Genomic DNA, 57,671 nt, shown 5'->3' with positions numbered 1-57,671 from the left:
GGTATTATACCAAAAGCTTTACCTAACCTCAATTTATACCTTTTTAGCAGCTCATTTTATTTATGATAAATTAGTTGTTGATTAATTATGACAAAGTTTGCATACTAATATTTTGTTAATGGTAAGAGGTAATATATGTTAGGTTTAGGTTATGTTAAAAAGCTTTTTGGAACCATTTCAGCATTCTATAGTACTCATAATAAGTCTAAATCAGCATTAGACAAAAACAAGCGTGGATATATAAAATTAGACAGTGATGAAGAATGGGATAAATTCTTTGAGTTACAGAATGATCCAGACACTAATACTACGAACAAAGAGCCTTTTTCTCCGAAGAAAGGAGAATCTCACTATCATGGCAAAGAGATCATAGGTAAAATTGCTGACCAAATTAAAGCAGAGATATCTGAAGGTATGAAAAATCATACTATAGGGTCCATAATGATAAAAGAAGGCAAAAGGGAAGGTAATATTGTTTACCCCACCGTGAGAGTTGTGCTACATGCCAATAAAGAAGGAGTAGATATAGCTAAACTTCTAGGCGGTAGTATATGTAAAGAGTATGGTGTAAGAACAATTACATTTTGTCATCCTAATCAAGAAAAAAAGAGGGGGGCATGTTGCTATATTAATAATGATAGTGATAATGAGGAAAGAGTTTATGAAATAATTAGTGGGTTATATGAAATGACTTTAAAGTGGTATGTTGATGGAAGAGAATGCAAAATTAAAGTTAACATTGATGGTAAGAATGGTGTAACTCTACTTGAAGGCAACGGTGTTACTGCAGAGCAGTTGCGTGCAAATAAAGAAGTCAAAATAGTTAAGAGACGTGAGCCAAAATCTTTATATGAAGCGTTAGTACCGCAATTGCAACAAAAGAGCTCTGAATCAGTCAAGGTTTTACAGCAGCCTTCAACAGATGTAACAAATGTGACAACAACACCAACTTCTACTTCTCAGAGATGCTCTTGACTAAATAAATAAGAAAAAGCAAAAATAGTATAACTTGCTTACAAATGTAAGTAACTTGTACTTCTATGATGAATAACACAATATTACCAAGAAATTTCTATGAACGGCCAACTTTAACCGTAGCTGGGGAGCTGCTAGGGAAGATGCTGAAATTTTCTAATTTTAGTGGAATAATAACTGAAGTTGAAGCGTATATAGGAATGGATGACCCAGCTTGTCATGCAGCAAGAGGCTATACTAATCGAACCTCAGTAATGTTTGGTACGCCAGGGTTTTCGTACGTATATTTTATATATGGAATGTACTATTGTCTAAATATTGTAACAGAAGCAGAAGGATTTCCAGCAGCAGTGTTAATACGAGGATTAAAGCTCACTGAACCGCTTGAAGCAAATTTAGGCGGGCCAGGCATACTGTGCAAAAAATTAAACATTACAAAAGAACATAATAAACAAGACCTTACTATAAGTCATGAATTTTGTCTCTATGAATATCACCTCAAACCAGATTATGTGTGCACTCCAAGAATCGGAATTAGTAAAGGCAAGGAGAAATTTTGGCGATTTAAAAGTTGCGTTTTAGCAGAAATGCCTAAAATCACACTCAACAATAAATATAGATCTCCTGCATAAACTAGATAAAAAGGGAACGTTCAAAAAAGTGTGTCAAACCGTATTTTTAATTCAACTCAATTTTTAATCTATCAGGAAAAAAGATATCAAGTTGAGATATAGTTAAAGCCCAATTAGGTAAAGCCATAGCCCATTTTTGCTCTACTTTTTTTATAGCACAATATACCTGTTTATACAAGGCATTTGTATTAGTAAATGAGCCTTTGGTTTTAGTAAATTTTCTAATCTGTCTGTGCAGTCCCTCAATAGGATTAGTGGTATAAATTAGCCTCCTAACAGGACCTGAATACTTAAAATAACTGGACAAATTTTCCCAATTATTCTGCCAAGATTTTATGACTAATGGATACTTTTCGCCCCATTTTTCCTCCAGTTCAAGCAAATAATTTTCGGCAATTTCTTTACTTGAAGCACGATATATTTTTTTCAAATCATTCATGAAAACTTTTACATCTTTGCTAGATACATATTTCAGTGAATTCCTTATCTGATGCACTATACATAGTTGTACTTCTGCTTTAGGAAATATACTATTTATAGCTGTAGAAAAGCTTTTTAGCCCATCAATGCAGGCAATTAGAATATCTTCTACTCCTCTTTCTTTGAGGTCATTTAGCACTCCCAACCAGAAATTAGCTCCCTCACTTTCAGCCAAATAAAAACCTAATACTTCTTTTCTGCCATTTTGATCTATGCCTAATATGTTATACATACACTTGCTTACACAATGTCCATCCTCCTTAACCTTAAAAAACATGCCATCCATGAACACTATTGGATATACTGATTGCAGTGGACGGCTGCGCCATTCATTGATTATTGGTAGCAGTTTATCAGTAATACTGGATATCTCTGCTGCTGATATTTTGTGGTCATATATTTCCTCAACGTGTGAAGCTATGTCTCTGTATCCCATGCCACTGGCGTATGTACTTAATACCTTTGCTTCAAGTTCTGGATGTAGGCTTGTTTGCCTTTTTCTAACTATTTGTGGTTCAAAACTTCCCTCCCTATCTCTTGGTGTTAGCAGCTCAAATGAGCCTCCACTCGTGCGTAAAGTTTTTGCGTTTCTCCCATTTCTTCGGTTATTTTCTTCACTTTTAGCTGACATGTGGTTTTCTATTTCACCTTCCAGACTTGCCTCTAGCAACCTTTTTATAAACGGTGTTAATGCTCCATCTTTTCCTGTCAATGGTTTTCCTTCTCGTATAGATGACAGGATATTTGTTTCTAATTCTTTATAATCTACCAACCCATTAGTTCTATTTGCTTGACTCATATCAAACCTCCATTTTTTATATCAATTTATTACTTTACTTCTCGGTTTGACACACTTTTTTGAACGTTCCCACTTGGAAACAAAAGGAATTAAACCCTTTTCAAAACCTGCTAGCTGTTGTTTCTTAAACCACACCTCTGAACGGATACAAACAATCTGGATTCTAGTGTCACGTGCTGGAATGACACCTATTTGTTCCTATAGTTGTCTTTTCTCGTCTATCTTATTTTGCCACCCTGCTGCAATGAGGGGTAGGTAAGACCATTTATTATTTTCACTACGTGACTTTTGCTCTTTTGAATGAACTTTAGTTTATATCTCCAGCAATGACAAGCGCGTTATCTTCCCTTAATCTCCCACCGCTTTCTTGCAGAAAAAGCCTACCGAGTGAAGTTTTATATTTATTAATTCCAGAGTAAATTATTCCATTGTATCTTCCGGCAGCAAGATATGCAAAACCTAGTACCGTTGAGCCAAGGGAGCGTAGATTATTATTGTCAAGTGGTAATTTATTTAACAAATTACCACTTATGTCTATTATTCCCCCTTCACGAGCTTTCATCCGCATTTTTACATGGCGAGATTTGAAATCTTCAAGAAAAGCTCCTTTCTTTTCCTCTGCCCAGAAAGTTTCTCTAAGGGCTGGAGCATCAATCACAGCTGCTACAACTCTGTTTTTATGAATGAGACAAACTGATACTGCAAAATAAACCATACAACTAAAAAGGTTTTCCTTGCCTTCTATAGGCATAATAAACCAAGTATAACTGCCTTCTTTTAGATCTTGGCCTACATTGTCTTCAAAAATAAAGTCATAGTTCTGGTTGTAGTTTTTCAAGCAATCGTATATAAGTTGCTTGGATTTCGAATAAGTTTTATTGATAAAGTCTGCTGACTTAACGCTTGAAATTTGCAATTCATTAAAATCACGTATAAGCTGCTTGGAGGCACTGCGTACAGAATCAAGCATCACATTGATTCGTGGTGATGAAATGGCCATTTACTCTTTTACTCTTTCGTAATAGCTGTTATCAGGAGTATGTACTACAATTTTATCCCCTTCTTTTATAAATTGAGGCACGTTAACACGTATTCCGTTTTCCAAAATTGCAGGCTTATAAGAAGCAGTAACAGTCTGCCCTTTGATAACAGACTCTGTTTCTTTTACAGTTAGTGTAACGTGATCAGGCACATGTGCAGAAATTATTTTATCTTGATAAGTTACTACTTTAATTTTCATATTATCTTGCAAATAAGCCTTCTTTTCCCCTAATAAGTCTAAATTTATAAAAATCTGCTCGTAACTACTTGGATGCATAAGATTTACGATATTCCCTTCAGTAAAGAGATAAACATATTCCTCTTCATCTAAAATTGCCCTTCTGATTGTTGCATCAGAGCGAAACCTCTCATAGTACTTTGCTCCTGTTTGGATATTTTTCATTTCAGCTTGTATATATGCACCACCTTTACCAGGTTGAGTATGCATAATACTTACAACCAAAAACAATCCACCGTTATGTTCTAGTACCTGACCTGGCCTGATATCATTAGCCCTTTCTGCCATAATTACACTTTTAATTTGGTCTGATTATTATAAATAACTTTATACAAATATCAAAATTTTTATTGGCCAATGAATTCTGGCATGTTGATTACTATATACCTTTCCTTCATGTTGATGTATGGAAATACTTCTTTAGTAAAAGATAACATAATGTTTTTTTTTGTGCTGATAACCAAAATTTCTAATATATCCCCCGAGCCGAAATTATTCACAGACTTCACATAGCCATATAATTCATTACTCTCTAGTCTTACTTCCATATTCACAAGATCATCTTGGTAAAATTCATCCTCATCATTTAACTGTGGTAGCTTATCTCTTTCTATATATAACTTTTTATTTCTTAAAAGCTCTGCTTCATTACGGGAATTCACACCGCTAATTGTTGCTATTACTAAATTATTACTGACAACAGACACCAAGCTTATTTTATAATTTTCACTTCCGATTATTAGTTCACCATATAGGAAAATATTTTCGGGCTTTTCAGTAAAGGTTTTTATTTTGACAGCTCCTTTGATTCCATGGGGAGAAGTAATTATTCCGAGGCATATATTCATATTAATATGATAGTTGAAATCAGCTTTTTGTCCATAGAATTGACAATTTACTGAATTAACATACAATTAATATTGTAATAATTATAGCGGGTAATGTGTGAGTTCTATCAGTAATCAAGAAAGGCAAAGTATTATAAGTAGCTTAGAAAAAATCAACTGCAAGCTAAAAGGTGAATCTATAAAACTTGATGATACAAAGGAATCTATAATAGTAGCACGTCGTAAATCTGTTGTTAAAGGGATATTGGAACATCTCAAAAACCCTTCCATTGCTAACTGTAATGTTATGATCGATGCAGAAACTGGATTTGGTAAGACTTACGACATTGGAATACTGAGTCATGTACTAGCCCAAGCAGGATTTCATCATCTGGTTGCAGTACCAAGCAGTGATCTAGTAAACCAAGCTAAAAAAATGATGAGTAGTGCATTTACTGTAAACATTAGGACACCTAAAACTGCTGAGGAAATTAAAAATGCACTGAAGGCAACTAAACCTACAACAATTATAGTGACACATGACCTGTTATTACAGCAAGAAAATGATCGTAAATTTAAAGACCAAAATACCAAGTTGTGGATTAGTGTTGATGAAGCAGACAGTATTAACAAGCAGCAGGATTTTGAGAATATGTGCAAGCTTGATGAGGATTATCCTACAACTTACCTAACTGCAACACCAAAGAGAAGGATTTTAAATAGATGCGGAAAAGTTATCAGCCCGACAAGATTGAGTAGACGTTGTATTGGAAACGCCATCGAAACAGCAAGTGTTATTACAAAAACCAATAGGAGAGCAAATTTCACTCTTGCATTAGTCGTGAATATTGCTACCTCCATCATATCTTTAGCTGTATTGTTTCCTATTATAAATAGTAATGTTGCTGCTGTAATTGGTCTAACTTCAGATCATTGGCTGTATTCTGCTTTGATTGGAAACTTATATTATACAATTTCTATGTTTATATTTGGTATAGTAATGTTGCCAATTTGGTGGGTACTAACTAAAGCAACTGGTGTAGAGTCAAAAGAACTGCTCTCTAGATTTCTTGCTAACGTGCGTAGCTTATTTACTAGAGAAAAATCGAGCCCAGCTCATGAATATGTTGAAGAGAGCGAAGAAGTTTTTAATTACAATAAGCTTGTTGATACCGATGATTTATTAACTTCTATAAGATGGAATGTGCAAAGCCCAATTGGAGAAAGTGCTCTGCTTTTAGCTGATGATGTAAATAGTATAGTTAATCTTAACTTTGCGTTGCAGGGTAGAGATAATTTAGTATATGAAGGTAGTACACGTTATGAAGTGTATAATAAATTTCAGCCTGAAGGGATATCTTATCAAGACTATAGGCTCAAGTTACGCGAAGCGAACTTTATAAGCTGCGTTAAAAAGCAACATCCTAGTCTGACAGAAGAGCAGATATCTGAATTAAAAGAAAAGGTGGATTTCAGTAGTACTGCTAAATATCTAAAATATAGAGTAATGCATTCAATGATCGATCTTACTCTCTCATATTTAATGAAGTGTGATAATATTACTTTAGATAAAAAAAGAAGAGAAGGTTTGAGTGGATTGATAGAAGATGTTAAAAAGAATGTTAGCACCACTAATGATAACAATATTATAAGCTACCTAGAGAGAAAAGGCTTTAGTGAGCAATTTGCTAGAAACAAGCTCTTACCGCAAATCAAGTTAGTAATTAAAGCATTGCGTCGAGGTGATAATGAGCAATGCAGGTTAATAGTTGATAATTGGCGCTTAAGCAAAGAGCTCCATGACCTCATGGAAAGAGAGGAAGGTATACTACATAGTCTCATTGATTTCTGCAAACAAAATAAATGTATCTTTGCAGGAATTGGGAAAAATGATCTTGGTATTGGAGAAAATAGACCCTTTTCAGCGATAATACGTAATCAAATAGGTAAATATCGAACTATTTATTGTGATTATGAAAAAAGAGATTTTGATGCATTAGCTAAATATGCGTTAACAACGGTTATAGATGGATCGAAAGGTCGTGGATTTGATAGTGAATATAATCATGTTGCATCAATATTTGCAGATTCGGTTAGTCAGTTCAATAATCCATCTGAAGCCCTACAGAATCTTGGAAGAAATAGAGAGCATAATGAGAGCAGACAATCATGGTTTTTCGCTGCTGCAGGTGAAAAAGTTGAGCTATTTGTGAATAAGATCTTAGCAAATTTTAAAAACGAACCACAGAAATTTTGTCAGAAAGTTTTGTTTCCAGCTACTAATAAATACAATAAGTTGCTAAAAAATAGAATGGGAGAAGAACTTGGAAGAAAAATAGAAATCTATATTAGTAAAAATATTGATGCATTAGGAAATATTGATGATTCAGCTCTGAAGAAGTTTTCTAGTGATTTGATAAAAGAAACGTATGAAAAAGTTCATGATATAAATGATTTTGATGTCAAAAAGACAGAACAAGATTTACATAGGATTTTAAAAAGTACAGAGGCATACCTTCGTTCATATGAGAACAGAATTAAAAACAATGGTAAATTATCTTGCACACGCTCAGCTTTATTTTCTGTGGGGAGTGCTATAACAAAGGTAATGTATTATCTTTGGGCAGGGTTTGACTATTTAGTCTTTTTGGCTAAAGCGTACAATATAGATAAATCTGGAGATACCAGTGCAAGAGCGTATGTACACATAATCAGAAACTGTCACTGTGAAAGTAGTGTGAAGGCGCAAAATGTATTGGTTCATGCATTAGAAATTGCCAAAGAACATGACAGCAGTTTCAAAAGAAATAGTTTGTACGAAGGCAATGAGGATAGATGTAAAGAAAAAATCATCTCATATTTTCAATCCAAGCAATATATACGTGCATTAGATAGAACAATTGCTCAAATTGAAAATAAACACTTGGTAACAATTTTGAAAGCTGTAGGCTACAAAGATGATGCTAATAAAATGGCACAAGAAATCAAAGATTTTTTATGTGATTTAAAGAATTTAAATTGTGTAGACTTGAGAGAAAAATATTATCAAGGCAACTTATATCAAGAAAGCAAATTATACAAAATCAATAATCAAGTTAGTACGATAATTGATGAAATTGTAAGTTGTCATAAGTGGCATCATGGAATAGAGGACTTAGAGCTAAAATTAAAAATCAACCATAATATTTTTGAAGTCAGAGTTAACAATGATTTTTCTAAGTTACGTGAGAAAAACTTTAACAAACGCTCTAAAGAAAGGACATATCTAGGTAGAGCTATGTTACTTATTGGGTTTATAATTTCAATGGAGCTTATAGGTAGAATATCATCAGGTCAGACCATGCCATTGCCTTTACTTTGCGGTTTTATAGTATTTGGACCACTGGCACTCTTGTGTGGTGCATTGTTATATGAAATAACGACCTATTTAGTGAGAGGAGCATTTTTTATTTTTGGAGTTCCAATTCTTTTAAAAGAACTGTCTAAATGTGTTTTGAGAAACGGCTTAATGAAAAGTTTGTTAGATATGACATTATCGCTTGGTAACTCGGCTTTTTTCAATATTCCGAAAGACATCGTGCAATCGTTTATATTTGAGGATATAACAAAATTTGACTCACTAAGTGATATAAATGAGCTTACACTGATAAGAGAACAGGAAAAGGCAAAGTGTACAAATGAAGTAGCTGATAAAGTTGTAGCTACTGCTTTATCTGCAATTTTGATACAGCCAACAACTATAGTATTTCCTAAAGTAAATGATAAAGGTATAATAAAGTATTTGAGTTATAATGGCATATAGTGTGGATTTAAGGGAAAAGGCAGTATTGATGATAGAAAAAGGTAAGACAAAGGTTGAGGTAGCAGAGCTTATGGAGATAGGAATAGCAACTCTGTACCGTTGGTTAAAAAAGAAAGCTGCTGGTGAAAGCCTCAAGCCATCTAAAACGGTAGCTTTATTCGAAAAATAGACCCCAAAATACTCGAAGAATATGTTACAAAGAATCCAGATCATACTCTGGCAGAGATGAAACAAAATCTTGGATTTGGAATAAACTCAATTTGGTATAGACTAAAACAGCTAAAAATTACTTTAAAAAAAAGTCACACTATATCAAGAGCGCAATCAAGAAGATAGGGAGCAATTTATTGATAAAATCTCAAAAATAGACCATTCCAGCATCTTATATATAGATGAAGCAGGAGTTGATAATAAGTTATACCGAGAATATGGACGCGCTCCAAGAGGAAAGAAAATTTATGCAGATATTCCAGGGAGAACTCGAGAGAGAATCAGTATAGTAGCCGGGTGGATTGGAAAGAGATTTATTGCACCAATGACTTTCAAAGGTGGGTGTGACAAAGAGGTATTCAATACATGGTTGGAGAAGATGTTATTACCTAAATTGCCACTTGGCACAACTATAGTTATGGATAATGCTACATTTCATAAGACCACTAAAACAAAATCATTAATAGAGTCTTTTGGCTGTCATTTGCTGTATCTTCCAACATATTCACCAGATTTGAATCCTATAGAATACTGTTGGCATACCATCAAAAGCCGCCTCAGACCTCTCATGTATAAATATACAGACTTACAGCTTTTGGTTGGTAATACCATAATGGAACTTTATCATCCATTTTAGAAAATACTATAGTGAGCAGGAAGGTTTAGTTTTTAACTAGAACTTTTCAGATAAATACTGAGTGAGGATTTCAATGCCTTCATCAATCTCTTTTTCAGTGATAATGAGTGGAGGCAAGATTCTTACAACGTTATCTGATGTTACTCCAACAGTGAGTAAACCACGGTGACTTAGCTCTTCTGCAAATTTTTGGTTATTCATTTTTACTTTTATTCCTAGCATCAACCCTTTTCCTCTCACCTCTTCTATCATTGGAAACTTGCTTGCTAAGTCCTCTAGTTTGTTTTTTAAAGACTTACCTCTAACTTCAACATTTTCTAAGAAGCCAGGGCTGAGCAATTCATCCAATACAGCATTACCTACTGAAGTTGCAAGTGGATTACCACCAAAAGTAGAACCATGCATACCGACCGCCATGTACTTAGCAACCTTTTCAGTTGCAAGACAAGCCCCTAGAGGGAAACCTCCTCCTATTCCTTTTGCAAGAGCACATATGTCAGGCTTAATTCCTATGTGTTCATATGCAAATAACTTTCCTGTCCTGCCAGCACCGCACTGAACGCAATCAAAAAATAGCAGTATGTCGTTTTCGTTACATAGTTCTCTTAGCTCTTTCATGAAGACTTCACTCATTACTTTAATACCACCTTGTCCCTGTATTGGTTCTATTAATATAACACCTATGCCATTAGAAATTGCTTTCTTTACACTCTCAATATTGGGCTCTATGTTATCACACCAGTCAATATAAGGATTCAGTAATTCAGAAAATTTCTGTCTATCGTTTGTTGCACAAGTTAAAAATGTCCTTCCATGAAATGCACCATGAAATGTTAGAATTCTATAGCGATTTTTATTACCTTTTCCATTTTGATAGGCCCTAGCGATTTTAAGTCCACATTCCACTGCTTCTGATCCAGAATTTGCAAAAAATACAGTATTAGCAAAGCTGTTGTTTATTAAATTTTCTGCAAATTTGTTGGCAGTAGATATATTATAGGTATTTGATATATGCCATAGTTTTTCTCCTTGTAATTTTAGGACATCAGTTAATCGTGGGTTGGCATGACCTAAACTGCTAACAGCTATTCCAGAGTGAAAATCTATATAGCGCTTATTATCGATATCATACAAGTAAATACCTTTGCCATAAGAAAAATTTATGTTAATAGGAGAATAAACTGGCAAGATAGGAGAAATTGTCATAAAAGTATGATATGCTAATTTTTTATTAATACCATAAAAGACGTTATTTCACAATGAGAAGAATATGTATAAATTAAGTAAATTAATGTTTACTACACTAAAAACAAATAGATATACAAAAATTATCTCGCTATTCTTATTAATTTTTGTGGTTTTATTGGGCACAATATACCGCAATTATTCATTAAAGAATAATTTTCTTTCTTTTTACCGTAATTCAAATGCAAACTTAAAAGATCTATTGGAAAATAGTATAATAAAAAAATATCATTATTTACTAATAGAAAAACATCATATTAAATATAACAGTTTTGATTACATAAACCAGTTGGTAAAATTGCGTGCTGAATTGTTACAATCAGTAAGCAAAGTAAGAAATTTTAGCTTAATACTGTATGATCAAAATGCCAGAGTAATTTTCAGTAATTTTAATACTCAAGGTCATGACTATGAGCAGTTGCTTACAAATGATGAAATTGATAAATTGCTAAGCAATCAAGAAATATTTTACGCTACAGGAAATACATTAACTTCTACTTTCCCTATATTTCATGAAGATGACATTAAGCCTTCATTTTTTTTGAAGATCATTCAAAGCTATAATGACTCTTATATTATGGTATATAGTCTATTTTCAATATTAATAGGCTTATTACTGGTTATCTTAATACTAATAATGCTTTATTTGCACCTTTCCAACACCCAAATGCTAGCCAAGCAGCATAAAACTAATATTGAATTACAAAGGGTTAAAGAGGCATTAGAGCAAGAAAATGCAAATAAGATAAAATTTTTTGCAAGTGTTACACATGAGTTGCGTACACCTCTTAATGCTATTATTGGATTTGCAAAGTTGATCAAAAATGAAACTTTAGGTTCGGTAGATCACTCTAAATACAAGGAATACGTAGACGATATATATAATGCTGGTACACATTTACTTGCTTTGATTAATGATGTGCTCGATTTTTCTAAAGCTGAATCAAGTAGTTTAACAGTAGAGAAAGTGAAGTTTAATCTGAATAAGATAATAGATTCGTGCTTAAAAATGTTATCACCTAAACTAAAAGAAACAGGAATTAGTTTAAAGAAAGAGATATCTGATAAACAATTATTAGTTATCGCCGATCCCAAAAGAATGAAGCAAGTTATAATAAATTTGTTATCAAATGCAATCAAGTTCTCTCCTCAAGGTGGTTTAATAAGAATGGTTGTTAAAGAGAATATAGAAAAAAATTTATTAACTATTGAGTTTCATGATAATGGAATAGGGATAATGCAGCAGGACATATATAAAGTTATGTCCGTTTTTGGCCAAGCAGATTCGGGATATAGAAACGAAGGCACAGGTATCGGATTACCTCTAAGCAAGAAATTAGTAGAGTTAATGGGTGGGACTTTCAACATTCAAAGTGAAGCAAAACTTGGTACTACGATAACATTGAGCTTCTTTTATGAAGAGCAAACATGTGAAAAGTTGATTGATTTTTAGTAAAATATATTTGATATTGCACTTTTATATCTAGTACATTCCTAAGTCATACTGACGTGATACCTCTTGGCTAATAATAAGTAGCGGAATGTAAGTAAATTAAACTTTTTTAGCTATACTTCCTGAAAACACTTTATAATTCTTGAGCATAAAGAAAATTCCTTTAATAATGAAGCATGCTAATCAGAAACTTAATAAAACAAGCAACTCAAGTAGGAAATAGTGAAAACGTAATACAATATGTCAAATATCTCTATCAATTTGAGAAGTTTAGAAATACATTAAACCTCACTTTGTCACTAATAAAGCAAAATAGACTCTCGTTTGAAATATATCAAGAAGGATTAGTGGATATGGAAGAGGGAGTGTGTAAGACAATTCGTTCTTCTGGTTTAAATAAGTATGTTATTGTGCTAAGAAGGTCAAATCCTTACATCATAGTACATGAACTTTCACATATGATTGAAAATGAACTGAACTTAAGCTTAGAGCAAGAATTTCTCTATAAAGTTTATCAGGATATTGAGCAGAACTTAAAGCAGTCAAATATTCTGGTACAAAAAATTATTGGTCAAATTATATTTGAAGAGATACAAGCTTATCAAACTCCAAAATCACGTGCGTCTGAGTTATTCGCACGCTATTTTGAGCTGTTTGCTTGGGCTCAGGAAGTTTATCCTAAAGATAAAGAATATCTAATTCGCACTCAAGATTTAAACAGAGTATTTCTTGCTACTAACCAATGGAAAAAGAGCTACCTGGATCTACAAATAATGGAGAGAATAGATAAAGAAGTAAAGGAATATAGCGATAAAACTGCTTTTAAAGATATAAACAAAGTACAAAGCAGTTGGACTAATAAATTTTCTCCTGGAAGCAAAAAAATTGGTTCTATATTTGAAGATGATAATTAGCTCAGCAGAATATAGTTAACTTCTACAGCATTTCAAGGTATAGTTTTTTATAATCAAAGTATTTATGAAGACTATTTTAGCTATTGAAACAAGCTGCGATGAAACTGCAGTTGCGATTGTAAATAGCAACAAGCAAGTTCTTGCTCACGAAATTCTTTCTCAGGCAGAGCATAAAAAGTGCGGTGGAGTGATTCCTGAAATAGCATCACGTGCTCATATGAAGCATTTAAGTGGTTTAATAAAAAGTGCTATGGAAAGATATAACCTTAATTTTTGTGATTTGGATGCAATTGCAGCAACATCAGGACCAGGACTCATAGGTGGATTAATAATTGGTACAATGATGGCTAAAGCAATTGCACACGTAACACAAAAACCGTTTATTGCAGTTAATCACTTAGAAGCACATGCGTTAGTTGTTAGGCTACTATATGAGGTTGAATTTCCGTTTTTAGTCCTGCTGATATCAGGTGGTCACTGCCAATTTTTAATTGCACAGGATGTAGGTAAATACATCAAACTTGGAGAAACGCTTGATGACTCATTAGGAGAAGCATTTGACAAAGTCGCTAAAACGCTGGGTCTAAGCTATCCGGGAGGTCCATTAATTGAAGAGTTAGCTAAAAAAGGTGATGGTATGAGATTTAAGCTGCCAAGAGCAATGATAAAACGTTCTGGATGTGACTTTTCATTTTCTGGAATTAAAACAGCGGTAAAAAACTTAGCACGAGAATTTGTAATGAGTGAACAGGATGTATGTGATATGTGTGCTTCGTTTCAAGAGTGTATTAGCGACATATTACTCGATAGAGTCAGAAATGCTATTGGTATCGCTGTATCTTTAAATATTAAAATCAATGATTTTGTAATTACTGGTGGAGTTGCAGCAAATAATTTCCTGAAAGAGAGATTAAAAAAGCACATAGACTTGAACGTGCTTTCTCCTCCAAGCAATTTATGTACAGACAATGCAGTGATGGTTGGATGGACAGGAATTGAAAGGTTACAGAGAAGCTATGTAGACTCTCTTGACTTTGCACCAAGGCCAAAGTGGGAATTAGAAAAATATTACTAGCACAAAAAATTATCTACTATATAATGCGGCCGCTGGTGAATTTTTGTAGGCTTAAAAATTACAGTGGTATCTACTAAAGCCTTATTCACTACCGGCATTATTATTTATGAGGTACAGTATGTTCAAAAATAAATTTGACACAGTTATTAGTGTTTTCAAAGCTAAATCTAGTACAAGCGCAAAGACACTCAGTTCAGGTTTATTTGTTGCGGGAAACGTTGTTATGGCCAGAGCAATTAGTGAGATAGACCTCTCTTCATTACAAGGCAATTCAGAAGATAAAGTCAATAAGCAAGACCTAATAATCATATATGATTATATTAATAAAGTAACTCAAGAAGAAAACTATAATATATGTACTAATAATCTTGATTGTATAAAAAGCAGGATTTTAGCAGAAAATATAAGTGATTCATTAGCTGAAAAATTTCGTCAAGATGGATGGAATATAATAAGTAATGATGGTTCTTCGCTATTAACAGTGGCTATTGAAAGAATTAGGAAAGAACAAAAGAAAAATAGGAATTATGATATTCATGTTGAAATAGCTGTATCTCTAATTCTTAGTATGGGCAGAGAATTGATTATAAAATTGGAGAATTTTGCAGATAGTAATGATAAAACACTTCTACATTATTTAGCTGAGTCGGGTAAAGAAGATATTTTATGTTTTGTGATAGAAAATTCTAATTTTGACATTAAAGAAGCAGTAAGGAATAAAGATAGAGATGGTAAAACACCACTACACTATGCGGCTAAATCTGGCAATAAAGAATGCTTGAAAATTCTCATAGAAAATGAAGCAGATTTTAGTTGCACTACCAATAATAAAACCGAGTTACACTATGCTGCCAGAAGCGGAAGTCCTAACCTCCTAGAATATTTAAAAGAAATATTGACAGCAAAAGGAATTTTTGATAGGGAGAAAATTAAAACAGATAAATATGGAAATAACGCATTACACTATGCTGTGCAATCTGGAAATGCTGAGTGCATAAAATTCTTCATTGATAATCAAGTACAATTTTTAAAAAATAAAATATAATGAGAATCCTTTTCATAAGATTGTAGGTAACTCAGAAACTCAAGAAAATGCCATAAATTTTCTTATAGAGCATCTAAAATTTTTAGGTAGACTAAAAAGTGAAATTAATCAAGAAAATGTAGATGGTAACACCCCATTGCATATAGCTGCAAAACATGGAAATAACCAGCTAATGAAATTGTTTACTCAATCAGGTGCAAAAATTGTTCAGAATAAACAAGGTAACACCCCCTTACATATTGCTATTATACATGGTAATTCATATTGTATAGACCTATTTTATGAAAATATAGGAAATAGCATACTTCAATCCAAAGGTGATTATGGAAGAGATCTTGTACATTTAGCTGCAATGTACGGGAAGTATGATTGTCTAACATCTTTACTCAAGAAATTTCCTGATTACGATTTAAGCACAGAAACACGCAAAGGAAATATGGCCCTACACTTAGCTCTATCGAGTAATACAGAAACAGAACTAAGAAAAAAATGTGTGAGTCTATTAATAGACAGAAGCATGCAAGTAAATAAGAGTAATAATGAAGGAAACACCCCTTTACATTTTGCTGCCCAACTTGATTTATCGTTTTTAAGCATGATAGAAAAAAAGTTGGAAGAGAAGAAATTTGACGTTTATCAAGAGGTTTTGCGTGAGAATAGCAACGGTGACACCGTCTTTCATATGGCAGCACGTGTTGGTAATAAATCATGCCTTGAGCACCTTTTTAAAAAAGAGAGAGTGGGAGAAATATTAAGTAAGAAAAATAAGGATGGACAAACTTTACTATACCTATCTATTCTCAGTGGAAGAGTAGAATGCGTTAAGTATTTGGTAAAAAAAAGCCCAAAGGGTATTTTTTTAGAACAAAATACACAAAAAAAGTTGTTATTTGCAGCTATTTTGAGCGGCAATAAGGAATGTCTTGAATTTGTGTCAAAAGAACTTGTAGGTAAAAAGGTGGCTGCTAGCATCAAAGTGTTATATGATGAAAATGACAATACACCGTTACACATGGCTGCTCTTGGCAACGACATAGAATTCTCTCAGTATGTTATTGAAAGTATTGCTAAGTCAACTATTAGGAACACAGTACCACTTTTTAACACAAACAGTCAAGGGCTTATACCTCTACATTTAGCTGCCATGAGCCTTAATGCTGAGTTAATAGAATATTTTATGACAGATAATCATTACCCCTATAATAAGAAAATGTTAAATGTTGTATCTAAATCTGGAAGAACAGCATTACACTATCTTGTAATGAGTGATAATGATTTTGAAAAAACTATAAATGAGGATTTTAAGCAAGGTCAATTTTTGAAAAAGTTAGTTTTAGAAAAGCGTAAACAAAATGAGCACTTAAGGGAAAAAGCTATTAAAGCCTTATTCTACCTAACAATCAGCACCGGAGAGAAAACTTTAAATAAGAAGATAAATTTTGATATAAAGGATAATGCAAAAAAAACAGCTTTAGATTATGCTTTTAAACATGGTGACACAAATATCTTGAGGTTATTTTTAGATTTCTTTTATGAAATAAGGGAAAACAAAAAAAGGAAATATGATAAACTTAATATGGAAGATCAAGAAAGAAGCAAAAAGCTTCTAGACTACTATAATCTGGCCATGTCAATATCAAGTGTGATTATTTCTGTTTGCATTAAGTATAATAATGCAGAATCTGAAAAGGAAGAAATTCCTACCTGGATTTCCATTGCATTTTCTTCGATATCATTTTTACTTATCTTATACAACTTAGTGATTGGCCTTCAAAAAGAACCTGTTAAACGTAAGATAGAAAACTATACTGAAAAAATGAACAGAATTGAAGAGGCTACAGGAAAGTTAACTAAGACAAAAGTAGGGGATCATGATTTGGAGGAATACAACTCAATATTGGAACTATTAATAAAGAATGTAGAAGATATTTCATGATTGGAAAATGAACTTTACAAGTTTACGCATGAAACTAGATTAGAGAGTAAAGACAAACTCAATATTTCTCCTCAGAAAATGAGTAGGGGTGGTAGTGCAGTACTATGTTCGAATAAGTCTTTAGAAGGTAGAAAAAGTTCACCTGTTTTGAATGATTTAACAGCAAAACTTAGTCTGTGTTCAAGACGCAACAGTAGAGTACAAAATACAATGGACAAGTTAGATAATCCATCATGTGTAATTACTATAAATGAGAATTCAGAAATTAAACCAAAAGCTCCGAAAAACAAATTCAAGAATGTTGCAACTAAGCTAAAAATAGGCAATATCTTTAGTAAGAAAAAAGAAGATCTTATCGCTTCATCAAGCTTATCAGAAGGTGCTAATCACGAGAATATTACAAAAATGAATGAAGAAAACTGTGGGTTGATAAAACGATTTGGTGATACCAATGGGTATTCAATATTTTCGACTCCTTTTAATCCAAGCAGTTCAACCTCAAGAGAAGAGTGTGGTAACAATCATAGTGCAGCGCGTCATGTGAGTTATGGTAGTGCAAATAATCCTGTGAGTGATAAGGAAGTTAGTAAATCTCCATCTCTAATACTTTCTAACTTTGAGGAGGGGATTACTGTTGACTGTTTTAAATTTGAAAGATATAGACCAAGGGTATATTCAAGTCCATCTTGTGTGAGAAAAAGAGCAATTACAGCTAGATCATTGGAATATGTAATACTTCCTGATCATATAGAAAGAGGAAAATAGATGCAGATTGTAGTCACTGACTCTGATAGCATCAACTTTCAGAGGAGTGATAGTAAGAACTGTCATTGAGTAGTAGATAAGAAAAACGTAGAACAATTGGCAAGGCTATCGTATAAGGTTATAGTAGAGAAGAAATTAGATAGCCTTGCTAAATTTCCATGAAAAAGTTTATATTCGCATATCATTAATATTTTATTACATTAATGATATGGTAAGGCAATAACTGTTAATACTTTTGAAATAAAAACTATATATGGTACATATAATTAAATAAAAGGAAGATTGTGGAAATCACTCCGTCAATAAAAAAGGAATTAAAGCAAAGTATACTATATACTTGTCTAGAGAAGTGCAAGAGTGCGTTTTGGTTCATTTTCTGGTTTAGCTCAGGGATTAATGCGTTAATGTTATTTTTGCCACTTTATACCTCTCAGGTACTTGATCGAGTAATATCGAGCGAGAGTGTGTCAACACTAGTTATGCTGACGATTATTACTTTATCTGCGTTTGCATGTTCTGCAATGCTTGAAACTTGTCGATATTTAGCTATGGCTAAAATTGGTGATTGGATTGATAAAACTGCAACACCAGATCTAATAGTAAGGTCAATCAGGTTAACATCAGTACAAAGCTCAACTTCAAGTGGTGAAGCAATACGAGATCTTGGAGTAATAAAAAATTTCATTACAGGAAATGGTATATTTTCACTGTTCGATACTCCATGGTCGCTAATTTACCTTGTTGTGATCTTTATGATACATACCTCTACAGGGTTTATAGCTATTGCCGGGATCATTATATTAGTTTCAATGGCAGTATGGAATGAACTTGCCACTAAGCGTATATTGCGAGAAACCAATGAAGAAACTATACGCAATATTAATGCTATAGATGTTGCAACAAGAAACGCAGAGGTGGTTGAAGCTATGGGCATGTCAGAATTTATAGTTTCTGATTGGTGTAAACGGAATGATCAAAATCGTGCAATGCAAGTTACAGCGCAGAATCGTTCTAATGTGATTACTGGAATTACTAAGTTTCTACGCTCAACTCTGCAAATATCAGTAATTGGAACAGGCGCATTACTTGCAATTACAGCTCACAAAACTGCCGGTAGTATCATTGCTGCCTCGATTTTGATGGGTAGAGTATTGGCTCCATTTGATGCAGCAGTTCATACTTGGAAATTTTTAAATCAAGCCAGAATGTCATATGAGAGGCTACAAAGACTTATACTAACATCCCCAAAAAGAGAGCAAACTATGACTCTACCAGAGCCTGAAGGGAAGTTGGAATTTGATAGGGTATTTTTTACTCCTTATGGGAGCAATAAGCCAACAGTAAAAGGAATCTCATTTGTAATAGAACCAGGGGATGTTGTTGGTGTTATTGGTGCAAGTGCTTCTGGTAAGTCGACCATTGCAAAACTAACCGTTGGTGTTTGGAAACCCATATCAGGTGTAGTCAGACTAGATGGCGCTGATGTATATACTTGGAATCGAGAGAACTTTGGTAATTATGTTGGTTACTTACCTCAAGATATTGAGTTATTTAACACGAGCGTTAAAGCTAATATTGCCCGCATGAGACCAGATCCAAATCCTGAAGAAATAATCAAAGCAGCAAAAATTGCAGGAATACATGAATTAATACTGAGCTTACCAAATGGGTATGATACAACAATAGGAGGACCTGGAGGAGTAATACTCTCTGGTGGCCAAAAACAGCTTCTTGGACTTGCAAGGGCTTTCTATGGTAATACTAAGCTTTTAGTGCTTGATGAACCGAATGCTAACTTAGACAGTAATGGAGAGGCGCGCTTGATTAATGCAATCAATGTTGCAAGAGAGCAAAATACTACCACTGTTATCATCACTCATAAGCTACAGCTACTATCTGTAGTCAATACAGTGATCGTCATGTCAGATGGGGTTATTTATGCTATGGGACCAAAAGATGAGATTTTGAGTAGATTAGTTGCTCCATCACCAGATGCCACAGAAGATAAACGTTCTTCAGCAAGTGGTTAAGAAAGAGAGAAGTTGTCACACTTCTCTTTCTCTTATAGAGTACTATATGCACAGTTTATAAAATCTTAAGCAATTGTTATTCGAAAAATCCAATAATGATTAGCCACGGAACCTATTTGCTAATTCTCTGTATCCGTTCAGAGGTGTGGCAAGGATAAAAAACAATTGACATAATATATTAAAGTAGTAATAACACAAAATGTTGATAGTAAAGTAAGGCTAGATGCTTCAATTGTTGATCAGTATTGTAGAGTTATGTAAAAACTTAGAGCAGAAAGTAGCAAAGCTTGAAGAAAAAAATAAAATCTTAGAAATAGAGAATGCTGAACTAAGAGAGAGACTCGGCTTAAACTCAAGGAATTCATCTTTACCAAGTTCAAAAGAGCTGTACAAAATAAAAAAAGACACACCAGAAGATAAGTCAGAGGGCGGCAGGAAGATAGGTGGTCAAGTTGGACATAAGGGGAATTGCCGAGCTAAAATGGAAGCAGATGAGTGGTGAAGGTAGAGTTACCAAATAGATGCGAGTGTGGTGAAGAAATCGCAATATCGGAAAAACCATATGTCTATCAAAAAGTTGATTTACCAGAAATTAAGCCTTACGTAGTTGAGTATCAATTAGAACATGGTCGCTGTCGTAAATGCGGAAAAAGAAGGAGTAGCAAATTACCAGAAGGAGTTACACCGGATACCTTTGGTCCTAGAGTTAAGTCAGTAGTTGCATCACTAAGTGGGTTTTATAAGAATTCAAAGCGAGAAATAGCGAATATTATGAAAGACATCTTTAACATGAGTATAAGTGTTGGTAGTGTGTCCAATAGTGAAGCAAGGGTTTCGTCAAAATGTAAAGAAGCCTATGAACAAATAGAGGAAGAAATAAAAGCAAGCGAAATTTTGCATATTGATGAAACCAGTCACTACAACAAAGGCAAATTGGGATGGTGCTGGATGTTTGCCAACAATAAAGCAAGTCTTATGAAGTTAGCAGATACAAGAGGAATGAAATTTTTAAAGAATAGTGCATTTTGTGATTACAAAAACCTGGTAATTACTGACAGATATGCAGTTTACAACCACTTCAGTGATGAAAAACGACAAATTTGTTGGGCTCACTTATTGAGAAATTTCGAGAGGTTATCTCATAGTTGGAATAGTGAAGTAATGAGACTTGGCCATTGTTTAAAAGACGCAGCTAATGGATTGTTTGTATTAAAAAACGCTTTGTCAGAAAATGAAATTAGTATTTCAAAGTTCACTAAGCAAGCTAAAGAATTACGAAGATACATACAGTACTGCATGATAAAAATATCTTATATACTTGAAGCAAAAGGAGCTTCACGAACGGTAAAGGGTATTATAAAATCCGAGTCAATGATGTGGACATTTTTGGATGACCCAGAGAATATTCCATTAACGAATAACCATGTTGAGCGACAGATACGGCATTATGTTGTCTATCGTAAGAATTCATATTTTGCACAGTCAGAGCGAGGGAATAGATTTCTTGAGCGGATAATTTCGTTGTATCTGACTTGGAAACAAAAGGAATTAAACCCTTTTCAAAACCTGCTAGCTGTTGTTTCTTAAACCACACCTCTGAACGGATACTCGCAACCCTCGCAAGAATGACGATGTGGTCAACAGAATGTGTGCCTCTATTCGTGAGTTTGGCTTCCGTATTCCGATAGTTGCAAAAAGCGATGGCACTGTGGTTGATGGTCATTTAAGGCTTAAAGCAGCAAGAAAACTGGGTATGGAAAGTATACCAGTGGTCTTAAGTGATAATTTAAATGAACCACAAACCAAAGCTTTTCGATTACTGGCAAATCAATCAGCTAATTGGGCAAAGTGGGATGATGATCTTTTAAAAGTAGAAATTCAAGAGTTAGAAGATTTGGAGTTTGACCTTAAGATGACTGGATTTGAGCTAGAAAAAGTTCAACGCTTTCTTGATAATCTTGATGGAAGGGAAGAACAAGGAGAAAAGAGAGAAAAATTTTCTGATTTAGCTGGTGATGACAAAAAAGTGGAAATAACAAAACCAGGGGATCTATAGATTTTAGGTGGTCATCGAATCTACTGTGGCGATAGTTGTCTGGTTGAATCATTTAAAGCTGTATTGGATGACAAGATGGCAGATATTACGGTGTGTGATCCTCCATATAACGTTGATTATGGCGCTAGTCAAGAAAGAGAAGACAAAAAAATACTAAACGATGATCAAGGTGAAAAATACGAACTTTTTCTGTATGACATTTGTTCTCACGTTTTAGCATACACCAAAGGAGCAATTTACATCTGTGCATCATCATCTGAGCTTTCGACCTTGCAAAAAGTATTTGAAGAAGCAGGGGGAAGATGGTCAACATTTATCATTTGGGCAAAGAATCATTTTACGTTAGGCAGATCAGATTATCAAAGACAATACGAAGCAATGCTCTATGGATGGAAAAGCGGCAATAAACGTGAGTGGCATGGTGGTAGAAATCAAAGTGACCTATGGTTTTATGATAAGCCAACATACAACTCACTGCACCCAACGATGAAACCAGTGGAGTTAATGGAAAGAGCGATAGTAAATAGCAGTAGACCAGGGGACATAGTTCTTGATCCATTTAGTGGTTCTGGGAGCACATTAATTGCCTGTGAGAGAACGGGAAGAATCTGCAGAACAATAGAACTTGATCCTACGTTTGTGGATGTAACGATAAAGCGTTGGCAAGTATACACAGGCAGAGAAGCGATACTTTCTGATACTGGCAAGACTTTTGCACAAATTCAAGAAGAAAAACGGTAGAAAAAGTGGAAAGAGGAGGGTCGAAAGTAACGCAAACGGAATGGGCAAGAGAACTAGGAGTTTCAAAGCAATACGTCTGTTATTTAGTAAAGAAAGGAATAGTTGAGCTGGAGGATGGTTTGATTGACAGAGAACAAGCGAATGAAGCGGTAGCAGCAATAAGAGATCCAAGCCAGCCACTGAGGAGAAAAGGTGGAGAAATTGAGGCAAAAAGGGGAAACACCAGTGAGCTCTCTACCATGCTGCTAAAAACGCGGATAAAAAATGAGATGGAGCGGGGAAAACTGTTGGAGGCAAAGGCAAAAGCTGAAATTGGTGAACTTATCTCAGTAGAAGAAGTAAAGACGTATCCGTTCAGAGGTGTGGTTTAAGAAACAACAGCTAGCAGGTTTTGAAAAGGGTTTAATTCCTTTTGTTTCCAAGTCAGATACAACGAAATTATCCGCTCAAGAAATCTATTCCCTCGCTCTGACTGTGCAAAATATGAATTCTTACGATAGACAACATAATGCCGTATCTGTCGCTCAACATGGTTATTCGTTAATGGAATATTCTCTGGGTCATCCAAAAATGTCCACATCATTGACTCGGATTTTATAATACCCTTTACCGTTCGTGAAGCTCCTTTTGCTTCAAGTATATAAGATATTTTTATCATGCAGTACTGTATGTATCTTCGTAATTCTTTAGCTTGCTTAGTGAACTTTGAAATACTAATTTCATTTTCTGACAAAGCGTTTTTTAATACAAACAATCCATTAGCTGCGTCTTTTAAACAATGGCCAAGTCTCATTACTTCACTATTCCAACTATGAGATAACCTCTCGAAATTTCTCAATAAGTGAGCCCAACAAATTTGTCGTTTTTCATCACTGAAGTGGTTGTAAACTGCATATCTGTCAGTAATTACCAGGTTTTTGTAATCACAAAATGCACTATTCTTTAAAAATTTCATTCCTCTTGTATCTGCTAACTTCATAAGACTTGCTTTATTGTTGGCAAACATCCAGCACCATCCCAATTTGCCTTTGTTGTAGTGACTGGTTTCATCAATATGCAAAATTTCGCTTGCTTTTATTTCTTCCTCTATTTGTTCATAGGCTTCTTTACATTTTGACGAAACCCTTGCTTCACTATTGGACACACTACCAACACTTATACTCATGTTAAAGATGTCTTTCATAATATTCGCTATTTCTCGCTTTGAATTCTTATAAAACCCACTTAGTGATGCAACTACTGACTTAACTCTAGGACCAAAGGTATCCGGTGTAACTCCTTCTGGTAATTTGCTACTCCTTCTTTTTCCGCATTTACGACAGCGACCATGTTCTAATTGATACTCAACTACGTAAGGCTTAATTTCTGGTAAATCAACTTTTTGATAGACATATGGTTTTTCCGATATTGCGATTTCTTCACCACACTCGCATCTATTTGGTAACTCTACCTTCACCACTCATCTGCTTCCATTTTAGCTCGGCAATTCCCCTTATGTCCAACTTGACCACCTATCTTCCTGCCGCCCTCTGACTTATCTTCTGGTGTGTCTTTTTTTATTTTGTACAGCTCTTTTGAACTTGGTAAAGATGAATTCCTTGAGTTTAAGCCGAGTCTCTCTCTTAGTTCAGCATTCTCTATTTCTAAGATTTTATTTTTTTCTTCAATCTTTGCTACTTTCTGCTCTAAGTTTTTACATAACTCTACAATACTGATCAACAATTGAAGCATCTAGCCTTACTTTACTATCAACATTTTGTGTTATTACTACTTTAATATATTATGTCAATTGTTTTTTATCCTTGCCACACCTCTGAACGGATACGTAAAGACAGAAGCATTTAACGTGGCAAGAGTAGTGAGAAACAATCTTTTAAACATACCAGACAGAGTAGCAGCATTACTAGCATCGATAAATGACACAGAGAAGATCCATGAGACACTAACTGAGGAAATCAGAGTTGCATTGGAAGGGTTAGTGGAAAATACATTTCAATAAAATTATTTAAGAAATAACCTTTTAAACATACCAAATAGTATATCAATGAATGATACAGAAAAGATCCATGAGACATTAACTGAGGAAATCAGAACTGCGTTGGAGGAGTTAGTATTTCAATGATGACATACAATTTGAGGTCACTAAAGAAGCTCTTAATTAGTTTAGTAAGCCTAATTCACATATTAGTTGCAATAATGATGGGAACGTTCAAAAAAGTGTGTCAAACCGTATTTTTAATTCAACTCAATTTTTAATCTATCAGGAAAAAAGATATCAAGTTGAGATATAGTTAAAGCCCAATTAGGTAAAGCCATAGCCCATTTTTGCTCTACTTTTTTTATAGCACAATATACCTGTTTATACAAGGCATTTGTATTAGTAAATGAGCCTTTGGTTTTAGTAAATTTTCTAATCTGTCTGTGCAGTCCCTCAATAGGATTAGTGGTATAAATTAGCCTCCTAACAGGACCTGAATACTTAAAATAACTGGACAAATTTTCCCAATTATTCTGCCAAGATTTTATGACTAATGGATACTTTTCGCCCCATTTTTCCTCCAGTTCAAGCAAATAATTTTCGGCAATTTCTTTACTTGAAGCACGATATATTTTTTTCAAATCATTCATGAAAACTTTTACATCTTTGCTAGATACATATTTCAGTGAATTCCTTATCTGATGCACTATACATAGTTGTACTTCTGCTTTAGGAAATATACTATTTATAGCTGTAGAAAAGCTTTTTAGCCCATCAATGCAGGCAATTAGAATATCTTCTACTCCTCTTTCTTTGAGGTCATTTAGCACTCCCAACCAGAAATTAGCTCCCTCACTTTCAGCCAAATAAAAACCTAATACTTCTTTTCTGCCATTTTGATCTATGCCTAATATGTTATACATACACTTGCTTACACAATGTCCATCCTCCTTAACCTTAAAAAACATGCCATCCATGAACACTATTGGATATACTGATTGCAGTGGACGGCTGCGCCATTCATTGATTATTGGTAGCAGTTTATCAGTAATACTGGATATCTCTGCTGCTGATATTTTGTGGTCATATATTTCCTCAACGTGTGAAGCTATGTCTCTGTATCCCATGCCACTGGCGTATGTACTTAATACCTTTGCTTCAAGTTCTGGATGTAGGCTTGTTTGCCTTTTTCTAACTATTTGTGGTTCAAAACTTCCCTCCCTATCTCTTGGTGTTAGCAGCTCAAATGAGCCTCCACTCGTGCGTAAAGTTTTTGCGTTTCTCCCATTTCTTCGGTTATTTTCTTCACTTTTAGCTGACATGTGGTTTTCTATTTCACCTTCCAGACTTGCCTCTAGCAACCTTTTTATAAACGGTGTTAATGCTCCATCTTTTCCTGTCAATGGTTTTCCTTCTCGTATAGATGACAGGATATTTGTTTCTAATTCTTTATAATCTACCAACCCATTAGTTCTATTTGCTTGACTCATATCAAACCTCCATTTTTTATATCAATTTATTACTTTACTTCTCGGTTTGACACACTTTTTTGAACGTTCCCGATAAAAAGGCAAATAGCCTTTTATGTTTACCAACAATAGACTTCTTGGATAACCTAAGGATATTTTTTGATCTTTTATGGGGGAGTTGAACATTCCCTTTTTATAAAACTTTTGCATACTCCTATTTAACTTTAATAGCTCTTTATCTTCCTGAAATCTGGATGTTTTATCAATGCATCTTCTATTCAGCTGTTAGCAAGAACTTTCACTTATTCCATAGCTTTGCGCTATATGGAAATATGTACGGTATTTACACAAATATTCGAGTGCTATTAATAAATATGCATTATTTATTTGGTTTTCCTCCTCTTGCCTTTTTCTTGGCCTCTTCCTCTATTAAAATTTCTATTATTTTTCCAATGTTTTTCCTTTTACTCCTCTTAGTCTTCGAAGCTTCTCTTCATCAAGTTTACTTACCTGCTCAAAATTTATACCTTCCCTAATATTGCTTCTACTACTTGTTTCCTAAGTTATCCAAGAAGTCTATTGTCTGTTCAGATACGAGGTAGCTGCTGCCATTTGAAATATTTTATTCACCTAAAATTACATTCTACCTATTTTAAAAGTAGTTTAAAAAAACTTTATAGACTGCATACAAAAGACCTAACATCTTTAGCAATGCCTTCATAAATCCTTACTAAATCCTCACTTAGCATTGAAGGGTCTCCACAATCAGAAGCACTACATATTTGCGGATCTAGAGGAACTCTGCCCAAGAGTTTGACTCCCAGCTCTTCAGACATTTTTTTTGCACCACCTTTTCCAAATATGTGTATTTTTGAATTATCTTGAACAAAATAGCTCATATTTTCCACAATGCCGATAATTGGCACGCTGAGCTTTGTGAGCATATCATAAATTTTTTGTGCATCGACTAAAGCAAGCTCCTGTGGAGTTGAAACTATTATTGCTCCAGTTAAACTAAAATTCTCCATCAGACTTAAATGTACATCGCCAGTGCCAGGAGGTGTATCAATGATTAAATATTCTATATCAGACCACCTTGTTCCCATTAGCAAATTGTAAAGTGCTTTTGTGATCATAGGTCCACGCCATATTGCTGCCCGGTCCTTATCAATAAAATAGCCAATTGAAATAGTATAGAGACCATGTTTCTCTATAGGCATTGCTTTACCACTCTGTATTTCTGGTTTTAATTTCTCAGTGCCCAACATTTTAGGAATCGAAGGACCATATATATCTGCATCAACTAGCGCAACTTTATGTTTTAATTCTGCTAACGAAAGAGCTAGATTTAGTGCAACTGTCGACTTACCCACACCTCCTTTACCAGAAGCAACGACAATTATATTTTTCACTCCTTCGATATGAAGTTTAGCTTTTTGTTGCCTAGCTTGTTTTTGACCAGTAGCAACTACAGTAACCTTCCCTACTCCCGGTATCGCCTTAACAGCTTGCTCACAATTTTTTCTTAATTCTTCATTTGGCTCAGTAACTTCAAGAGCAAAAGCAACATCTTTACCCTTAATAACAATTGAGGATACTACACCAACATTCTTACCACTTTTCTTCTCTATAACCTTTTTTAGGCTCTCTCTTACGATTTCCTCATTAACCTGTGTAAATTTTTTCCAGAACATATGATGAAATTTTTTCTATCGGTGTATACTAACATAGAATAATTAAACTGCACTGACTTTAAAGCAAGGTTACAAAAATATGCTAAATCATCAAAATTTAACACGAAAACAAAAAGGTTTGTATTTTCAGCTAAAAAGATCCATATGGAATGGAAGGAGCATCAGTAATATCTTGAAAGCAGCTTCAAGAAATGATTTACTAAAAGTTCTTATCACTGGATGTACTACACGATTTCCAACAGATGGAGTACGCACTTTAACACTGCTTAGCCTAGCCATACATGGAGACAATAATGAATGTGTTAATTCTATTTTAGAACAAGCTCAAAACAATGGTATACTACAAGATATTCTTACTACTGCAAATATTATAAACTATCAAAATGGTTTGATGTACACCTTAACATCGCTTGGCTTTGCCATACATCATAATAAGGGAAGGTATATTAATGTTATTTTAACAAAAGCCCAAGAAAATGGTATATTACAAGATATTCTTGCTTCTAGAAATATTGTACAGTATTTAAATATTATAGCGTATACTTTAACGCCATTTAGCTTTGCTATATATAAAGGCAATAACGAATGTATCAATTCTATTTTAATACGAGTTCAAAATAGTGATACACTGCGAAATATCCTTACTTCTAAAGATATTGTGCAGTTTCCAGGCGTGACGTATGTCATTAAACCACTTGCCTTTGCTATATATAAAGGTAATAATGAATGTGTCAATTCTATTTTAATACGAGCTCAAAATAGTACCATGCTACAAGATGCATTTACTGAAGTAAGTACTGTACTGTTTCCATATGGTAGATATACTTTGAATGCTTGTGAGCTAGCTATAGTTGTTAATGAGAACAATGCTAGTATTAGGACCGCATTAGATAATGTATCTATTTCTTCTAGGTATGTTAGAGAAAATAGCAAAGTTAATTAATTTCTTAAGTAACTCTTTCTTGCAAGTACTACTTTTTTATGTATTTGTTCAGGCAATGGCGTTAACTTAAGAGAATAAATTGTATCCGTTCAGAGGTGTGGTTTAAGAAACAACAGCTAGCAGGTTTTGAAAAGGGTTTAATTCCTTTTGTTTCCAAGTCAGATACAACGAAATTATCCGCTCAAGAAATCTATTCCCTCGCTCTGACTGTGCAAAATATGAATTCTTACGATAGACAACATAATGCCGTATCTGTCGCTCAACATGGTTATTCGTTAATGGAATATTCTCTGGGTCATCCAAAAATGTCCACATCATTGACTCGGATTTTATAATACCCTTTACCGTTCGTGAAGCTCCTTTTGCTTCAAGTATATAAGATATTTTTATCATGCAGTACTGTATGTATCTTCGTAATTCTTTAGCTTGCTTAGTGAACTTTGAAATACTAATTTCATTTTCTGACAAAGCGTTTTTTAATACAAACAATCCATTAGCTGCGTCTTTTAAACAATGGCCAAGTCTCATTACTTCACTATTCCAACTATGAGATAACCTCTCGAAATTTCTCAATAAGTGAGCCCAACAAATTTGTCGTTTTTCATCACTGAAGTGGTTGTAAACTGCATATCTGTCAGTAATTACCAGGTTTTTGTAATCACAAAATGCACTATTCTTTAAAAATTTCATTCCTCTTGTATCTGCTAACTTCATAAGACTTGCTTTATTGTTGGCAAACATCCAGCACCATCCCAATTTGCCTTTGTTGTAGTGACTGGTTTCATCAATATGCAAAATTTCGCTTGCTTTTATTTCTTCCTCTATTTGTTCATAGGCTTCTTTACATTTTGACGAAACCCTTGCTTCACTATTGGACACACTACCAACACTTATACTCATGTTAAAGATGTCTTTCATAATATTCGCTATTTCTCGCTTTGAATTCTTATAAAACCCACTTAGTGATGCAACTACTGACTTAACTCTAGGACCAAAGGTATCCGGTGTAACTCCTTCTGGTAATTTGCTACTCCTTCTTTTTCCGCATTTACGACAGCGACCATGTTCTAATTGATACTCAACTACGTAAGGCTTAATTTCTGGTAAATCAACTTTTTGATAGACATATGGTTTTTCCGATATTGCGATTTCTTCACCACACTCGCATCTATTTGGTAACTCTACCTTCACCACCTCATCTGCTTCCATTTTAGCTCGGCAATTCCCCTTATGTCCAACTTGACCACCTATCTTCCTGCCGCCCTCTGACTTATCTTCTGGTGTGTCTTTTTTTATTTTGTACAGCTCTTTTGAACTTGGTAAAGATGAATTCCTTGAGTTTAAGCCGAGTCTCTCTCTTAGTTCAGCATTCTCTATTTCTAAGATTTTATTTTTTTCTTCAAGCTTTGCTACTTTCTGCTCTAAGTTTTTACATAACTCTACAATACTGATCAACAATTGAAGCATCTAGCCTTACTTTACTATCAACATTTTGTGTTATTACTACTTTAATATATTATGTCAATTGTTTTTTATCCTTGCCACACCTCTGAACGGATACATTTTTTTTATCATTATTACTAACTACAGTAATAGCATATGCACATAATTCTGAAAAAGAGACTCCATTTTCTTTAGATAACTTATATAATTTTTGCAGACTTTCTTTGACTTTATTAGGTATGTTTCCTCCACGCTCCTTTGCAAGCCAGGAATCTTGATGGTGAATTGGATGAGTATCACCCTTTGGATCTCCTATGTATATTGCAAAAGGTGAACTTTGCCCTTTGAAATCACACTGTACAGTAAATTTTTTTATAGACTCAACCATTTAAAGACCTCTGCTTTTCTTTTTAACCGATTTTATAGAAGGTACAAGAGGTGGTTTTTTGATAAAATCTTGCCTATTGAAAACACTTTCTTTCCCTTCCAAAGCTCTGCGAACATCAGCTCTGCTCAATTGTGACTCTTGTGCTAACCTCATTCCATGCTTTACCATAATATTAGCATATGCTAGCACTTTTTTTACTAACTCTAGGTCACCATTCAACATTCGAACTAGTACTTGAAATATTTCTGCTAAAGTTAATCCGTCGGCACCTACAACCTTATTTTCTACAAAATTGATAGCTTCTTTAAATTTATATTCAATACCATAATCTTGAGGTATAAGGGTAACATAATCCGTATCTTGACTATTCATAACCAAAGCACTATCGCCTTTAAACTTATATTATATACATAAATACTCCACTATTTTATAGTATGGCACACTATAGTTAAACATTTATTAATAATATGCTCACTTATATACACAAATTAATTGATAAAAGACAAGGGTCAATATCAATCAGTGATTTTATGAATGCTGCTCTATATCACAAAGAGTATGGTTATTACATGAGTAAATTACCACTTGGCAAAGATGGTGACTTCATTACTGCACCTGAAATTAGTCAGCTATTTGGTGAAACAATTGCAGTGTGGATAATGAATACATGGGAAAAATTAGGAAAGCCATCAAAATTTTCTCTAGTTGAACTTGGACCAGGTAAAGGAACACTCATTCACGATATAATAAGAGTTACTAAAAAATACAGCTGTTTTTTTAGCTCAATGAACATTCACCTAGTTGAAATAAGTCCTCTTTTACAGAAAATACAAAAGGAAAAATTAAAGGGATTAGATATTAATTGGCACACAGATGTCGACAACTTACCAAATCAGCCAACTATTTTTTTTGCAAATGAGTTATTTGACGCCCTTCCAATTGACCAATTTATTTATCGTGATGAGCAGTGGTATGAAAATAGAGTAATAAAACAAGATGATGGCAGTCTTTCATTGTCACTCCAGTGCTTAACCAGACCAAAAACTGGATTCCAGACTGGAATGACAGGGGGTTTCAATGGTGCAGTAGTGGAAGTATGCCTAGCCGGAATCGAAATATTAAAGAAACTTGAGAATAAGATAGTCAATAACGGAGGAGCTGCCCTGATTATAGATTATGGTTATGTATATCCTGAATATAAGAGCACTTTGCAATCGATAAGGCAGCATAAATATACTAATTTTCTTGAAAACGTCGGTAATAGTGACATCACTGCACTTGTGAACTTTCAAGCGTTAAAAGATTCATTAAAATACTTAAATTGTGAGATTTTAACTCAAAGAGAATTTTTATATTTGTTTGGTATAAAGGAAAGAGCGCAAGCTTTAATGGAAAATGCAAGTAATGAACAGAAGAATAAGATCTTCAGTGAATTTTTAAGGTTAACTGAAAATATGGGTACTCTCTTTAAGGTAATGCTGATTCACCATTTGTAGTCTTGTGTAGTTCTTATGTTAAACATACAAATACTAAAAAATTTACAGAATAAAAAAGGTAAAAGAAACGTATCTGTTCAGCAGAGTAGCAAAATAAGATAGACAAGACTATCATAGGAACAAATAGGTGTCATGAAAGTAGCTGACACTGGCAAACAAAAAAGTTACTCAAATGACACCCTTTTGATGCACAATTTTTGGTGCATCACGTACTGATTTTCATCCAAGACGATGTCATGCAAGTAGCTGACACTGGCATCTAGCCTTTTCGCGCAAAAAACGTTGTAAAGTGTTTACCAACTTAGTTGGATCCCAGCTGGAATGACACTTGGTTATGCAAGAAATCTATTGTCAAAAAAAATTACTTCCGCATATTTTGAATCTGATTATAATGACAATTAGAGATATTTTAAGAGCTCAAAATCTCTCTTTGTCTGCAGACTTTCAGTTAACTTTTCAATAAAAAACGTAGCGTATCTTTTTCAGCGTATACACACGTCTGTCATATGTGCGCTGCATTTTTTTCTAATCTTTTTATACAGGAGGATTTTATGTCCAGAATTCCAGATACTTGACCTTTACTTTAGCTAATAACAGGCGCCTGTGATTTTTATAAAGAAAGTGTAGGAAATAACCAAAAACTGTTTCCAGGCATAAATTTGCCATGTATACCTAAAAAGTAATTATATTAGCATAATATTCATACTTATATGCCAATATTAATATTCTTTGAATTGAAGAATATTATGGAACAACAAGCATCAAACAAAGATATAGGGATTAAATTTAGACAGGATCAATAATGCTATATACCCCAGTTATGGATTATCTGAGTCAATAAAGCTTAGAAATAGAGGGCTTTTTCGACTGCATGGAATACGAAATTAATGTTGAAAAAATATGTACCAAAAAATTTATGTGGGATCTATGCCGAAGCTCAAATTGCATGACACCATTTATTTTTATGGTTTTGTCTATTTTATTTTGCCACTCTGCTAAACGGATACATTTAATTCCATTTTTATCGAGCAGATAATTGTCATATATTAGCTTAGTTCTCCTGTTATACTTAAATATAAATCAGCATAGCCCTAATTTTTTTATATATTTTACTTCTTTCTCTATATTTAATAATAGGCTTGAAAATAAATGGTAAACCTATAATTGTTAAGCTTAGAGCTAGGATTGAAAGTACACAAAAGGCTTTGTGTTTACTATGTAGCTCTTTCAAGTAAAGCATCAAAAACCTACAAAATTTTTTGTAATTTTCTTCAATATTTTTTTTGCTATGAGCCTTGTCAATAAACATATCTATTGCAGTATAATCATTACTACAATTAATTGCCCCTTTTTCTATTAATAGCTGAGCTATATCAAAATAATCCTTTTGAATAGTAAGATGCAGAGGTGAAAAACCTTGTTGATCACAAATATTCATATTGGCTTTTACTGCTAACAACATTCTTACAATTTCTACATGGCCTTTTTTAGCTGCAAGTAGCAGAGGAGTTCTGTTGCATCTAGTGACGGCATTAACGTTTACCTTAAGCTCCAATAAGAACTTAACTGCTTTAGTATCACCATTATAGCTAGCTTTATGTAACCTGGTGTTACCGCTACAATCTTGGTCATCTGCTTCTATTCCCTTTGAAACAAGAAATGTTACCATTTGCCTATTATTATGCTTAATAGCGCAATCCAGTGCATCAAAACCATGTTTGTTTTTTGTGCAAATAAACTCTTTTAACCTAGCTTTTGCTTGCTTTACAATAAGCTTTACCAGTTGCATTTTGTTGTTATATGCTGCTAGAAAAAGCGTAGTATTATTTTCTGCATCTTTTGCTTCTATGTTTGCACCTTTCTTTATCAGATATTCTATAATCTCTGCTCTACTTTCATAATGTGTAGTACATTGATAAATGGTCAAAAATAAAGGAGTACGAAAGTTGTTATCTTCACATTCAAGATTTGCTCCGCTATCAATTAAAATCTGGACGCTCTTTTTAGAACCGTATAATGAAGCTATGTGAAGAGGAGTATAGCCTTCCTCAGCATCTTTTTCATTAATTTTTGCGCCTTTTGTTATTAAAAAATCCATTAATTCTGTGTCATCTTGTAGTGTAGCAAGGTGAAGTGGAGTAAATCCATTTTTATCTCTAGAATTAATTGTCAGTTGATTAACAAGAAGTTTAGCAATTTTTTTGTGTCCATGCATAATAGCATAATGGAGTGGATTTCTATTTTCGTTGTCTACAACATTAAAGTCAGCTTCGTGCTCTAATAATGATTTTACTCCAACTAAATCGCCTTCTTTTGTAAACTTATGCAAGAGAGTGACTCCGCTTACATCTTTTGAGTTAATATCAAATCCACTTTCTACCAATTGATGTATGTCTTCCTCACACGCCATACCATTTTAATTAAACCCTTTTCGCATTAACAATACTCCCACTTAATTAAGTTTGAATGAATCTGTAAGAGAGAGATAAATGTTAGGGAGATTTGTGATAAATAGTAAGAAAAAGAACAGAAAGTCAAAATCTATCTAACACAATTAAAATCACTATTTTACCTGCTTTCTCTGTACTCTATCTCTACTTTTGCATTTACATTCGCTGAATCACTTTCCTGCTTTACAATAAGGAGATCCATATGTTTTTTATTTAGCTAAGCCACAATATTTTTTTAATTCTCTAAAATTCAAAATATTTCCCCAACCTTCTATCAAGCTACTCACTTTTTTATTCTCATTCCCAACTTCAATCTTTTTAGATTTAAGACGTTTAAGTACATTATTGAAATCATCTATGGTCACTGTCACTTTTAGCTCTTCATCTTCTGACTCTTCTTCGCAAATCTGATCTACAGCATGAAGTTTTGCTTCATTTACCAAATTTTCTAGATCAGCTCCTGAAAAACCATTAGTTTCTTCTGCAAGTTCTGCTAGATTTACATCTGGTGCCATTGGCACTTTCTTCGTATAAAGACCCAATATTTTTTCACGTAGGCTTTTATCTGGTAAAAGAATTTCAATATGTTTAGAGAGGCGACCTGATCTAATTACTGCTTCATCTAAACTTTCTAGACGATTAGTTGCAGCAATGACTGTCACGCCTTCTATAGGATTAAAACCATCAAGCTCGCATAAAAACTGATTTACAATTCGGTTGTGTTCTTCATCACTTCGTCCACTATTACTACGTTTTGTACAAACAGCATCTATTTCATCTATAAAGACTATGCAAGGAGCATTTTCTCTCGCTTTTGCAAAAAGATCTTTTATGTAATGTGCGCTGTGTCCAGCATATTTTTGCATACATTCAGATCCAGAAACGCTAATAAATTTAGCATTAGCTTCACATGCAATTGCACGAGCAATAAGAGTTTTACCATTTCCAGGTGGACCATATAAAATATAGCCTGTTGGCATTTTGCAACTTAGCATTTCAAGAGCTTTCTTCTTCTTCTCTGATATATGACCACAAATCATTTTTAACTCTTTTCTTACTTCATCTGAAACAATAACATCATCAAGTGTTACTTTTTTCTGCTTGTCTGGATCAACTATCTCTTCTAGAAGAGCCTTTTATTGCACAAACAAGATCATTTAATTTTTTTGAGCGCGTTGCTTTATTAACCGATTTTTTTTCATCACTCACTTCTTCAATATTTATTATGTTTGAATCTTGCTCGTTTTTAATCTCATTTTCAGCATCCAATTCAGCCGCTTTGTACGTAATATATTTAGCTATAGATGCAAATGCATACAAAATACTTACACACAATAACACCTTTAATACAGGCACATCAGGTACAATTAAATTAACCGCAACAATTGATGTTGCCATAGCAGCACCTAACAACAACATTGAGCCAAAAACGATATAACCTTGAATTTTCGCTTTTTTCAGCTGCATTAAGTATCCAGAGCCATTAGGATGCTTGAATGCATAAATATTCACTGGAGTTTTACCATGAAAATTCTTTAACCAAGGATCTGCATTTTTTCTTATTAGAATTGATATTGTTTTTCTACTTCCATTATCTGCAGCATAATGCAAAGGGGTATTGCCCTCTTTATCCATTACATTAACACTTATTCCTTTATTTAAGAAAAATTCTACTACTTCAACATGACCATTTTCAGCAGCTAAATGTAAAGGAATCTTCTCGCGCCTACTATCTTTCTTATTAACATCAGCTCCTGCTGCTACCAGAACTTTTGCTACGTTTTCAAAGCCACCTCTAGCAGCTACGTGCAACAATGTAAGTTCTTGACTAAATAAATGATTTACATCAGATTCAACTTTCCTCCACTCTTCATGTAGATCTTGATTCTGTTTCTTTAGTTCTTCTTGTATTTCCTGAATTATATTATCTTCATTTAAATCTGTCTTATCGTTAATTATACTCAGTACTTCTGCTAGTAATTGATCACTTGTCATAATCTCATCTTTAATCTTAAATGATATATTTAATTATTATATAATTAAAATAAAAATTCAATATTTATTTGAAACAAGGTAATAATTGGATTGTGAATAGCAAATTAGGTCCTATCATCCAAGTAGCCCCATCTCACACTACTGTCATCCCAGTGCCCAGACACCAGCCTTTCTTACCAACAAAAACTTAGCATAACTTTTGTTCTCAAAAAATTTCTTGATTCCAGTGGGCTTTGTTGCATAGCTCAGATAAAAAGAACTGGAAGTTACTGACGAAATTCACTATAAAACAGGCATTTAACCTACGAAAGAAAAATATGCCAACTAAAATGAAGGTCAGTAACTGCCATGGATATAACAGATTTCTGCAAGAAAGAGGAAATATTTTGTATCCGTTCAGAGGTGTGGCAAGGATAAAAAACAATTGACATAATATATTAAAGTAGTAATAACACAAAATGTTGATAGTAAAGTAAGGCTAGATGCTTCAATTGTTGATCAGTATTGTAGAGTTATGTAAAAACTTAGAGCAGAAAGTAGCAAAGCTTGAAGAAAAAAATAAAATCTTAGAAATAGAGAATGCTGAACTAAGAGAGAGACTCGGCTTAAACTCAAGGAATTCATCTTTACCAAGTTCAAAAGAGCTGTACAAAATAAAAAAAGACACACCAGAAGATAAGTCAGAGGGCGGCAGGAAGATAGGTGGTCAAGTTGGACATAAGGGGAATTGCCGAGCTAAAATGGAAGCAGATGAGGTGGTGAAGGTAGAGTTACCAAATAGATGCGAGTGTGGTGAAGAAATCGCAATATCGGAAAAACCATATGTCTATCAAAAAGTTGATTTACCAGAAATTAAGCCTTACGTAGTTGAGTATCAATTAGAACATGGTCGCTGTCGTAAATGCGGAAAAAGAAGGAGTAGCAAATTACCAGAAGGAGTTACACCGGATACCTTTGGTCCTAGAGTTAAGTCAGTAGTTGCATCACTAAGTGGGTTTTATAAGAATTCAAAGCGAGAAATAGCGAATATTATGAAAGACATCTTTAACATGAGTATAAGTGTTGGTAGTGTGTCCAATAGTGAAGCAAGGGTTTCGTCAAAATGTAAAGAAGCCTATGAACAAATAGAGGAAGAAATAAAAGCAAGCGAAATTTTGCATATTGATGAAACCAGTCACTACAACAAAGGCAAATTGGGATGGTGCTGGATGTTTGCCAACAATAAAGCAAGTCTTATGAAGTTAGCAGATACAAGAGGAATGAAATTTTTAAAGAATAGTGCATTTTGTGATTACAAAAACCTGGTAATTACTGACAGATATGCAGTTTACAACCACTTCAGTGATGAAAAACGACAAATTTGTTGGGCTCACTTATTGAGAAATTTCGAGAGGTTATCTCATAGTTGGAATAGTGAAGTAATGAGACTTGGCCATTGTTTAAAAGACGCAGCTAATGGATTGTTTGTATTAAAAAACGCTTTGTCAGAAAATGAAATTAGTATTTCAAAGTTCACTAAGCAAGCTAAAGAATTACGAAGATACATACAGTACTGCATGATAAAAATATCTTATATACTTGAAGCAAAAGGAGCTTCACGAACGGTAAAGGGTATTATAAAATCCGAGTCAATGATGTGGACATTTTTGGATGACCCAGAGAATATTCCATTAACGAATAACCATGTTGAGCGACAGATACGGCATTATGTTGTCTATCGTAAGAATTCATATTTTGCACAGTCAGAGCGAGGGAATAGATTTCTTGAGCGGATAATTTCGTTGTATCTGACTTGGAAACAAAAGGAATTAAACCCTTTTCAAAACCTGCTAGCTGTTGTTTCTTAAACCACACCTCTGAACGGATACCTTTTTTGCCTTCTCTATCATCATAATTTAAACTCGGTGCAGGATCTAAAAAATATTGGATTTTTTAATGATGTTTTCAAATCTTGAAAATCGTTCTCAATATCACTTAAACAAGATTGTTGTCCATATACAAGAGGCGCTACAAGCAGCAACAGAAATAAAACAGACAAACATTTTTTTACTATAAGTCTCATGCAGCTTTACAAATTGCCCACAATATAACTAAATTAACATAATACGCATAAAATGTTTACTTTTTTTCAGCTAATCAAGGCTTGCTACAGCTACAATTAGTACTTTTATCATTACATTTTGGTGTTAAGTCAGGATAGAACGTAAGTATAGCGTCATTCTTTCTCACAAACACTGATTGATAATTGGCATCTTCCATTTTATACAGACACATTCCATCTTTTCCCAATTCCTTAAACGCCTTAGTTGCAGAAACTAAAATATCATCAGCATGAAGGTTATGTGCATACCCATTTGGGCACTTAACTTTTACTTCTCCACCCTTACCTAAGTATTTCATTCCAAACGTGTAAACAGGTGGCTTAATATCTAATTTATTGCACAGAGATTTATTACCCCAAATTGCACCCGCCCACTTATTTTCTTGAGCCTCAACATATCTACCTACAAAATGCATACCACCAAGTCCCAATCTATCTGGTTCACCACAAAAAATATGTCCAAATCCTATAGTTTCTTTCTCAACTCCGCTATTTGTAAACCAAATCTTAGTCAATTCATCTTTAAATAACCCCAAGCCTGCATTTGGTGTAGCCACTTGATGATCGAGCTTATCGTATATCCTTTTCAGCACTTCTTGATGCTGCGGACAATCAAGTAAAATTCTGAAATCTTCTTCATCAGGGTGTGTTCCCCAATCTCCACAAACTCTTAATACTCCTCTATCAAAATCAGTCAGCTCCGGAAGTGGTGGAATATAGTCTGGATCTGAAGAATCTGTTTTGAAAAACGGCTCAAAACTAATTCGTGAATTTGTACCATCAAGATAGTGCTCCTTAATGTAAAAAACAAATCCTATTACTGGTATTATCAAGCACAAGATTAACTTAGCTATTTTCGACATAATCATATTCATAAAGAAGCTAGGGTATAAGCAACAACTTAAAAAAGTTTTAATCTAATGTTGATCGCAGTCCTGGCATCTCATCACCACTTAGCCAACTTAAAAACGCTCCCCCACCAGTTGAAATATATGTAAAATCTTTATCGGCAAGACCTGCAGCATTTACTGCAGATAGGCTATCTCCTCCCCCTATTACACTGGTTAATTTTCCTTCGTGTGTCAAATCACTTACTACTCTCATAACCTCTACTGTACCATTTGCAAAAGCTGAATGTTCAAAAACACCAATAGGTCCGTTCCACAGCAGAGTTTTACTGCTTGCTATTATACCGCTTATTGTGCTTAAAGTTTGAGGTCCGATATCTAAAATTATATCACCGTCCAAAATGGATTCAGTTTTTCTTAAAACGCCAGTGCTATAATCAGAATTTACTGCAACCAAAACGTCTTCTGGCACAACTATTTTGCAATTGTTTTTATTTGCCGTCTCAACAATATCGTGCAGAAGATCATCAACACCATTTTGAAAAAAAGACTTGCCTATATTAACTTTATTAAATAACAAAAAATTATTAGCAATTGCGCCGCCCAGAATAAGGTAATCAACCTTTTCTGCTAGCTTTATAAGCATTTTTATTTTAGTTGATATTTTAGCTCCACCAACTATCGCAGTAATAGGTTTAGCGTCAAACGATATAGCTTGCTCAAGATACTTTAGCTCATCTTGCAAGCAAAATCCTGCATAAGAAGGTAAAAATTCCGTAATGCGTGAAATAGAAGCGTGAGCTCTGTGAGAGCAAGAAAACGCATCATTTATATATATATCTGCTAGAGATGCTAATTGTTTAGCAAAATTTGAATCATTCTGCTCTTCTTCTTTATAAAACCTCAGATTCTCTAGTAATATTATATCTCCTCCATCCATCGCATTTATTGCTCTTTGTACTCTCTCACCAATACAATCATCAATAAATTTCACTTCTTTGCTTAGCAGCCGCGATAAAGTTTCAACTACGTTTTTTAGCGATAAGTTACTGTCTTTGGCTTTTGGACGCCCAAAATGTGAGATAACAATAACTTTTGCACCCGCATTTGCTAAATATTGAATGGTAGGTAGAGCTCTCAAAATACGAGTGGCATCACAAATTCTTCCATTTTTTATAGGAACATTGAAGTCAACCCTGAGCAGAACATTTTTATTGTGAAAATCACAACTCTCTATGCTAGGTACATTTATCATAAAATTAAAGAGCTATAAAATCACTATACAATAGTTTAATCCAAAGTAAAGGAAGGAAATTTGAATGCCAAATAAATTAATAAATAGGAAAATTACTACAAATCCTTTCAACTTTAGTTTTTACTGCTCTTTCAATATCAAGGCTATTTCCATCAATTAATCCCTGAATTATTTCATTTATCAGATCAGCTATCTCTTTAAAATCTTTTTTCTCAAGTCCGCGTGTTGTCTCAGCAGCGGTACCAAAACGGAGCCCTGAAGTAATGGTTGGTTTTTCTGTGTCAAACGGCACGGAGTTTTTATTGCAGGTAATTCCAGCTCTTTCAAGGCTATTCACAACGTCTTTTCCAGTCAATTTCCGTGATCTTAAATCAACTAGCACTATATGAGAGTCAGTGCCACCGGTTATAATGTTCAGCCCATGCCCTTGCAGCGCTTGAGCTAACACTTTCGCATTTTCCACAACTTTTTTACTATAAGTTTTAAACTCTGGCGCTAATGCTTCCTTAAATGCAACAGCTTTTGCAGCTATCACATGCATAAGCGGTCCACCTTGCAACCCTGGAAAAACTGCAGACTGAATTTTTTTATGTAACGCTTCATCATTTGTCATTACCACTCCGCCACGAGGACCTCGTAGAGTCTTGTGAGTTGTTGAAGTTATAACATGCGCATATTTGGCAGGTGATGGGTAACAACCTGCAGCAATAAGCCCTGAATAGTGAGCAATATCTGCAAGCAGATATGCACCAACTTTATTCGCAATTTTGCGAAAGCGCTCGAAATCTATTTCTCTTGGATAAGCAGAAGCACCAGCAATGATTAGCTTCGGTTTATGCTCCAGCGCTAGCCTTTCCACCTCATCCATATCAAGCAGGTAAGTGTCTCTATTAACTGTATACTGGATCGACTTAAACCACTTACCAGAAAGGTTTGGTGCTGCACCATGAGTTAAATGTCCACCACAATTCAGTGACAATCCAAGTATTGTATCACCCGGAGCAAGTAGTGAAGCAAACACTGCTTGATTTGCCTGAGAACCAGAGTGAGGTTGAACGTTTGCAAATTTAACACCAAACAGCTTACAAAGCCTTTCTATAGCCAGATTTTCAACTTCATCTACATACTCACAGCCACAGTAATATCTTTTACCAGGATAACCTTCTGCATATTTATTAGTCAGAAAAGAACCCTGTGCTTCCATCACTGCTTTACTTGCAAAATTCTCCGATGCAATCAATTGCAACTGCGATCTTTGACGCTGCAGTTCCTTCTCTATAGAGAGATAAACTTCATTATCACAAGACTTTAAATTATTTCCAGAGTTACAAATCCTTTCTGAAGCAATTGTCATAAGACCTTTTCCTTAACCACATAAATCCAAAAACAGCCAAAAGCAGACATACAGGAATAATTGATATTGCTTTTACCAGCAAATCAGTACCATACAAAGGATTTCCTTGTATTACCGTTCCATTCCAACATAAGTCTATTATTTTTGCAATTCCAGTATGAAAAAAATAGCCAAAAACCATAACTATCATGTTTGATACAGCTGTGGCCAAGCCTACCAAGTTATTGTTTACATAACTTATTGCCTTGTAAATAGTAATTACCTGATACCCAGATGCAAAGCCGATAACAAGAAGTGTAGGTAATGCAATATATAAACCGCCAACTTGTGTAAAAAGCAAAAGAAAGCTAGCGATCATTGCAAAAGAACACGCAATAATCACCTCGTAATGTTTGTCTGGATACTTCTCCAGTAAATAAGCGAGAAAGAATGATCCAGCCCCCATACCTATAAACATAAGGGAAGAAAGCGAAGATGCCAGATCCCCGGTCATTTGATATGCTTCACATAAGAACGCTTTTGCCCAACCATCAGCAAAACCTTCTAATGGTCCAACCATTAAGCCACCAAAAAAGCTGATTAGAATGATATGTTTATTGAAAAGTACAGTCTTTAAATCTTGAAGTATGTTGTCATTTCTACTCTCCTCTATGTTACTTTTTGGCGTTATTAAAAGCAACAACAGAGCAAGCAAACAACCAAACGCTGAGAAAGTATATATAACATAATTCCAACCAAATTTATTGAGCAAGAAGTCTAGAGGTAATCCACCATAAATAGCTCCCAGTAACCCTATTATTATAGATAAACTAGCCATCCTTGCTGATTTTTCTTGTGAGAAATACATACTTGCAACTTTAAAGAGCCCAATTGCCGAAGCAGATGACCCAACTCCAACAATCATTCTACCAAGTATTGAGTAATACCACTCATCAAAGCATATTAGTGGTAATGTCCCAGCAAACGTTAAGACAATACACGCAGGCAAAACAAACTTTGGCCCAAATCTATCAAGGGCAAGACCAACAGGTATGTGAGCAAGCGTATAGCCTATATAATATAGCCCACCAAATTGACCAACATCTGTAATACTTATGTTAAATTTCGTTATTAATTCAGGTGCGATTATATTTGGAATTACACGTAATATATACTGGTATGCATAAAATAGTGATGCTAGCAACCATATGAAAAAGTTTCTCTGCAATGCTGATATTACCTAAAAACAGGATTATAGGTATTTTATCAGCAAGGAGCAACACTTTTGTAGATAGCTACTCTAATCCGAGTATCTTTCTAAAAGAGACCTTTTAGCATATCTATAACTGGTTCATGGATAAGGTATATGAAAAAAATTATACCACAGATGATAAGGATTTTTATAATTTTACCCTTGTTCATCTTAAGCTTTATTTTTTTTACTATAAGTTTTAGTTTTGTTACAAAATTCATTTTACTTACGCTTTTATTTCGTGATAACAATTATATTTTAAATAATATAATTTTCAATGAAATTCAGTATCAGAAACGCTGCAGTTAACTAAATATTAACCTTTTCGTGTGTAAAATATAATATAAAAGCAAGGTGAGTGAATGAATATAAACACAGCAGACAACACACTACAAAACTACACAACAAAATACATTGAACAAACATTTACCGCACACACAGGCAATAGATACGACAAGTTGTACAGGGAACTCTTAAGCAGCTTAGAAGAAATAATAAAGCTTACTATAAACGAAGCAAAACAATATGATGAAAGCCTAGAAGAATTACATAACGATTCAAGATTTAATAAGAAATTTGTTCAAGCCTTCGCCAAATATCAGGTGATGGAATTCTTAAACACTCATCCAAAGAAGAAAGAGATCGTTGCAGAATTTAACGATGAGCATCACATCAACGAAAGCGATTTAAAAATTTTAAAGGAAGGAAAAGATTTAGTGAATAAAATAAACGATATTAACTTAATCCAACAAAATGAGAAAAATGAAATATTGAACATTAGAAAGGTACTTTCTAAATCAATAGGAATGCCCTCTTCGAGAACTGAAAAATCCAAAGCAACTTTAGTAGAAAGTCCTGAAATGGTAAAATAGACGTACTTAATTTTTTTTAATTGGAAAATACTTTTAATCCTATGATACCCAGCACTACCAAAGCAAGGGAAAATAAACGCCCCAAATTTACTGGGTCATTAAAAAACATTATTCCTATTATCGCTGCACCTATAGAGCCTATACCAGTCCAAACTGCATAAGATGTTCCAAGAGGAATAGACTTCATTGCTAACGATAGCCAGTAAAGACTCACAGAACCGCTAACTAAAATAATTACTACAGGTATAACACGAGTAAAGCCATTGCTATATTTCAGTGCTGTGGTCCATATTATTTCAACCAAACCAGCTAATAGCAAATACACCCAAGCCATAAATCAACTCTATCTTACTGAAATATTATATATAGGAATATTAAAAAGTTAACTTAGCATTTCGCATGCTTTAGTAATACTATCACATCCAATTTCTAATTGTTCCTGAGAGGTTGCATAAGAAATTCTGATAAAATTTTTCAGACCAAATGCAATTCCTGGAACAACAGCAACTAAATGATCTTCTAATAAATATTCGGCAAAATCAAGATCACTATTTATTACTTTACCACTTTTCGTACTCTTACCCAATAAACCTTCACATGAGACAAACAAATAGAATGCACCTTGTGGAATAGATGCTGACAAGCCTGAAGCAGAATTTAGCTTTTTTACTACAAAATCTCTACGGTCCCTAAAGATTTTTGTTCTTTCTTTCAAAAAACTATGATCACCGTTTAACGCTTCAACTGCTGCCGCTTGTGCTATTGAATTTGGGTTAGAAGTACTTTGAGACTGCAGTGTAGAAATAGCTTTTACTATATCACTCCTACCTGCAATATAACCTATTCTCCAGCCAGTCATTGCATAGGCTTTTGATACTCCATTGACCACAAAAACTCTATCATAAAGTTTTGGCTCAATCTTAGCAATGGTAAAAAACTTTTCGTCGTATACTATGTGCTCATAAATATCATCTGTAACAACATTCACATGTGGATGTTTAAGCAATACTCTCGCTATGCTTTTCAATTCATCATATGTATAGACAATTCCTGCTGGATTGTTCGGTGAATTAAGAATTAACCATTTAGTTTTCTCAGTTATATTGCTTTCCAGTAACTCCGGTGTAAGCTTAAAGTTTTGTTTGCACTCTACAATAACTGGCAGTCCGCCAAAAAGATTTACCATATCAACATACGAAACCCAATAAGGAGCTGGTATTATAGCCTCATCTCCAGGGTCAATTGTTGCCATAAATAAGTTGAATAACACCTGCTTAGCACCTGCGCCGACACAAATTTGGTTCAGTGTATATTCTAGATTGTTATCCCTTTTTAACTTATTGATTATTGCCCCTTTAAGCTCATGCGTTCCATCAACAGCAGTATATTTAGTTTTGCCTTCATTTATCGATTGAATAGCTGCCTTTTTTATATGATCTGGAGTGTCAAAATCCGGCTCTCCCGCAGCTAAAACGCAAATTTTCTTTCCTTCGCTTTTTAGTCTGTTTGCCTTATCGGTCACAGCAATTGTAGGCGACGGTTTTATCAGAGACATCCTCTTTGCAAGGTCTGACATAATCTCACTAAAGTTAAATAAAAATGATAAACTCTACACAACAAAAAAGCTAGAAGTTTTATTATTTTACATAAAGGTTGGTATTTTTGTATTCTTAAATATAGATATTAAAAAGCTTAATAAATTGAAAAAGGCAAATAAACCCCTGTATAGCGAGTTTTAATAATATAAATTGGCACTGTAATAATGTGCTAACGCTTAAAATAAGAGCGATTTGGCTGAATGTAGAAAAAATAAAAAAGACATGCAGCCGCTATAATTTTTTGTAATTTGCCAATAAATATTTGAGTTTTTTTACTGAATTTTGTCGTTGAGCCCAAAAACAAGGATGAATACTCTTATCGTTATAGTAAGGAAGAGAATGAGGTTTGTCAAGTAAGGTTTTCATTCCACCCTCATAAAGGCTTTTCATACAAGAGTTTTAGTAGTTTCTTACTAGGTCCACTAATTCAGCAATATTTTCAACCGGAGTATCAGGAAGCACTCCATGTCCAAGATTAAATATAAAAGGTAACCCTCTAAAACAATCTATTATACGCTTTGCTTCTTCAATTGCTTCTGACTTATTGTAGGCCAAAAGACTAGGATTAAGGTTCCCTTGCAGAGGAATTTTTAGATTTTCTTTCGCCCATTCTATTGGAACATTATAATCTATACTTACTGCAGATACGCCTGTTTGTTCGCAGTAATCTGTATAAAGATTTTCAGCAGAGCGCGGAAAACCTATTATTGGAAAATTAGGAAATCTACTCTTTATTGCCAAAACAATTTCCTTTGTTGGCTTGATGATGTATCTTTCAAATAGTTTTCCCTTCAATACACCAGCATTGCTGTCAAATAACTGAATAACATCTGCTCCAAACTCTATCTGTTTGATCAGATAAATAATTGTCGCTTCCGTTATTTTTTTTATTATTTCCTCTAGTGCCAATGGACAAAAATTTAGCACCTTGGAAAAAGTTTTACTACCACCGCCCTCTATGATGTATGAACCTACCGTCCACGGCCCTCCAGCAAAGCCTATAAGCGATTTTTCTTCTGGCAACTGGCTTCTTACTTCTTTTATAGCATTTAGGATTGGTAATGTGTTAGATTCAATTCCTTGTAGACTCTTCAATTCTTTAGCACTTTCTATAGGTCTTATTATTGGACCCACACCTCGAATAAAATTTACATTACAACCTAAAATGTCAGCTATTATCAAAATATCAGAAAAAATTATCGCTGCATCCATGTTGAACCTTCTTATTGGTTGTAACGTTAACTCTGTTACCAAATCTGTGCTATAACATATCTCCATGAAATTATTCATGTTTTCCACTGCCTTCCGATACTCAGGAAGAGACCTACCAGCCTGACGCATTAACCAAATAGGAACTTTTTCATCTGACTCGTTCTGGCTGATGATTCTTGCTATTTTTGCTTTACTTCTTTTCAATCTACTTTATCTACTTCTTATCTAAACTAAAGTATAACAGTAGTAGTAGTTCTATCAATAAATTGTTATTAACTTAAAATTCAGTAAAAGTTAGTATTACTTAGTTTGTGGATAAATATGTTAATAACTTCTCTATACTATTGATTTTCCTTTATGATTTATGTGTATAAGTAAGATGTCTAGAATGTTAGTAATTTTCTTTTATGGAAAAAAGCTTTACTATCATGGATTGTTATATAATTATGTATATGTCATTGAAAAAATTGTTGATCAATTGTTAGTATTTTATGTCAACAAATAATTCACAAATTAATTTGACATTATTCACATGCTTATTAAACATTTAATAACAGTTTTCTTGATAGACCTTATCTAAAGATATTTTCACCATTGAAGGGAATAAATTGAATAAGAAAAGAACTTTAGTAGAAAAAATAGCATACAGAATTTTTCTCTTTCTCTTCAACAAAACTTCTGTGTTAAAAAAATGTGCGACTGAGGCATTAATGGGTGATCTGTCAGGTCTTGACATACTTAATAGTCTATTAAAATTCCGTGATTGTAGTATCATGGATATAATGACTCCACGTAAGGAGATATGTGCAGTAGACATTGAATCGAGCAAGGATGAGGTAATAAAGAAGGTGAAAAACACTTACCATGCTAAGATACCAACTTATAAGAATAACTTTGACAACGTAATAGGCTTTTTTTACGTAAAAGATATCATTTTCAATAAGAATAAAGATTTTAATCTGAGAAATATTATACAAAATGTAATATTTGTCCCAGCCTCAATGAAAGCAACAAATCTTTTTGTTAGAATGAAATCTTCCAAGTCATATTTAGCTATTGTACTGGATGAATATGGTGGAACTGATGGTTTAATTTCGATAAATGATCTTATAGAAGAATTGATACCAAATATTGATAACGAGAATGAGGCAAATTCAGAACACACCATTACTGAATCATCTCAAAATAAGTTTGAAATATCGGCAAGGGCCCTTATAAAGGATATAGAAGAAAATCTAAAAATAGAGTTATGTGACTCTGAAGAGTATTATGCCACACTTAGTGGTTTGGTTCTTTCAATTGCTGGTAAGGTACCTTCTGTAGATGAAGTTATAAGATATAAAAATGGTATAAAATTTATCATCAAGGATGCAAATGAACGATACATTAACAAAATAATACTAGACTTAAGTGATTACAAAAATTAAATTCAATATTTTTTAGTGAAAGGTACTTTATCTTGGAAGTAGGGGACATAGTAGCCAGGTATGCAATTTAAACAATTTCTTAATATACAAAAGTTTGTAGTTCTATACGTTACTGTTTGATAATTAAGGTGGGAATAGTTTTATTGGTACAAAGTTATAAAAATTAGTTGTTTAAATATTTTTAGCGATCTGTAACTTTCAAAAAGGGAGTGTTAAATAAACCATACGCGTCAAGTTAAGAAGAAGTGAGGTAAAGTTGATGTAAAGAAAAGAAAAAGAAGATATAAGTTCTCTTAAATTTAACAAAGAAAACGGAGAACTTATACAATGAAAAGAATAGTTTGCATCTCAAAAAAGCTCAAAGAGTTTTTTAATGAAAAAGCAGATAAAATCTCAGCTAAAACAGGGTTCATAAAAAGAAAGAGGAAGCTAAAAGGCTCGTCGTTCATAAAAGCCATCGTTTTGGGTAATATGGGAGTTGATAATTGTAGTATAGAGACAGTGTGTCAATTATTGAATGAAGACTCGATAAATATAACAAAACAAGGTCTGGACTTTAGATTTACCAAGGAAGCAGTGGAATTCATGAAAAGAATGTATTTTAACGTTACTTAAAAATACCTTACAAGTTGATTGCAGAATCTTGAAGCACTTTGGAGGTATTAAATTATTAGACAGCAGCTATATTAGCTTACCTAACAGTATGGAAGACATGTATAAAGGTTATGGTACCAGCTACAGTGGTTATGAAAGCAATACTAAGTCTGGAATAAAGTTACAATTAGTTTTTGACTACCTAAACCAGACATTAGACCAGCTTAATATAACTTGAAGGAATAAGGTCAGATCAGGGTTATAGAAGCCATTTAAGCAATATATCGAGCAACGATTTACTAATATCTGATTTGGGTTATTTCGTGCCAAGTTCTTTTGAGCAGATCAGTCAAGCAGGAGCTTATTTTATCAGTCGTTATAAATCTGATACGAATATATATGATATAGAGACAGGTCAAAAAATAGATTTACTAGAACATTTGGAAGATCGATCTTTTCTAGAACAGGAGGTATTGTTAGGAAAAGAGACAAGGGTTAAAGTGAGAATTATATTTAAAAAACTAACTGAAGAACAAGCTATGGCTAGAAGAAGAAAGGCTAATAGGTTAGCAAGATCACATGATCTTCTCAAAGGAACCAAAAGTTACTAAATTGGTTGATATTTATAACTATAGTATTTTCTAAAATGGATGATAAAGTTCCATTATGGTATTACCAACCAAAAGCTGTAAGTCTGTATATTTATACATGAGAGGTCTGAGGCGGCTTTTGATGGTATGCCAACAGTATTCTATAGGATTCAAATCTGGTGAATATGTTGGAAGATACAGCAAATGACAGCCAAAAGACTCTATTAATGATTTTGTTTTAGTGGTCTTATGAAATGTAGCATTATCCATAACTATAGTTGTGCCAAGTGGCAATTTAGGTAATAACATCTTCTCCAACCATGTATTGAATACCTCTTTGTCACACCCACCTTTGAAAGTCATTGGTGCAATAAATCTCTTTCCAATCCACCCGGCTACTATACTGATTCTCTCTCGAGTTCTCCCTGGAATATCTGCATAAATTTTCTTTCCTCTTGGAGCGCGTCCATATTCTCGGTATAACTTATTATCAACTCCTGCTTCATCTATATATAAGATGCTGGAATGGTCTATTTTTGAGATTTTATCAATAAATTGCTCCCTATCTTCTTGATTGCGCTCTTGATATAGTGTGACTTTTTTTTAAAGTAATTTTTAGCTGTTTTAGTCTATACCAAATTGAGTTTATTCCAAATCCAAGATTTTGTTTCATCTCTGCCAGAGTATGATCTGGATTCTTTGTAACATATTCTTCGAGTATTTTGGGGTCTATTTTTCGAATAAAGCTACCGTTTTTAGATGGCTTGAGGCTTTCACCAGCAGCTTTCTTTTTTAACCAACGGTACAGAGTTGCTATTCCTATCTCCATAAGCTCTGCTACCTCAACCTTTGTCTTACCTTTTTCTATCATCAATACTGCCTTTTCCCTTAAATCCACACTATATGCCATTATAACTCAAATACTTTATTATACCTTTATCATTTACTTTAGGAAATACTATACTATAGTATATCAGAGTGAGTTGGTGCTTCCCATTCTACGTTATTATGGTCAATTATTGCTGCTTTTAATCCTTCAACTTCTCCCCTTAGGTGATCAAGTTCTTCTGCCCATGTTCTATAGTTTTTATTATTATCAATAAATCCATCCTGTTGAATTAACTCATTCAAATGAGATAAACCTTTGGCCAAGCGTTGGTTTGTATCAAGAGACTCTTTTCGAAGTTGTACTATGTTTTTCATAAGTGAGACATTCAAATTAGAAACAAACTTCTCATTTAAATCGTAGATTAACTTATCCATAACTTGATAGACGTAATGAATTGTTGCAATTTTATCTTCAATGTCCTCAAAGTTTGTGGGCTTAACTTTAACTTCTATATTGTCTATTTCTTCAAAGTTGAAATCGCTCATTTGGTTTATTGCTTCAAAGTTATTTTCGCTTTCTTGTTTACTGTTGTTACTCATGTTAGCTCCTATTGAAATAGCATATACAGACTGGTATGAGGCTGTTACTTTCTTATACTTTACAACATGTCATAATAGGGTGGTGCCTCCTCAGGTAACATATCATTTAATTTAGCGGTTAAATCTGCTAGATCTTTTTGTAACCCTTTACTTTTGTTGCCTATAATATCTTGCAAACTTGCAACTTTATCTTGCTCTTCTTTTAACATACTATTCAACCTATTAATAAGTTGTTCATTAATATTATTAGCTAATTCATCAAATGCTTTTTTAACAGTATCACCACTAACCGCTTTCTTAAAGTCCTGTATATCCTTACCACTACCTGTCTTAAGTGTAATAAGACCAAGAGCGCTTATAAGTTGTTCTTCATTATTAGCACTTTGTAAAAGGTTTTGCGAGTTCTCACTCATATAAATTACCTCCATAAATTATTAAAGTTTAAATTATTTTTTAGTTTCACATGCACACTGTTGATTTATCAATATCCAAGTTCACAATAAATGATCTGTTACTGCAAACTCAGCATTAACATCTTGAAGAACGTAAGTTGATGGATGTGCATCATTCCAATTTGCTTCACTCTCCTCAGGAAGCATTCGTTCAACCTTACTCATAAGGTCTTTTATTTTTTCATTTTGCTCGTTAAATTTCTCCTTCAATGCATCAAGAATAGCTTTAGAATGACCTTTACTATCAAGATTACCAATCACAGATATAACTTTCTCGTGAGGCAATTTGTGAATAATATCTTTAAGCTCTCCTGCACCTAAATTATCCAAAAGTTCTTTAAACTGCTCATGAGACATACTATGAGCAAAAGCTTTAAGTTTTTCTGGGTTGTTAACTAAAGACTTAACAACCATCTGAATCCTATCAGAATCATCAGTTAACTCTCGAGCTACTATTGCAAGTTTCTCATGGTCTAGCTTATTAATTAAATTATGTAATTTATCTCCTTCTAACATTTTTACTAGAGTTGGAAGTCGATCTTTTAATGCTTTATGTAAAAGAGTGTTGAAAGCTTTCTCATCTGCATCTTTTATTAATTCTACAAACTGATCATTGCTCATTGTATTAATAACTTCCTGAAACTGATCCATTTTCAAGTGAGGGAAAATTTCTTTTACTTGATCTAGGTTAAAGTCTTTTACTAAGTTTGCAACCTGATCCTTATTTAATAAGGGGACTATTATTCCTAACTTTTTTGAATCCAATGTGTGAGTAAGGGCTTGTAATTGATGATTGGTTAGATGATCCACTAAAGCTAGGAATTGGTTGTCTGTTAAGTTCTCTGCTAAAGCCTGCAACTGGTTTGAGCTCAACTTAGGAACGATTTTTTGTAATTGCTCGTTGCTAAAAGTATTGGCAAGAGTTTTGAGTTGGTTGCTTGTGAGAACCTGAGCAAAGATTTTAGTAAACGTGTTAGATGACATCATTTCTTCCAATCCATTAGACAATATTATTTCTTTCAAATTACTATAATCATTATATGATATACTCTTGTTTAGTACTACACTGTGTAAGAGGCTAATAGTAGGCTCTTCAGAATCTCTGTCTATCATATTTCCTTGATAATCTGACAAGTAAATTTGATAATCATCACCGCTATTTTCAAGTGTAATATATTGGTATTCCACTGGTTCTATAAGAATACATGAGGATCCTTCTAACGATGCGGGTTTTATGCTTACCAACCTGTCATTAAAGTATGCAAGAGAAAGGCATGGTATTGAAGCAATTACATTTTTTGCTTGGTCACAGACACTAATGAAAGGATACTGTATTATTCCCGGTCTTACTTCAAATTTTGGGTAAAGAACACGCATTTCATCATCTGCAATATTAAATGCAATAGAAAAGTTGTTTGTACCGTTCAGACTTTTTTTTGCCGATTCAAAATCGAAGCTAGAGTCGGTTTTAATTCTAGATTTTATTAAACATTCACCTGACTCTTTATCAAATATACTTAATTCGTAACTTTTGCCTTTTACCAGAGATAGTACTTCATCTAATTCTACTCTATAATAATTTCTATCATCATTAAAATTATTATCAACAGATCTTTCTTGCTTCATTGTACAGAGGTTTAGCTTTTTTCCATCTTCTTTCAGGCACAACATTTCTACAGTAAATGTCTTAACATTATATGGCACAATACCTTCTTCAAGTTGGCACATCTGCAAGGGTAAACTTAATTCTATTTCGCTTTCATCATCTAACGCTTCAAAATTCACTTTGGCAAGATTATATTCAGAATATTTTTTCTGCCCTGTACCGTAGGGAGATTGTCGAAACTGTTCAAAAATAGGAATATCGTTAGTATCACTAAAAGATTCTCCAGGCACCATTTTAAAAACATGTTTTTTTCCACTCATAAGTATTACCAAACCAATTTAATTATAGCTATTCTAACATTTATTGATTAATTTATTACTAAGTTGATATATATTAGAATCATAATAACAAACATCACTTGTGTTAGGAAAAGTTATAAGAAGAAATAGGGATTTTTGGGAAAATAGATTAAAATAAGCTGCTTTGACAGGATTTATAGTATCCTAGGGATAATATGGATTGGTGGAGGCAAGCGGGATCGAACCGCTGACCTTCTGCGTGCAAAACAGATGCTCTACCAGCTGAGCTATGCCCCCAATTCTTGCTTAAAGCATAAATCACTCACGCTGAAATGCAAGAAATATTTATCTGTTATGCTATTACTCAATAGTGCGCAAACTCTGCATTTATGTATAATTCTCTATCTTTTTAGAGTTGTATCTCAGCTTTGCCAAATAAATCTGTTAATTAACAAGAAATTTTCCTTCAAAAATTTTTAATTAAATTATCACTAACGCAGTATATTATATAATTTATTTAACCACGCATGAAAATTTTAGTTTGATTAAAACAGATAAAAACTATATTACTGTTTAGTATATCTGAAAAATAAAATGATCCCGTAGCTCAGCCGGTAGAGCAACTGACTTTTAATCAGTGGGTCACGCGTTCGAATCGCGTCGGGATCACTTAGAATCTTAAAAGCATGCTAAAAGAACAGGACAAAATATTCACAAACTTAAATGGTAAAGAAACACCACTACTTGAGGGTGCAAAAAAACGTGGTAGTTGGCAAAAAACAAAGAAATTACTGGATTTAGGATCAGAAAAAATCATTGAGGAAGTAAAGAAATCTGGCTTGAGAGGTCGAGGGGGTGCAGGATTTTCTACTGGCCTTAAGTGGAGCTTTATGCCTAAAAATCCTTCAAAAGCGTATTTAGTAGTCAATGCAGATGAGTCAGAACCTGGTACGTGTAAAGATAGAGATATATTACGATATGAGCCACATAAGTTACTTGAGGGAATTCTTCTAGCTGGCAGAGCGATCAGCGCATCAGTTGCATATATTTATATCAGGGGTGAATTTTATAATGAATATTTAGTTCTAAAAAAGGCACTTGAGGAAGCCTATAAAGAAAACTTAATTGGAAAAAATGCCTGCAAATCAGGTTATGATCTTGATGTATTCATTCACAGAGGTGCAGGAGCTTATATATGTGGAGAAGAAACAGCTCAACTTGAATCAATTGAAGGAAAAAAAGGCTTTCCTCGCATGAAACCTCCATTCCCTGCGGGTGTTGGACTTTTTGGCTACCCAACCACAATAAACAACGTTGAAACTATAGCCATGGTTCCAGATATTCTAAATCGCGGAGGAGAGTGGTTTGCATCTCTGGGTAAACCAAATAATACTGGCACTAAGGTCTTTTGCATTTCAGGGAATGTAAATAATCCATGTAATGTTGAAGAAGAGCTCGGAATTTCACTGCGTGAATTAATTGAAAAATACGCAGGTGGAGTGAGAGGAGGTTGGGATAATTTACTTGCTGTAATACCTGGTGGGTCTTCAGTCCCATTAATTCCAAAATCTATATGTGATACTATTGAAATGGATTTTGATTCATTAAGGGCTGCACAATCAGGGCTTGGTACTGCTGCTGTAATAGTGATGGATAAATCAACTGACATAATAGCTGCAATAGAAAGATTATCACATTTCTATATGCATGAGTCCTGCGGACAATGTACACCATGCCGTGAAGGCACTGGATGGATGTGGAGAATTATGAGAAGAATGGTAGCAGGAAATATTAAACCTGGTGAAGTAGATAAGCTACTTGACCTTACAACTCAAATAGAAGGGCATACAATTTGTGCACTTGGCGATGCTGCAGCTTGGCCAGTTCAAGGATTAATCAGACATTTTCGTCATATAATTGAAGAGAGGATAGTAACTTAACTTATACTTTTAAATGATTTTACTACTTAGCAGCTAAAGTTAAGTATCCGTTCAGAGGTGTGGTTTAAGAAACAACAGCTAGCAGGTTTTGAAAAGGGTTTAATTCCTTTTGTTTCCAAGTCAGATACAACGAAATTATCCGCTCAAGAAATCTATTCCCTCGCTCTGACTGTGCAAAATATGAATTCTTACGATAGACAACATAATGCCGTATCTGTCGCTCAACATGGTTATTCGTTAATGGAATATTCTCTGGGTCATCCAAAAATGTCCACATCATTGACTCGGATTTTATAATACCCTTTACCGTTCGTGAAGCTCCTTTTGCTTCAAGTATATAAGATATTTTTATCATGCAGTACTGTATGTATCTTCGTAATTCTTTAGCTTGCTTAGTGAACTTTGAAATACTAATTTCATTTTCTGACAAAGCGTTTTTTAATACAAACAATCCATTAGCTGCGTCTTTTAAACAATGGCCAAGTCTCATTACTTCACTATTCCAACTATGAGATAACCTCTCGAAATTTCTCAATAAGTGAGCCCAACAAATTTGTCGTTTTTCATCACTGAAGTGGTTGTAAACTGCATATCTGTCAGTAATTACCAGGTTTTTGTAATCACAAAATGCACTATTCTTTAAAAATTTCATTCCTCTTGTATCTGCTAACTTCATAAGACTTGCTTTATTGTTGGCAAACATCCAGCACCATCCCAATTTGCCTTTGTTGTAGTGACTGGTTTCATCAATATGCAAAATTTCGCTTGCTTTTATTTCTTCCTCTATTTGTTCATAGGCTTCTTTACATTTTGACGAAACCCTTGCTTCACTATTGGACACACTACCAACACTTATACTCATGTTAAAGATGTCTTTCATAATATTCGCTATTTCTCGCTTTGAATTCTTATAAAACCCACTTAGTGATGCAACTACTGACTTAACTCTAGGACCAAAGGTATCCGGTGTAACTCCTTCTGGTAATTTGCTACTCCTTCTTTTTCCGCATTTACGACAGCGACCATGTTCTAATTGATACTCAACTACGTAAGGCTTAATTTCTGGTAAATCAACTTTTTGATAGACATATGGTTTTTCCGATATTGCGATTTCTTCACCACACTCGCATCTATTTGGTAACTCTACCTTCACCACCTCATCTGCTTCCATTTTAGCTCGGCAATTCCCCTTATGTCCAACTTGACCACCTATCTTCCTGCCGCCCTCTGACTTATCTTCTGGTGTGTCTTTTTTTATTTTGTACAGCTCTTTTGAACTTGGTAAAGATGAATTCCTTGAGTTTAAGCCGAGTCTCTCTCTTAGTTCAGCATTCTCTATTTCTAAGATTTTATTTTTTTCTTCAATCTTTGCTACTTTCTGCTCTAAGTTTTTACATAACTCTACAATACTGATCAACAATTGAAGCATCTAGCCTTACTTTACTATCAACATTTTGTGTTATTACTACTTTAATATATTATGTCAATTGTTTTTTATCCTTGCCACACCTCTGAACGGATACAAAGTTAAAGAATATTGATTTCCTTCCCTTTTAGGTGCTAATTCTACTTTTGCAATATCTTCAGCGTCTCTAATTAGCCGTTCTAACTTTTTCAGTCCAACTTCAGTGTTTATAAGCTCTCTCCCTCTAAATCTCATTGTGACTTTAATTCTATGTCCATGCACAAGAAAATCCCTTGCTTGACGCAATTTTGTTTCGTAGTCGTGATCACCAATATTAGGACCCAGTTTAATTTCTTTTATAGTTAATGTTTTTTGTTTCTTTTTTGCTTCACTTGCCTTCTTTTTTATATCATACTTTTGTTTGCTATAGTCCAGAATCTTACATACTGGAGGAGTTGAATCAGGTGTGATTTCTACCAAGTCTAAATTAACACTTTGTGCAACTTCCAAAGCTTGTTCTATTGGAACAATTCCGACCATTTCACCACTATGATCAACTAAGCGTACCTCCTTAGCTGTGATGAGTTCATTAATTCTGTTTTTATTGTTCTTTTTGACTTGCAAATTTTAGCTCCATTAATTCAAATTAATAATTTTTAACAGCAATTCAGTAGCATTCTCCAAGGAAAAAGACTCCTGTTT

The 57,671-nt window shown here is 34.0% G+C and carries 47 protein-coding genes, 2 tRNA genes and 7 pseudogenes (1 of these 56 running past the window's edge); 24 read left to right on the top strand and 32 right to left on the bottom strand.

The genetic code is table 11. From position 1 onward, the window contains the following. Positions 1 to 135 precede the first annotated feature (135 nt). The gene (locus OM962_RS02480; RefSeq protein WP_264330695.1) at positions 136 to 975 is read left to right on the top strand and encodes a hypothetical protein; all 840 of its coding nucleotides are present in this window, start codon (positions 136 to 138) and stop codon (positions 973 to 975) included. Between the two features lie 68 nt (positions 976 to 1,043). Next, positions 1,044 to 1,607, top strand: a complete 564-nt coding sequence (locus OM962_RS02475) for a DNA-3-methyladenine glycosylase (RefSeq protein WP_264331007.1) — start codon at positions 1,044 to 1,046, stop codon at positions 1,605 to 1,607. A 46-nt stretch (positions 1,608 to 1,653) separates the two neighbouring features. Here OM962_RS02475 and OM962_RS02470 read toward each other — a convergent pair whose 3' ends face one another. From OM962_RS02470 to rimM, 4 genes are all read right to left on the bottom strand, one after another. After that, positions 1,654 to 2,886, bottom strand: coding sequence for an IS256 family transposase (locus OM962_RS02470; RefSeq protein ID WP_264330447.1), 1,233 nt, complete (start codon positions 2,884 to 2,886; stop codon positions 1,654 to 1,656). Between the two features lie 307 nt (positions 2,887 to 3,193). Continuing rightward, a complete protein-coding gene (locus tag OM962_RS02465) occupies positions 3,194 to 3,886 on the bottom strand; it encodes an inositol monophosphatase family protein (protein ID WP_264330694.1) in 693 nt (230 codons plus the stop codon). Then, positions 3,887 to 4,453: an elongation factor P gene (efp, locus tag OM962_RS02460; RefSeq protein ID WP_264330693.1), complete on the bottom strand. Its 567-nt coding sequence runs from the start codon at positions 4,451 to 4,453 to the stop codon at positions 3,887 to 3,889. A 59-nt stretch (positions 4,454 to 4,512) separates the two neighbouring features. Next, entirely contained in the window at positions 4,513 to 5,013 is a 501-nt protein-coding gene (gene rimM / locus OM962_RS02455; protein ID WP_006014540.1) for a ribosome maturation factor RimM, read from the bottom strand. A 97-nt stretch (positions 5,014 to 5,110) separates the two neighbouring features. Here rimM and OM962_RS02450 point away from each other — a divergent pair, with 97 nt between their 5' ends. Genes OM962_RS02450 through OM962_RS02435 form a run of 4 tightly spaced genes read left to right on the top strand, consistent with a single transcriptional unit; the run spans position 5,111 to position 9,641 of the window. Continuing rightward, complete coding sequence (locus OM962_RS02450) at positions 5,111 to 8,794, top strand: DEAD/DEAH box helicase (protein WP_264330692.1); 3,684 nt, start codon at positions 5,111 to 5,113, stop codon at positions 8,792 to 8,794. Next, positions 8,784 to 8,963: a transposase gene (locus tag OM962_RS02445; protein WP_264330453.1), complete on the top strand. Its 180-nt coding sequence runs from the start codon at positions 8,784 to 8,786 to the stop codon at positions 8,961 to 8,963. Before OM962_RS02450 ends, OM962_RS02445 begins: the two co-directional genes overlap by 11 nt. After that, positions 8,951 to 9,130: an IS630 transposase-related protein gene (locus OM962_RS02440; RefSeq protein ID WP_319606739.1), complete on the top strand. Its 180-nt coding sequence runs from the start codon at positions 8,951 to 8,953 to the stop codon at positions 9,128 to 9,130. The genes OM962_RS02445 and OM962_RS02440 overlap by 13 nt, the downstream gene beginning before the upstream one ends. Positions 9,131 to 9,140: 10 nt before the next feature. Beyond that, entirely contained in the window at positions 9,141 to 9,641 is a 501-nt protein-coding gene (locus tag OM962_RS02435) for an IS630 family transposase (protein WP_319606738.1), read from the top strand. A 36-nt stretch (positions 9,642 to 9,677) separates the two neighbouring features. Here the strand turns inward: OM962_RS02435 and OM962_RS02430 are convergent, their stop codons facing one another. Further along, a complete protein-coding gene (locus OM962_RS02430) occupies positions 9,678 to 10,847 on the bottom strand; it encodes an aspartate aminotransferase family protein (protein WP_264330691.1) in 1,170 nt (389 codons plus the stop codon). Between the two features lie 64 nt (positions 10,848 to 10,911). On the opposite strand from OM962_RS02430, the gene OM962_RS02425 reads away from it, so the two are divergent. The 10 genes and pseudogenes from OM962_RS02425 to OM962_RS02380 form a co-directional block, all read left to right on the top strand. Then, positions 10,912 to 12,339 (top strand): sensor histidine kinase, encoded by a 1,428-nt coding sequence (locus OM962_RS02425; protein WP_264330690.1) that lies wholly within the window; start codon positions 10,912 to 10,914, stop codon positions 12,337 to 12,339. Between the two features lie 176 nt (positions 12,340 to 12,515). Further along, positions 12,516 to 13,253 carry a WD_0702 family putative metalloprotease gene (locus OM962_RS02420; RefSeq protein ID WP_264330689.1) on the top strand — a complete coding sequence of 246 codons (738 nt, stop codon included), beginning with the start codon at positions 12,516 to 12,518 and terminating at the stop codon, positions 13,251 to 13,253. 64 nt (positions 13,254 to 13,317) lie between these two features. Further along, positions 13,318 to 14,328, top strand: a complete 1,011-nt coding sequence (gene tsaD / locus OM962_RS02415) for a tRNA (adenosine(37)-N6)-threonylcarbamoyltransferase complex transferase subunit TsaD (RefSeq protein ID WP_264330688.1) — start codon at positions 13,318 to 13,320, stop codon at positions 14,326 to 14,328. A gap of 118 nt (positions 14,329 to 14,446) precedes the next feature. Next, positions 14,447 to 15,373 (top strand): ankyrin repeat domain-containing protein, encoded by a 927-nt coding sequence (locus OM962_RS02410; RefSeq protein ID WP_264330687.1) that lies wholly within the window; start codon positions 14,447 to 14,449, stop codon positions 15,371 to 15,373. Beyond that, positions 15,363 to 17,309 carry an ankyrin repeat domain-containing protein gene (locus OM962_RS02405; protein WP_405196973.1) on the top strand — a complete coding sequence of 649 codons (1,947 nt, stop codon included), beginning with the start codon at positions 15,363 to 15,365 and terminating at the stop codon, positions 17,307 to 17,309. Before OM962_RS02410 ends, OM962_RS02405 begins: the two co-directional genes overlap by 11 nt. Next, on the top strand, positions 17,310 to 18,074 hold the full coding sequence (locus OM962_RS02400; protein WP_264330685.1) for a hypothetical protein: 765 nt from the start codon (positions 17,310 to 17,312) through the stop codon (positions 18,072 to 18,074). It abuts the gene before it with no gap. A 284-nt stretch (positions 18,075 to 18,358) separates the two neighbouring features. Beyond that, positions 18,359 to 20,104, top strand: a complete 1,746-nt coding sequence (locus OM962_RS02395) for a type I secretion system permease/ATPase (protein WP_264330684.1) — start codon at positions 18,359 to 18,361, stop codon at positions 20,102 to 20,104. 235 nt (positions 20,105 to 20,339) lie between these two features. After that, positions 20,340 to 21,691 (top strand): annotated as a pseudogene (gene tnpC, locus OM962_RS02390) (IS66 family transposase). Between the two features lie 58 nt (positions 21,692 to 21,749). Next, positions 21,750 to 22,901, top strand: a pseudogene (locus tag OM962_RS02385) (DNA methyltransferase). 5 nt (positions 22,902 to 22,906) lie between these two features. Then, a pseudogene (locus OM962_RS02380) lies at positions 22,907 to 23,257 on the top strand (hypothetical protein); the annotation flags it as partial. Positions 23,258 to 23,268: 11 nt separating this feature from the next. Here the strand turns inward: OM962_RS02380 and tnpC (OM962_RS02375) are convergent. The 4 genes and pseudogenes from tnpC (OM962_RS02375) to OM962_RS02360 all read right to left on the bottom strand — a co-directional run bounded on the left by tnpC (OM962_RS02375) (position 23,269) and on the right by OM962_RS02360 (position 28,042). Then, positions 23,269 to 24,620: pseudogene (gene tnpC / locus OM962_RS02375) on the bottom strand (IS66 family transposase). A 516-nt stretch (positions 24,621 to 25,136) separates the two neighbouring features. Further along, entirely contained in the window at positions 25,137 to 26,369 is a 1,233-nt protein-coding gene (locus OM962_RS02370) for an IS256 family transposase (protein WP_264330447.1), read from the bottom strand. A 267-nt stretch (positions 26,370 to 26,636) separates the two neighbouring features. Beyond that, positions 26,637 to 26,811 (bottom strand): annotated as a pseudogene (locus tag OM962_RS07830) (helix-turn-helix domain-containing protein); the annotation flags it as partial. A 211-nt stretch (positions 26,812 to 27,022) separates the two neighbouring features. Next, a complete protein-coding gene (locus tag OM962_RS02360) occupies positions 27,023 to 28,042 on the bottom strand; it encodes an Mrp/NBP35 family ATP-binding protein (protein WP_264330683.1) in 1,020 nt (339 codons plus the stop codon). A gap of 79 nt (positions 28,043 to 28,121) precedes the next feature. Here OM962_RS02360 and OM962_RS02355 point away from each other — a divergent pair, with 79 nt between their 5' ends. Further along, positions 28,122 to 28,985, top strand: coding sequence for a WD_0033/WD_0034 family tandem repeat-containing protein (locus OM962_RS02355; RefSeq protein WP_006014093.1), 864 nt, complete (start codon positions 28,122 to 28,124; stop codon positions 28,983 to 28,985). A gap of 102 nt (positions 28,986 to 29,087) precedes the next feature. On the opposite strand, the gene tnpC (OM962_RS02350) is transcribed toward OM962_RS02355, so the two are convergent. From tnpC (OM962_RS02350) to OM962_RS02340, 3 genes are all read right to left on the bottom strand, one after another. Then, positions 29,088 to 30,440 (bottom strand): IS66 family transposase, encoded by a 1,353-nt coding sequence (gene tnpC, locus OM962_RS02350; RefSeq protein WP_264330462.1) that lies wholly within the window; start codon positions 30,438 to 30,440, stop codon positions 29,088 to 29,090. Positions 30,441 to 30,501: 61 nt separating this feature from the next. Further along, positions 30,502 to 30,816 (bottom strand): DUF2610 domain-containing protein, encoded by a 315-nt coding sequence (locus OM962_RS02345; RefSeq protein ID WP_264330682.1) that lies wholly within the window; start codon positions 30,814 to 30,816, stop codon positions 30,502 to 30,504. After that, a complete protein-coding gene (locus OM962_RS02340) occupies positions 30,817 to 31,188 on the bottom strand; it encodes a hypothetical protein (RefSeq protein ID WP_264330681.1) in 372 nt (123 codons plus the stop codon). 95 nt (positions 31,189 to 31,283) lie between these two features. Here OM962_RS02340 and OM962_RS02335 point away from each other — a divergent pair, with 95 nt between their 5' ends. Next, the gene (locus OM962_RS02335; RefSeq protein ID WP_264330680.1) at positions 31,284 to 32,312 is read left to right on the top strand and encodes a class I SAM-dependent methyltransferase; all 1,029 of its coding nucleotides are present in this window, start codon (positions 31,284 to 31,286) and stop codon (positions 32,310 to 32,312) included. Positions 32,313 to 33,146: 834 nt separating this feature from the next. Here the strand turns inward: OM962_RS02335 and OM962_RS07735 are convergent. The 4 genes and pseudogenes from OM962_RS07735 to OM962_RS02320 all read right to left on the bottom strand — a co-directional run. Then, positions 33,147 to 33,245 (bottom strand): annotated as a pseudogene (locus OM962_RS07735) (IS982 family transposase); the annotation flags it as partial. A gap of 136 nt (positions 33,246 to 33,381) precedes the next feature. Beyond that, positions 33,382 to 34,722: an ankyrin repeat domain-containing protein gene (locus tag OM962_RS02330; protein ID WP_264330679.1), complete on the bottom strand. Its 1,341-nt coding sequence runs from the start codon at positions 34,720 to 34,722 to the stop codon at positions 33,382 to 33,384. 249 nt (positions 34,723 to 34,971) lie between these two features. Then, the gene (locus OM962_RS02325; protein WP_319606740.1) at positions 34,972 to 35,757 is read right to left on the bottom strand and encodes an ATP-binding protein; all 786 of its coding nucleotides are present in this window, start codon (positions 35,755 to 35,757) and stop codon (positions 34,972 to 34,974) included. Positions 35,758 to 35,872: 115 nt separating this feature from the next. Further along, on the bottom strand, positions 35,873 to 36,757 hold the full coding sequence (locus OM962_RS02320; RefSeq protein ID WP_264330677.1) for an ankyrin repeat domain-containing protein: 885 nt from the start codon (positions 36,755 to 36,757) through the stop codon (positions 35,873 to 35,875). Positions 36,758 to 37,251: 494 nt separating this feature from the next. On the opposite strand from OM962_RS02320, the gene tnpC (OM962_RS02315) reads away from it, so the two are divergent. Beyond that, positions 37,252 to 38,604, top strand: coding sequence for an IS66 family transposase (gene tnpC, locus OM962_RS02315; RefSeq protein ID WP_264330462.1), 1,353 nt, complete (start codon positions 37,252 to 37,254; stop codon positions 38,602 to 38,604). 289 nt (positions 38,605 to 38,893) lie between these two features. On the opposite strand, the gene OM962_RS02310 is transcribed toward tnpC (OM962_RS02315), so the two are convergent. The 4 genes from OM962_RS02310 to OM962_RS02295 all read right to left on the bottom strand — a co-directional run bounded on the left by OM962_RS02310 (position 38,894) and on the right by OM962_RS02295 (position 43,522). After that, the gene (locus tag OM962_RS02310; protein WP_264330676.1) at positions 38,894 to 39,721 is read right to left on the bottom strand and encodes an EndoU domain-containing protein; all 828 of its coding nucleotides are present in this window, start codon (positions 39,719 to 39,721) and stop codon (positions 38,894 to 38,896) included. Positions 39,722 to 39,770: 49 nt separating this feature from the next. Further along, positions 39,771 to 40,958 (bottom strand): phosphoglycerate kinase, encoded by a 1,188-nt coding sequence (locus OM962_RS02305; RefSeq protein ID WP_264331006.1) that lies wholly within the window; start codon positions 40,956 to 40,958, stop codon positions 39,771 to 39,773. A 79-nt stretch (positions 40,959 to 41,037) separates the two neighbouring features. Continuing rightward, positions 41,038 to 42,315 carry a serine hydroxymethyltransferase gene (gene glyA, locus OM962_RS02300; RefSeq protein WP_264330675.1) on the bottom strand — a complete coding sequence of 426 codons (1,278 nt, stop codon included), beginning with the start codon at positions 42,313 to 42,315 and terminating at the stop codon, positions 41,038 to 41,040. Beyond that, a complete protein-coding gene (locus OM962_RS02295; protein WP_264330674.1) occupies positions 42,287 to 43,522 on the bottom strand; it encodes an MFS transporter in 1,236 nt (411 codons plus the stop codon). The genes glyA and OM962_RS02295 overlap by 29 nt, the downstream gene beginning before the upstream one ends. Before the next feature lie 386 nt (positions 43,523 to 43,908). Between OM962_RS02295 and OM962_RS02290 the strand changes: the two genes are divergently transcribed. Then, complete coding sequence (locus tag OM962_RS02290) at positions 43,909 to 44,418, top strand: hypothetical protein (protein WP_264330673.1); 510 nt, start codon at positions 43,909 to 43,911, stop codon at positions 44,416 to 44,418. A 16-nt stretch (positions 44,419 to 44,434) separates the two neighbouring features. Here the strand turns inward: OM962_RS02290 and OM962_RS02285 are convergent, their stop codons facing one another. From OM962_RS02285 to hemE, 3 genes are all read right to left on the bottom strand, one after another. Then, a complete protein-coding gene (locus OM962_RS02285) occupies positions 44,435 to 44,752 on the bottom strand; it encodes a DMT family transporter (RefSeq protein WP_211907571.1) in 318 nt (105 codons plus the stop codon). 48 nt (positions 44,753 to 44,800) lie between these two features. Continuing rightward, positions 44,801 to 45,994, bottom strand: a complete 1,194-nt coding sequence (locus OM962_RS02280) for a pyridoxal phosphate-dependent aminotransferase (protein ID WP_264330672.1) — start codon at positions 45,992 to 45,994, stop codon at positions 44,801 to 44,803. Between the two features lie 421 nt (positions 45,995 to 46,415). After that, positions 46,416 to 47,432, bottom strand: a complete 1,017-nt coding sequence (gene hemE, locus OM962_RS02275) for a uroporphyrinogen decarboxylase (protein ID WP_264330671.1) — start codon at positions 47,430 to 47,432, stop codon at positions 46,416 to 46,418. Between the two features lie 404 nt (positions 47,433 to 47,836). Between hemE and OM962_RS02270 the strand changes: the two genes are divergently transcribed. Together OM962_RS02270 and OM962_RS02265 are read left to right on the top strand one after the other, a co-directional pair. Then, positions 47,837 to 48,655 (top strand): transporter associated domain-containing protein, encoded by an 819-nt coding sequence (locus OM962_RS02270; RefSeq protein ID WP_264330670.1) that lies wholly within the window; start codon positions 47,837 to 47,839, stop codon positions 48,653 to 48,655. Positions 48,656 to 48,982: 327 nt separating this feature from the next. Further along, positions 48,983 to 49,886, top strand: a pseudogene (locus OM962_RS02265) (IS4 family transposase); the annotation flags it as partial. A 4-nt stretch (positions 49,887 to 49,890) separates the two neighbouring features. On the opposite strand, the gene OM962_RS02260 reads toward OM962_RS02265, so the two are convergent. The 6 genes from OM962_RS02260 to OM962_RS02235 all read right to left on the bottom strand — a co-directional run bounded on the left by OM962_RS02260 (position 49,891) and on the right by OM962_RS02235 (position 53,921). Continuing rightward, positions 49,891 to 50,373, bottom strand: coding sequence for an IS630 family transposase (locus OM962_RS02260; protein ID WP_264330460.1), 483 nt, complete (start codon positions 50,371 to 50,373; stop codon positions 49,891 to 49,893). Positions 50,374 to 50,401: 28 nt separating this feature from the next. Next, positions 50,402 to 50,749, bottom strand: coding sequence for an IS630 transposase-related protein (locus OM962_RS02255; RefSeq protein ID WP_213864026.1), 348 nt, complete (start codon positions 50,747 to 50,749; stop codon positions 50,402 to 50,404). Between the two features lie 53 nt (positions 50,750 to 50,802). After that, a complete protein-coding gene (locus tag OM962_RS02250) occupies positions 50,803 to 51,267 on the bottom strand; it encodes a hypothetical protein (protein ID WP_211907603.1) in 465 nt (154 codons plus the stop codon). Positions 51,268 to 51,326: 59 nt separating this feature from the next. Further along, entirely contained in the window at positions 51,327 to 51,680 is a 354-nt protein-coding gene (locus tag OM962_RS02245) for a hypothetical protein (protein WP_214303161.1), read from the bottom strand. A gap of 81 nt (positions 51,681 to 51,761) precedes the next feature. Then, the gene (locus tag OM962_RS02240) at positions 51,762 to 53,645 is read right to left on the bottom strand and encodes a magnesium and cobalt transport protein CorA (RefSeq protein ID WP_264330669.1); all 1,884 of its coding nucleotides are present in this window, start codon (positions 53,643 to 53,645) and stop codon (positions 51,762 to 51,764) included. A gap of 200 nt (positions 53,646 to 53,845) precedes the next feature. After that, positions 53,846 to 53,921 (bottom strand) — tRNA-Ala (locus OM962_RS02235). 299 nt (positions 53,922 to 54,220) lie between these two features. Between OM962_RS02235 and OM962_RS02230 the strand changes: the two genes are divergently transcribed. Both OM962_RS02230 and nuoF read left to right on the top strand, forming a co-directional pair. Beyond that, positions 54,221 to 54,293: transfer RNA gene (locus OM962_RS02230), tRNA-Lys, on the top strand. Between the two features lie 17 nt (positions 54,294 to 54,310). Next, a complete protein-coding gene (gene nuoF, locus OM962_RS02225) occupies positions 54,311 to 55,564 on the top strand; it encodes an NADH-quinone oxidoreductase subunit NuoF (protein ID WP_264330668.1) in 1,254 nt (417 codons plus the stop codon). 64 nt (positions 55,565 to 55,628) lie between these two features. On the opposite strand, the gene tnpC (OM962_RS02220) is transcribed toward nuoF, so the two are convergent. From tnpC (OM962_RS02220) to thrS, 3 genes are all read right to left on the bottom strand, one after another. Next, positions 55,629 to 56,981, bottom strand: a complete 1,353-nt coding sequence (gene tnpC, locus OM962_RS02220; protein ID WP_264330459.1) for an IS66 family transposase — start codon at positions 56,979 to 56,981, stop codon at positions 55,629 to 55,631. A 66-nt stretch (positions 56,982 to 57,047) separates the two neighbouring features. Next, positions 57,048 to 57,593, bottom strand: coding sequence for a translation initiation factor IF-3 (gene infC / locus OM962_RS02215; RefSeq protein ID WP_264330667.1), 546 nt, complete (start codon positions 57,591 to 57,593; stop codon positions 57,048 to 57,050). Between the two features lie 12 nt (positions 57,594 to 57,605). Then, positions 57,606 to 57,671: the end of a threonine--tRNA ligase gene (gene thrS / locus OM962_RS02210; RefSeq protein WP_264330666.1), read on the bottom strand. 1,836 nt of this gene lie beyond the right edge of the window; only the last 66 of its 1,902 coding nucleotides appear in the window; its start codon lies off the right edge, out of view; its stop codon occupies positions 57,606 to 57,608.

It is taken from the genome of Wolbachia endosymbiont (group B) of Erebia ligea, assembly GCF_947179575.1.
Lineage (GTDB): Bacteria > Pseudomonadota > Alphaproteobacteria > Rickettsiales > Anaplasmataceae > Wolbachia > Wolbachia pipientis_C.
The sequence above is the reverse complement of the archived record's forward strand: the minus strand, read 5'-3'. Positions and strand labels throughout refer to the sequence as shown.

What these genes read in the sequence shown, in the direction of transcription:
- OM962_RS02465 (WP_264330694.1), bottom strand. Translation starts at nt 3,886, where the DNA reads ATGGCCATTTCATCACCACGAATCAATGTGATGCTTGATTCTGTACGC.
- OM962_RS02445 (WP_264330453.1), top strand. Translation starts at nt 8,784, where the DNA reads ATGGCATATAGTGTGGATTTAAGGGAAAAGGCAGTATTGATGATAGAA.
- OM962_RS02320 (WP_264330677.1), bottom strand. Translation starts at nt 36,757, where the DNA reads ATGACAAGTGATCAATTACTAGCAGAAGTACTGAGTATAATTAACGAT.
- OM962_RS02430 (WP_264330691.1), bottom strand. Translation starts at nt 10,847, where the DNA reads ATGACAATTTCTCCTATCTTGCCAGTTTATTCTCCTATTAACATAAAT.
- OM962_RS02360 (WP_264330683.1), bottom strand. Translation starts at nt 28,042, where the DNA reads ATGTTCTGGAAAAAATTTACACAGGTTAATGAGGAAATCGTAAGAGAG.
- OM962_RS02240 (WP_264330669.1), bottom strand. Translation starts at nt 53,645, where the DNA reads ATGAGTGGAAAAAAACATGTTTTTAAAATGGTGCCTGGAGAATCTTTT.
- OM962_RS02330 (WP_264330679.1), bottom strand. Translation starts at nt 34,722, where the DNA reads ATGGCGTGTGAGGAAGACATACATCAATTGGTAGAAAGTGGATTTGAT.
- OM962_RS02480 (WP_264330695.1), top strand. Translation starts at nt 136, where the DNA reads ATGTTAGGTTTAGGTTATGTTAAAAAGCTTTTTGGAACCATTTCAGCA.
- OM962_RS02470 (WP_264330447.1), bottom strand. Translation starts at nt 2,886, where the DNA reads ATGAGTCAAGCAAATAGAACTAATGGGTTGGTAGATTATAAAGAATTA.
- efp (WP_264330693.1), bottom strand. Translation starts at nt 4,453, where the DNA reads ATGGCAGAAAGGGCTAATGATATCAGGCCAGGTCAGGTACTAGAACAT.
- tsaD (WP_264330688.1), top strand. Translation starts at nt 13,318, where the DNA reads ATGAAGACTATTTTAGCTATTGAAACAAGCTGCGATGAAACTGCAGTT.
- nuoF (WP_264330668.1), top strand. Translation starts at nt 54,311, where the DNA reads ATGCTAAAAGAACAGGACAAAATATTCACAAACTTAAATGGTAAAGAA.
- OM962_RS02280 (WP_264330672.1), bottom strand. Translation starts at nt 45,994, where the DNA reads ATGTCAGACCTTGCAAAGAGGATGTCTCTGATAAAACCGTCGCCTACA.
- OM962_RS02340 (WP_264330681.1), bottom strand. Translation starts at nt 31,188, where the DNA reads ATGAATAGTCAAGATACGGATTATGTTACCCTTATACCTCAAGATTAT.
- glyA (WP_264330675.1), bottom strand. Translation starts at nt 42,315, where the DNA reads ATGACAATTGCTTCAGAAAGGATTTGTAACTCTGGAAATAATTTAAAG.
- OM962_RS02410 (WP_264330687.1), top strand. Translation starts at nt 14,447, where the DNA reads ATGTTCAAAAATAAATTTGACACAGTTATTAGTGTTTTCAAAGCTAAA.
- OM962_RS02250 (WP_211907603.1), bottom strand. Translation starts at nt 51,267, where the DNA reads ATGAGTAACAACAGTAAACAAGAAAGCGAAAATAACTTTGAAGCAATA.
- OM962_RS02420 (WP_264330689.1), top strand. Translation starts at nt 12,516, where the DNA reads ATGCTAATCAGAAACTTAATAAAACAAGCAACTCAAGTAGGAAATAGT.
- OM962_RS02255 (WP_213864026.1), bottom strand. Translation starts at nt 50,749, where the DNA reads ATGGCATATAGTGTGGATTTAAGGGAAAAGGCAGTATTGATGATAGAA.
- OM962_RS02425 (WP_264330690.1), top strand. Translation starts at nt 10,912, where the DNA reads ATGTATAAATTAAGTAAATTAATGTTTACTACACTAAAAACAAATAGA.
- OM962_RS02325 (WP_319606740.1), bottom strand. Translation starts at nt 35,757, where the DNA reads ATGCTAAGTTGCAAAATGCCAACAGGCTATATTTTATATGGTCCACCT.
- OM962_RS02335 (WP_264330680.1), top strand. Translation starts at nt 31,284, where the DNA reads ATGCTCACTTATATACACAAATTAATTGATAAAAGACAAGGGTCAATA.
- OM962_RS02290 (WP_264330673.1), top strand. Translation starts at nt 43,909, where the DNA reads ATGAATATAAACACAGCAGACAACACACTACAAAACTACACAACAAAA.
- OM962_RS02475 (WP_264331007.1), top strand. Translation starts at nt 1,044, where the DNA reads ATGAATAACACAATATTACCAAGAAATTTCTATGAACGGCCAACTTTA.
- OM962_RS02285 (WP_211907571.1), bottom strand. Translation starts at nt 44,752, where the DNA reads ATGGCTTGGGTGTATTTGCTATTAGCTGGTTTGGTTGAAATAATATGG.
- OM962_RS02310 (WP_264330676.1), bottom strand. Translation starts at nt 39,721, where the DNA reads ATGTCGAAAATAGCTAAGTTAATCTTGTGCTTGATAATACCAGTAATA.
- rimM (WP_006014540.1), bottom strand. Translation starts at nt 5,013, where the DNA reads ATGAATATATGCCTCGGAATAATTACTTCTCCCCATGGAATCAAAGGA.
- OM962_RS02345 (WP_264330682.1), bottom strand. Translation starts at nt 30,816, where the DNA reads ATGGTTGAGTCTATAAAAAAATTTACTGTACAGTGTGATTTCAAAGGG.
- OM962_RS02370 (WP_264330447.1), bottom strand. Translation starts at nt 26,369, where the DNA reads ATGAGTCAAGCAAATAGAACTAATGGGTTGGTAGATTATAAAGAATTA.
- OM962_RS02245 (WP_214303161.1), bottom strand. Translation starts at nt 51,680, where the DNA reads ATGAGTGAGAACTCGCAAAACCTTTTACAAAGTGCTAATAATGAAGAA.
- OM962_RS02355 (WP_006014093.1), top strand. Translation starts at nt 28,122, where the DNA reads ATGCTAAATCATCAAAATTTAACACGAAAACAAAAAGGTTTGTATTTT.